Below are 45,271 nucleotides of genomic sequence, written 5' to 3'. Positions count from 1 at the left end.
GGCAGGGGTGACGGTGGTGTTTCCGCCGGCGCAGCAGCAGGAACTGCGCGGGTTGTTGGGGAATATCCGGGCGGGACTGGGCGGGGTGTCGGCGGGGAGCCTGGTGAAGACGGAAGGGATGGGATTGGTGGTGGTTTTGGTGCAGGTGGTGAATTTGGTGGGGGCTTATCGGGAATTGATGGGGCAGACAAAAAACAGGAAGAACCGGGCGAATTTTATTACTGCACTACTCACAACAGGAGCTGCTGGATTTACAGCTGCGCAAAGTCTAGCGGATACGGCGATGAGGACACGGAGTGCTGAACTGGTTGCAGGGTTACAGCGGCATGCCTTGCTGAATGTGCATGCACAGATGGGGAAGTTGCATATTGGGCTGGGCTTGTTCACCTATGGTCTGGGGCTGGCGTCCTCCGCAATAAGTCTTAAGAAACAGATAGAGAATTGGCAGCAGGCGATTCGCAGCGGCAACCATTTGGCGCAGGGAGCCGCTGAGTTAGCCACTCTTGGTGCTGGAGGAATGACTGCTGCCAATGCTTATGGTTTATCCAACACCTTGCATGCGGGTTACACCGTATTCTCGTCACCAAATCAGGCCGCACGAACAGCCGCTTGGGCCGCTGCGGGCACGCGTCTCTCTACTGTGTTTTTCCGCTTCAATCTAGCCGGGGCCTTGTTCACCATCCTGGAGCTGAGCGGCACCTGGCTGTTCAACCGCTACAACCTCAGCGCTCACGACAAGTGGCTGAAGATCACCCCTTGGAGCCGAGATGCCGAAATGCGGGGGGACCACTCGCTGGAGGACTATCAGAGTTACCTGGCCTTTTTGATTCACGCGCCTTACGTCCAGCTGGGACCCAATCCGTATGACTCCTGGCTGAAGAACCTGCTGTTCAAAGCCAGACCCAGCGATATCCATCTCGTGCTGCCCAGGCTGACGTTGAGTGATCTATCTCCACCTCTTGGCGGCAAGTCAACTCACCTGCTGGGCATCGGCGCCCATCGTCTCTCGATGCCGCTTCATAGTCGCGGAGCCCCGCGAGAGCGCAAGGATGTGGTCAGCGAAGAAGTCCTCCGCAGCCTGCGCATCGTCAAGTCTTCAGCGGAAGGCTTGGTGCTCTGCCTACAGTACCCGGTAGATCCCGATTCCGAATTCACCCCGGCGAAAGAAACGCTGGAGCTGGCCATCTGTATTCAAAACCTGAATGACAAAGGTGAATGGACATCCCGCACCCGCGTCATTCATATCGACCCAAGGGGAGAAGGGCATTTTGCAGTGGTTGCTGCACAACTGGTCAAAGAGAAACCACCGATTCTAATGGTTGAAACGCAGTTTCTGGAGCAGGCCGACCATGCTGAATAATCACGTTGAACCTGTAGTTATCTCGCAAATTGAGACACCTCGAAAAGCAGGAGATGTCGAGCCATTTCCGAGCGGTAAGGTCACTTATCTCGCACCGTTGCCATTGCCAACCTCTATACCTGCTTATGGACCTCATGTCGGGGAGATGAATGATGGTTTCCTGGATTTTGGTTTGGGATCACCGCAAGTATTTATGTGGCAAATGACTTTAGGTGGACCATTCAGCGTGACCTGTACGGTTTTATTTCTCTTCCCGCTGATTACAGGATTTCTTGGGGTCATTTTTGGATATGGACAGGAAGCCATATGGGATTCGATGGCCGCAATCTTTGAAGAGGCATGGGAAAACATAATGTTCACAGGCCCTCTCATGCTCCCAATAACCTTGGGAGTCTGGCACCACAACCACAAAAAACGCGCCTCAATCATCCCAACCCGCTTCAACCGCCAACGCCGCGAAGTTTGCTTCATGCCCGAAGGCGCCACCGAACCAGTCTTTGTCCCTTGGGAATCCCTCTCCGCCTGGATCATCGAGGCCCAAGGCGCCACCCAATACGGCATTCACCGCCAGTACGGCATGGGCATCGGCTTCTACCACGGCGAAACCCTCACCAGCCTCGAATTCCAATGCGCCGGCCTGCCGCTTGCCATCAGCCATTGGGAAGCCATTCGCGGCTACATGGAATACGAAATCCACGACCTCAAATCGATCCAGGATCTGCAAGAACTGCAAGGCCCAGACGACCCACCCCACGAAGGCCTGCACACCTTCCGCAATGCCCGCGCACGCATGCACCAGCAGATCCGTGAAGGTTCACGCACTCGGCTGTCCGGGTTTTTCTGGTACCTCTATCACGTCATGACGCTGTGGACGATTCCCAACCGCCTCGTCGAATGGGAAGTGCGCCGTCTCGAAAGGATCGGCAAGCAAGCACTGCCCGAGGCCATGCGCCAATGGTCGGAGCCGCTGCCGGAGGATCAATGGGCCAAGCCGAGTGAAGAGCTGCTACGACTGAGCGAGCAGGTGCGCCAACTGCAAAAGCGTCAGCCGCATCGGCCGATCACCGAGATCTTTGCCGAGGTGCAGCGCACGGGATCTACGGGTAAGCGCCGCGCATGAATTGTTTTCCCAAACAGCGAACGGGGGCCGAATTCACGCCAGCGAAGGAAACTCCGGAATTGGCCGTCAGTATTCAGAACTTGAACGACAAAGGTGAATGGACATCGCGCACCCGTGTCATTCATATCGATCCTAGGGGAGAGGGGCATTTTGCGGTGGTTGCTCCGCAGCTGGTGAACGAGAAACCACCGGTTCTACTGGTTGAAACCCAATTTCTGGAGCAGGCCGATCATGCTGAATAATCACATCGAGCCGGGAGTTATTCCGCAAGTCGAGACACCTCGAAAAGCAGGGGATGTCGAGCCGTTTCCGGGTGGTAAGGTCACCTATCTGTCCCCGTTACCTTTACCAACACCGATTCCACCTTATGGCCCGCATATTGGTGAGTTGAATGATGCTTACATGGATTTTGGGTTGGGATCACCGCAAGTGTTCATGTGGCAAATGACTTTGGGTGGGCCTTTAAGCGTTGCGTTTTCGGCTGCGTTCCTGCTCCCCCTGATTGGCGGATCTATGTTCTTTTTATTTGGTAATGGCTGGGATGATGTCTCTCATGCTATCCAGGGGCTTTTCGATGTAGGGAAAGGGGTTTCGGTTTTTGTAGGGTGTTTGATGCTTGTAATCGGCCTCGGCGTCTGGCACCACAACCACAAAAAACGCGCCTCAATCATCCCGACCCGCTTCAACCGCCAACGCCGCGAAGTCTGCTTCATGCCCGAAGGCGCCACCGAGCCGGTCTTCGTCCCTTGGGAATCCCTCTCCGCCTGGATCATCGAAGCCCAGGGCGCCACCCAATACGGCATCCACCGCCAATACGGCATGGGCATCGGCTTCTACCACGGCGAAACCCTCACCAGCCTCGAATTCCAATGCGCCGGCCTGCCCCTCGCGATCAGCCATTGGGAGGCCATTCGCGGCTACATGGAATACGAAATCCACGACCTCAAATCGATCCAGGATCTGCAAGAACTGCAAGGCCCAGACGACCCACCCCACGAAGGCCTGCACACCTTCCGCAATGCCCGCGCACGCATGCACCAGCAGATCCGTGAAGGTTCACGCACTCGGCTGTCCGGGTTTTTCTGGTACCTCTATCACGTCATGACCTTGTGGACGATTCCCAACCGCCTCGTCGAATGGGAAGTGCGGCGTCCCGAAAGGATCGGCAAGCAAGCGCTGCCCGAGGCCATGCGCCAATGGTCGGAACCGCTGCCGGAGGATCAATGGGCCAAGCCGAGTGAAGAGCTACTGCGACTGAGCGAGCAGGTACGTCAACTGCAAAAGCGCCAGCCGCATCGGCCGATCACCGAGATTTTTGCCGAGGTGCAGCGTATGGCATCGACCAACGGTCGCCGAGCATGAGTGGATGTTATCGATGGCGAGGTTGCCCGGTGGCTTAGCCACCACCGGTCAAGGCGTCCGATCTGTTCAACAGCCGGATGGGGTTTCCCGCCGACCAGGCCTGAATGTCCTCGATCATCTGTGAAAAGAACAACTCATAGTTCTGGCGGCTGACATACCCGACATGGGGCGTGGCCAGCACGTTGTCGAGGGTGCGAAACGGGTGCAGGGCCGGCAGCGGTTCCTGATCGAACACGTCCAGGGCCGCACCGGCGATGCGCTGTTTCTGCAAGGCCTTGATCAGCGCCGCTTCGTCGACAATCGGCCCGCGCGCGGTGTTCACCAGCAGCGCGGTCGGCTTCATCCAGCCCAGTGCCTGGGCATCGACGAGACCCCGGCTGCGGTCGCTGAGCACCAGGTGCACCGACAGCACGTCAGCCTGTTCGAACAGCTGTTGCTTGCTGACATAGGTGACGCCGGCCTGTTCGGCGCGCTCGGCGGTGAGGTTTTCGCTCCAGGCGATGACGCGCATGCCGAACACCTGACCGAACTGCGCCACCCGCTGGCCGATGCTGCCGAGCCCGAGAATGCCGAGGGTCTTGCCGTGCAGGTCGCCACCCAGCCCTTGCTGCCACTGGCCGGCGCGCAAGGCGTTGGCTTCGTTCACCAGATTGCGGGTGGCGGCCATGATCAGCGCCCAGGTCAGTTCCGGCGCCGCGTGCTTATAGCTGTCGGTGCCGCAGACCTTGATCCCGAGCCGGGCGGCGGCCGGCATGTCCAGCGCCGCGTTGCGCATGCCGCCGGTGACCAGCAGCTTCAGGTTCGGCAAGCGCTTGAGCAGGTCCTCATCGAAGCGCGTGCGTTCACGCATCACGCAGATCACTTCGTATGGGCCCAGACGCTCGGCCAGTGTGGCGTTGTCCGCCGGGTAGTCATGGACAAAGGTCACTTTGCCGAGACTGTCGAGCACCGACCAGTCGACTACGCCCCGCGCGACGTCCTGCCAGTCATCGATCACCGCAATCTGCACCGCCATCAGCGTTACCTCTTCAACGAACGGGATTGGTTTTGTCCAGCCAGCCCAGCAGTGCCTGGTGGAACTTCGCCGGCTCTTCCATCTGCGGGGCGTGGCCCATGCCGGGGAACTCCACCAGCGTGGACTGAGGAATCAGTTTGGCAACCTGCTTGCCCAGCACCTCGTAGTGACCGATTTTGGCCTTCACTTCCGGCGGCGCGATGTCCTTGCCGATGGCGGTTGTGTCGGAAGTGCCGATCAGCAGCAGGGTCGGCATCTTCAGGTCCTTGAACTCGTAGTACACCGGCTGGGTGAAGATCATGTCGTAGATCAGCGCCGAGTTCCATGCGACCTGAGTCTTGCCCGGGCCGTTACTCAGCCCGGCGAGCATGTCGACCCAGCGGTCGAATTCGGGTTTCCAGCGCCCGTCGTAATAGGTCGTGCGTTCATAGTCACGAATGCCCTGGGCGGTGACTTTCAATTCGCGCTGATACCACTGATCGACGCTGCGATAGGGAACGCCGAGGGCTTTCCAGTCTTCCAGGCCGATCGGATTGACCAGCGCCAGTTGCTCGACCTGATCCGGGTATTGCAGCGCATAACGGGTGGCAAGCATGCCGCCGGTGGAGTGGCCGAGCAGGGTGGCTTTCTGGATGCCCAGGGCCTTGAGCAGTTGCTGGGTATTGGCCGCCAGTTGCTGGAAGGTGTACTGGTAGTGATCGGGTTTGCTGGAGGTGCAGAAACCGATCTGATCCGGGGCAACCACCCGGTAGCCGGCTTCGCTCAAGGCCTGGATCGAACTGTCCCAGGTCGCGCCGCAGAAATTCTTGCCGTGCATCAGGACCACGGTGCGCCCGTTGGCCTTGCCGTGGGCGGCGACGTCCATGTAACCCATCTGCAGTGACTTGCCCTGAGACTGAAAGGCAAAGTGTTTGAGGGTGTAGGGATAATCGAAACCTTGCAGTTCCAGGCCGTATTGCGGGCCTTCGGCGTGAGCAAGCAGGGGCAGGGCGGCGGTCAGCAACAGGCCGGGCAGCCAGCGGGTCAGCGACACAGACATAGGACAACTCCATAAGAAATCGGCCGATGCTGGAACGGCCGGATTAGGGCGACGTTAAACACAGGCAATGTCCGGGCCCGATCGTTCAACCGAGCCAGCCCAGGGTGAGCATCGCCAGCACCCCGTAGCGGGCGCCTTTGGCGATAGTGACGATTAACAGGAATCGTCCAAGAGGTTCGCGCATGACCCCGGCGATCAACGTCAGCGGATCGCCGATGACCGGCAACCAACTGAACAGCAGCGACCAGTGACCATAGCGCTGATAGTGAACCCGGGCGCGCTCCATATGTTTGCGGCTGACAGGAAACCAGCGCCGGTCCTGAAACCGTTCCAGCCCGCGCCCCAGCCACCAGTTCACCAACGAACCGAGGACGTTGCCCAGCGTCGCCACCGCCAGCAGGCCCCAAAGCCAGTAACGATCGCTGACCAGCAACCCGACCAGCACGGCTTCCGATTGCAGCGGCAACAGGGTTGCTGCACCAAACGCGGCCAGGAACAGCCCGAGATAACCCGCCGTCATCAACGGGCCGGGTAATCCGCCACCACCACATCGGCGCCGTCTTTCTTCAGACCGATCACTTGATACGCATCGCTCATGCCGTCCATTTCCATGCCGGGGGAGCCCATCGGCATACCCGGTGCAGCAACGCCAAGCAGGTCGTCGCGCTTGCTCAGGGCCAGCACCTGTTCCGCCGGAACATGGCCTTCGACGAATTTGCCGTTGATGATCGCCGTGTGGCAGGACGCCAGACGCGGCGGTACGCCGTGTTGTTGCTTGAAGCTGCTCATGTCGGATTCGACGTGGTCTTCGACCTTGAAGCCATTGGCTTCAAGGTGGCTGATCCACTTCTTGCAGCAGCCGCAGTTGGCGTCGCGGTGGACTTCGATCGGGATGAGGTCGGCGGCTTGCGCCAGGGAGGAGATAAACAATGCGCTCAGGGCGGCCAGACGCAGATGGTTTCGCATGGAGGGCTCTCGGCTCAAAGGAGAAACGGTCAAAAAAGGAAGGCATTTTGACCGGTTTTTCCTGCCGGGCATCAACGGAGTGTTTCCAAGTGATACGAGGCAGGCCTGCCAATATGATCGTAGATCAAAGCTGACAGGCCGCTGAGCACAAGATGACAAAACTGTCAGCGCACCTTGAAACGCCCCATGATCGCGCTTACCCGGCTGTTGGCTTCCAGCAGCTGGCGGGTGTTGAGTTCGCTGGCCTGGCCGCTTTCTACCAGTTCATCAACCATGTGGCGGATCTGCACCATGCTGCGGTTGATCTCTTCGGTGACCGCACTTTGCTGTTCGGCGGCGGTGGCGATCTGAGTGCTGAGGCTGTTGATGTGGCTGACTGCACCGGCCATTTCGTCCAGCCCGCTGTTGACCCGGGTGGTGGCATCGGCGGCCGACTGGCAGCTGGCCTGGGTGTTTTCCATGGCGCTGACCGACGAGCTCACGCCTTGGGTCAGGCGGGTCAACATCTCGTTGATTTCCGAGGTACTGGCCTGCGTGCGGGCGGCGAGGGCACGGACTTCGTCCGCCACCACCGCAAAACCGCGACCCTGTTCACCAGCCCGTGCCGCTTCGATCGCAGCGTTGAGCGCCAGCAGGTTGGTCTGGCCGGCGATGGCGCCAATCACACCAAGGATTTCGGTGATGCGCTGGGCGTCCTGCTGCATGCTTTCTACCTTGTGGGTGGCGCTGGCCACCTCGTCGATCAACGCAACCACGCTGCCGGACGCTTCACCGACCACGATGCGCGAACGGTCGGCGTTTTCGTTGGCGCGCTGGGTGAAGGCGGCGGTTTCGGCGGCATTTTGCGCGACACTTTCGGCGGTCGAGCTCATTTCGTTGATCGCGGTAACCGTCTGATCGGTTTCCGAAGCGTGACGCAGCAGAATCTGGCTGGTGTGCGCCGAGGTGCGTTGCAGGTTGTCGAGGCTCGAAGCCATGGCGCCGGTAGCCTGGGTGACTTCGCCGATCATGTTTTGCAGGTAGGCGATGAAGGTGTTGACCGAATGCCCGATGGCGCCGAGTTCGTCTTCAGCGCGGATGGTGATGCGCCGGGTCAGGTCGGCATCGCCGCTGGACAGCGAATCGATATTGGCTTTCAGCGCTTTCATGCGCGAAACCAGTTGGCGGATCGCGTAGACCTGCAACAGCACCAGCAGAATCACCAGCGGAATCTGCAACAGGCTCAGACTGCTGAGCACGTCGTCACGCTGGGCGGTAAGCATTTTGGTGGGCAGCGCGGTGGCGAGGAACCACGGGGTGCCTTCGATCGGACGCATGAAGAACGTGCTGGCTTCACCGTGGTTGTCGAATTCGACGCGCTGCGCCTGCTCGCGGTTTTGCAATCCGGCCTTGACCTGGCTGGCGAAGGTGGAGCCGCCGGCCAGTTCGCTGATGTTTTTCAGCACGATCGGCCCGCTGATGCGCGAACTGTTGCTGATGATCTTGCCGTCGGCCTCGACAATCAGCATTTCGGCGTTGAGGTCTTTTTCCTTGCGCGCCACCAGATCGTTGAAGAAGCCCAGGGTCACGTCGATGGTCGAGACGCCCCAGGCGCTGCCGTTTTTCTGAATGGCCATGGCGCAGTTGGTGCGTGGTTCGGCGCTGGCGTCATCTTTATAGGCAGCAGCCCAGGCACACTGGCCGCGCGGGGTCTGCATGCCGCCCTTGTACCAGCTCTGGTCGTAATAGTTGGGGGCCGCGTCGCTGTTCCAGAAGGTGTTCACCGCCAGTTTGCCGGAGGCATCACGGTGCCAGAACGTACTGAACTTGTTGCGTCCGGCCTCACGCTGACCGGGCAACGGCCAGATGCCGCCGCCGAATACTTTCAGTTCACCGTATTGATCCACCAGCCCGGGCAACACGGTGTCGATGGCTGCGCTGTCGAGCAACGGAATGGTCTGGGTGATGCTGCGCTGTTGCGCCTGGACCTTGTTCAATTCGCCCTGGATCTGCTCGGCCACTTCCGCAATGCGGTTGAGCACGACTTGTTCTTCGGTATGGCGCAGCTTGGGCGCGACCAGTTGGCTGATGCCAACCACCGTCAGAACTGACAACAGCAGAATGAACAGAACCAGAAACAGCGTGTAGCGAGCCTGAATGGTACGGAATGCGGGCATGGAAACCGGTCCTTGAGCAGGGATTCTTATTGTGGGCAGGGAAAAAAACAGCGCGGGTTTCCTAACGTATCGTCGGGTCCTCGGGAAGCTTTAGGTACTTTCGTCCTAAAAAAAGCGGTCCCGACCAAAGGAACGTATCGGGCCTGATACACAAGAACTAACCGGGCCGAACATTAGAGCAATAAACCCACTTTAATCACCTTGTCATGATCGCTCTAATCCCGTATTTCCGGGCGGTTTACGGTTTGTATCGTGAATGTACAAAAATTGTAAAAAAGTGCAGAAAGGAGTTGGTGCCACTAGTTTGCCGGCCGATACTCCGGGCAACTCAAAAGTGGTTCAACAAGGAACTTTTCATGTTTTCTTCGCAAGGAGCTTGCGCATGACTATCGGATATACCGGTGCCTGGCAACCCAAGGCGGGTCTGCTGGTTCGAGATACAGCAAGCTCGAGCAAACCGGTTTCTCAAAGCGTGAAGGTCAAGCAGATGCTGGCCCTGGTCGGCAACGATCCCACCGTGATCAATACGGCGGAGATGGACAAGCAGGGTCTGCACAAGAACATCAAGGGTTTCGATCCGACCAATGTTTCGGCCAAGCAACTGGGCAGCCTGAGCGCAATGCTGCGTAGCCGCGGACTGATTTCCGAAATCACGTCCATGACCTTGCTCAATGCAGGCGACAAGTTCGATCGCTTCGGCATCCAGAAAGACCCGGACGCCAAGTTCAATGCGCTGGAGTATTTCGCCACGCAACTCGATACCATCCAGAACAACAATCTCAAGGGCAACAAGTACGCGAATACGTTGATCCCCGAGTACAAGAAAGCCATTTATGTACTGCAGAGCCTGCAGACTTACGGTCAGGGCGGGGAGCGCAAGCCTCCTACTGATCAAGGTGTAAAAGCCAAGGCCTGAAAGACAGGGCCCACTCCGGTAACGGGGTGGGCCCTTTCGTTTATATGCGGCGTTTATGGGCGGCTGCCACTTCTGCGATGACAGGCCGGCGGTGCGATCTGCCGCTGCATATCGTCATGCAATCGCTGCATTTGCGGGCAATGCAAGGACAGGGATTTGGGCTGGAATCCCCGATGAAACAACGCCAGCCATCCTGCTCCTCTGTCATCGGGCGCCAGTCCGCTGAACACGAAGCCTATCGTCGACAGCCGGTGCCAGGCCTTGTCGAAACCCTGCGCCAGCCTGAGTCTGATCGATATCAGCCAATGGTCGGGCAGTTGCTGCAATTCTTTGAGCAAACTGTCGTCCACTTCTTTGAAAACCCCGTCGAATCGCCCCCAGCGCTGCTCCAGCTGCGCCGGCGCGCCGATCCACGGCGACACGTTCAACCGCGTTCCGAACACGTCGCACAGCTGTTGCATGAACTCACGGCATTCATCCGGCCAGGTCAATGCCGGCAGCGGGCGCTGATAACCATCGACGGGGGCGTAACCCAATACCAGCGATTCCGTCACGGCGTCGCCAAAGGGCGAAGGCGCATGATCGGGCAATAAGCCGGTGTTGTGAAACCCAAGACCGGCGGCCATTTTCTGCGTGTAGGGGTGATGGGTCATTTGCTTGATCGTGACGCCCTGATAACCCAACGCTTGCGCATGGATCAGCAAGTGCCGGCCCAGTTCAGTGGCGACGTTCTGCCCACGGATCTGCGGATCCACCACGCTCAGCGCCAGCTCGGCGATGGACGATTCCTTGTCGAGAATCAGCGTGGAGTGGCCCGCCACCCGATTGTCGGACACCGCCACCAACGAATGCCAGCGGCCGTCGGCGTGGTTCTGGCTGATCAACCGGGGCAGGTAAACATGCGGCTGAGCGTAATGGTCGCCATAGATCTTCCTGAACAGACGACTGACTGCCGCAGCGTCGCTGGTGCGATAACTTCGCAGGGTGATGGAGTCCATCAGCAACGCTCCTGGTTATGGCCGTTGTAGACACGACGGTCCAGCACACGCTGACGTTTGCCGGAGCGTGGATGACGTTCCAGTTCCTGCGTCGTGCAGCAGCGAATCCGCAGCGCAAGCTGGTGATCGGCGCTCAGTTGCTCGATCAACGGATAGTCTTCGAGCAAGGCGCGATGCAGCGTCTGGTCGGCTTCAGCGATTGCCGGTGACAGAGCGTCCGGTGCCCAGTGCAGACGCAGAATATCCGTCGCACCCTCCTGCTCGATCACCAGTTGCCATTCGTCGCTGCCGGTGATGCGCCACACTGTCTCGCCGATCGATTGCGGCAGCAGGGTCAGGATACCCACGCGCACCCGCTGGCTGTCGGCGCAGCGGCCCATCAATGCGAATTTGCGCCGGGGCGTGCCGGACGGTTCGCACCAGCATGCACGGTCACCGACCGGGTAGCGGATCAACGGCATCAACCGGCGTGTGAGGTTGGTCATCACCAGTCGTCCGGACCGGCCGCATTCTTCGATCACTTCGCCGCTGTTCTCGTCGAGGATTTCCAGCAGTGCGTGACCTTCAGGAACCCGATGTTCACCCAGGGCACAGTCGCGATGACTGGCACCGATGAAGCCGGCGTCGACGCTGGCGTAGCCGATGGACGCCACTCGGGCATTGGGAAACACTCGCTCAAGCCGTCGCAACTGGGCGTCAAACAGGCTTTCACCGGCGTAAAGCAGGGCGGTGATGTGCTCGAGAGTCCGGCCCTGTTGTTCGAGCCAGGCTGCGAAGGTCAGCAGATGGGCGGGCAGGCCCGCCAGCACGTTGATCCGGTGCCGGGTAATTGCATCGGTCAGCAGGATCGAGTCGACATGGCCGGTAAAGGGAAACTCGACAACCTCGGTTTGCACATGCGCCAGGGCATCGTGGGTAAAGATGAAACTGGCATACAGGTCACCGACAAAAAACAGGTTGGCGACCCGGTCCCCGGCGTTCAGTTGCGCACCGAGGCTGCGACCGAAGTCTGTTACCAGCGTCCGCCATTCCTCGCGCCGGAACAGTGAAAACTTGCCGGCGCTGGTGGTGCCTCCGGTCTTGAACACCAGCGCGTCAGTCAGCGGCGCTGTCAGGGCAGGCCAATGGTCGAGGTCATGACTGCCTTTCCAGTATTCCCCTGGGTCAATCACCGGCAGTTGTTCCAGTGATGTGACCGGCCGGGAAAGTTCGGCGAAGTGACGCGCATAAAAGCCGGAATACTGTCGAGCAAAGGTGACCAGCTCTTGCCATTCAAACCGTGTGTTCATGTTCGGTTCCTTGCGTGTCTGTGCAGGGACCAACGCCCCGATTGTCGATCAGCAACGGCGTCTTGCCGCTGTGTTTGTTGCGGGTGAACCGGTCGCTGCCGCAAACCTCTACCTCGACGGTCAGCAGCCCGGTCTGGATGAGCGTGGCCAGCGTCGGGTAATCCAGCAGGCGACGCTGAACATCATCGGATAGCCTCGGGCTGCGAAAACGCATGCGCTCCAGTCCGTCCGGGGCGTGCTCGAGGATCAGCTGGAACTCGGTCTCCAGGTGCTCTGCCAGTTGCGACAGACAGATGAAGTCGGTGCCGATGCGGATCAACTTGCCGTGACGTTGCAGCAGCTCGAAGCGCGGTGTAGGCAGCCCGCAGTCACACATGCCGGGGAGCCAGCGACCGCTGTCACCGACGTCGTAGCGCTGAACGTCCTGGCCTTCGCGCTCAATGGAGGTAAACACCAGGCGCCCGGTTTCATTACCGGTCACCGCACGATCCGACTCGAAATCGACGATCTCCAGGTGCTGGATATCGCTCATCAGATGGAACACCCCATCGCCGGTGGCCGGGCAGGCATGGCCGAGCGGTCCGGCGTCGACGCTGCCGTAAATGGCCGAGCGGATCAGCCTGACGCCGCAGCTGCGCATCAGGGCGAGGCTTTGTTCACCGGGATGTTCGCCGCCGAGGAAGACTTTTTCGATCCCGCCATAGGTACGCAGTCGTGCCTGCTCGTTGAGGAACAGACGGTGCAGGGTGCTGGGCATGCCGACCAGTACGGTGACGCGCTGATCGATGATGACCTGCGCGATCTCGCGGTAATCGTCATCGGCCGGAGCCCCCATCGGCAGGTGCGTGGCACCCAGCAGTTCCAGCACTTTGGAGAAACTGAAGAAACCGCCATACAGCCCCCCACTGAAGAACAGGTTCATTACCCGGTCGCAACTCGGGTCGAGACCCGCCGCGAACAACCCGTCAGCGCTGGCGCGCATCTGTCGATCAAAGTCGCGGTAGCTGTAACCGGCCAGCGCCGGGGTTCCGCTGCTGCCACCCGAGCGGAAATACAAACGGGCCGCTGGATGGATAGGGCGTCTGACGAAGGTCTCCTTGCTCATGATCGGCAGATTGGCCACGCCGGGTGGCGCCGGCAGCGGATCGAGCGTGGCGCAGGTCGTCAGTGCCGTCGTCGACAGGCTGACCGACACGCGCCGGCTCAAGCGTTGCAGGGCATACACGCCGTCGTGGGGCTCGCCTTCGTAACCATCGTGAATCGCCTGCACCGGGGTAATCCGTGTGACGCCGGCGGCAATCAGCGTCCGGGCCAGTCCGGCCATTTCGTGATCGGCACACATCAGTCCGGCGCTTTGCAATACGTTTCGCCAAGGCAGTAGCGCCTCGGTCACCCGCGGACGTGGCACAGGCTTGAGCAGCAGACTGCGAAACAGCGGCGAGGGGCCCAGTTGCCGGTCGTGGTTCCAGATGACGCGCCAGTCCGGCGCCTGCCAGACCTGTCCGCTGGCCCCGCCAAAGCTCTGAGCCAGTCGCGCCATCGCGGTTCGGGTGGTGATTTGCGAAGCCTCCTGAATTGAAGGTTGCAAGGCCGGCCAGTGTCGGGATCGACGTTCGAATGCCTCGGCCATGCCATTGCCGATCGAGCGCAAGACGTTCTCGTCGTCACTGTCCACCAGCAGCCATTGCGGACTGGAACAAGCCTGCTGGTCGAGGCGGCAGACTTCATCGGCCACGGCGTCCAGCGCTTGTGGCGAGACCGCTGCCGGTGTCAGGTAGATGAAACTGATGCGGTGGCCCCAGTCGATCCAGCGACATCCAGGCGCGAGTTGCTGGCGGATGGCTTGCAGCGCGGACTCGCCGCCCCACACCGACACTCCGTTGGCCTGTTGGCACAATTCACCGATCCGCGCCGTGCTGGCCGGAACGACTGCAACATGCCCGGCGATTTGGCCGGTGGCATCGCACTGCGCCAATCCATGCAGCAATTGCGCGGTCATTCCCTGATCGCTGCTGCTGGGCCGCAACCAGTTGACGTTGCCGGCCAGCAGTCCCTCGATCACCGCGCAGAACGCCAGCAACGGCGAGTTGCCGGGAGTGATGTGGACCACCAGGCCCAGCGGACTCCAGCGTTCAAAGCGCGGCTGGCGATAATCGAGGCGACGCAGGCTGGCCGGTTGTGCGCCGAGTTCGCGCTCAAGCTTGCAGCGCAGCGCAGCGGGTTGGCAGAACCCGATCAGTAACTGACGTTGTTCAGCGTCGAGCGGAAAGGGCAGATCCGGGTCTTGCAGGCGTCTGGCAAAGGTAGACGCCGTGTCAAGGACCGTCGCCGTGTCCAGCGGCGTGACCAGCCGTTGTGGCAAGTCCGGATAAAGCTTTTCCAATGCGAGGTCGAAGGTGTAGTCGTCGTGAAGTTGTCCGTTGATCAGGTACATATCAGTGCTTCCCCAGCAGTTCAGACGCGGCCATGGCGCAGCTTCGGCCGGCGGTGGTGGCCGCCCGGCCATGCAGTTCGAACCAGTCCACTGGCAGCCCGCAGCCGCAACTGTCGCCGGGATGCAGGGTGGCGAGGTCACTCATGACCACCGCGTGCGCCGGGCTCGACGAAATGTAAGGCGAGACAAAACTCAGCAAGCCTTGACGGCCATACGGCAGCAGCGAGAAGTCGGCGGGATCACGTACCAAGACCTTCGAATAGACCGGTACGTGGAAGTGGTGGTCAGCGCACTCGAGGTACGGCACTGCATGCTCGACCGCGCCGTAACCGTCACGGCAGCGGGACACCTCGATGCCCAATTGGCGGTGGATCCGCTCGTACAGTTGCCGGCGGGGAATCTCTTGCGCCGCCTGGGTTTTCCAGCCGCCGCCAAACAGCGCCAGCGAACCTTCTGCCAGTTGCAGATCGGCCACCCCGGTGGCCTGCATGCGTTGCAGGGTCTGCCAGAGAAATGCGGGGAAACCGAAGATTCGTACCGGCAAGCCTTCCTCGGCGAAGGACTGCAGGGCGGCGATTACGCCAAAGCTGTCGAATTCATGGCCGTTGCCCGTACGGCGCAGTGCATAGGCCACGCGGTTGACGGGGGCGAAGCGGCACAGGAACTGATCGGTGAAGGACGTTCCCAGGCTGATGCGTCCTTCGGGTTCATAGCTCAGCAGCAGGTAGTTGCACGGCGTGTCCGGGGTGTCCCAGGCATAGTGCCGGAAGATTCGTTCGACCATGTTCTGGGCCGCGCTCAGGCTGCGTTCGTCATAACGCATGCGGCTTTTCTCGCCGCTTGTGCCGGAGGAGGTGAGCTCCCGAGCGTCCGCTGCGGTGGAGCTGAGCAAAGCCTGGCGCTTGAAGTAACTGGCGAAAACCGGCGGGAGTCGCGACCAGTCATCGAGGTGATCCAGATCGCCCACGGTCAGGCCATTGGCGTTCAGCCAGTGTTCGTAGCCGGGTGTGTGCTGGCAGTGAAACCGGCTGATCTCGGCCATGGCCTGGCTGAACAGTCCGTCCGGCACGGAATCCGGGCAATAGGGTTGCGTCAACGCGCAGAGCGCGTCGCTGTGGGGGAGGTGGTTCATCAGGCGTCCTTTTCTTTATGTTGAAGAGGCGGAGTCTGTCGGGGCATGTGGCAGAAACCGGTACAGCAGAGGCAGGCTGAGCAAACCGCCCAGCGCCGCCAGAATGGCGAAGGATTCCAGACGGTTGCCGCCGCCGGTGGCAGCAATCAGCGAGCCACCGACACCCATCACGGCAATCGAAATCATGCCGATCGCAGCGGAGACCAGTCCTTTGCTGTCATCGCTGGAAAACAGAGCCAGCCGGTACAGCGCGGCGTTGCTCATGCCAAGCCCGACGGCATACAGCGCAAGACCGGTCATCAATCCGGCAAGGGAAAGGCCGGTCAGTGCGGTGGCTATCAAGGTCAGCAACCCCAGGCAGAACGGCCAGAGCGCCAGACGAATCAATTGCGGCAGATCCCGCGAACTGAGCAGTCTGTCGAGGATCAGATTGCCGACGATCACCGCCGAGAACACCGGAATTTGCCACAGCGCATATTCGCGGGTCGTCAGGCCCAGCAACTGAACCAGCAACAGCGGCGCGAGACCGATCCAGGCAATCAGCGGCAGGCTCATCAGACCCAGGGCAAGGCAGATGCCGACGAACCGGTGATTGCGCAGCAGCGCCACGTAACGGGTCCTGATCTGGCGGAAGGAGAAGGGGATCGGCGCTTGTTGACCGCCATCGTGGCGGACAACGCCGATCGTCTCCGGCATGCAGGCATACAGTCCGATCCAGGTCAGTGTCGCGATCAGGCCCAGGCCGAGAAACAGCTCGCGCCAGCTCAGCCACTCCAGCAGCAGACTGCCGAGCAGCGGACCGAGCAGGGGCGAAAGCAGGGCGACGTTGCCCAGCAGTGCCATCAGTCGCACGGCATCGGCCTCGCAGAAGACTTCCTGAAGGGCGGGATAACTGACCGCCACGACAAATCCCAGGCCCATGCCTTGCAACAGTCGCAGGGCGTTGAACACTTCGATGCCGGGCGTGGCGACGGCCGCCGCACAGGTCATGCCGAACAGCGCACAACCGGCGAGCAACAGCGGGCGCCGGCCAAATCGGTCGGACAAAGGCCCGATCAGCCATTGCAGGCAGACGCCGCCGATCAGATAGAGATTGAACGCATTGGGAATGTGAGCCGCATCGGCTTCCAGATCCCGGGTGACGGTCAGCATGGCTGGCATGACCATGTCGCTGGCCATGTAGGTCAGCCATTCGAACAGCGTGATGGCGAGACAGAAGCCGAGCGCCTGGAGTGGCGGGAGGGGAATGAGAGTTCGTTGCATGCGCTTTCACGATCGTCGAGAGGTAGCGCAAGAGTAGGGAGGAGCGGGGAATGTCCCTAAGCCATTGGTGTGACGGTATATGACGAGGTTGTGCGTAATGTTACGGAGGGCAGCATTCCTACTTGAGGAGGCGAAGACTCCTATACCGGTAATCGCCGATCCATAAAAAACGCCCACATTCCTGCGGGCAATTCTCCTGACGCTTAAATCCGTTGTTGCATTTGAACGGATGGACGCTGGCATCCTTTCCGCGAGATTGACTTAACGATGGTAGTAATAGCCCGGGCCAGGCGCGTAGTGGCGATGATCGCCATGCCCGCCGCCGTGGGGAAAGATGATGCAGCCGCTCAGGGCGAGCAGTGCAAGGACAGGAATCAGCCAGGTGATTCGACGCAGCATTTCAAAGATCCTCATGGTTGACGCCGCTTGAAGCCAAAGCTCTTCATCGGCTGTAACATGAGACCCCGTTAACGGCGGCGCATCCCCGTCAAAAGGTATGCGCATGGCATCAACGCCGATACAAACCCGATACATTCCAACGGTTCAGGAACCTGTAATGACCCATAAGCAACGCTTGATATATTCGATTCTGATCGCTGTCGCCGTACTGCTGATCATGCTCGGCCTGTCCTGGCTGCAAAACGCCGGCAAGCTCAGCGAGCAAACGTTCCAGTACATCGCCATCGGTGTGGCGGTAGTGGTCGTGGTGATCAACGGCGTGATGCGCCGCAAGGTCAAGCCCTGACGGCGTCTGCCGCGTGCATCAATCGCTGTTGAGCACGGCGGCAGCCTGGGGATGGAGGCTGTAGCTCTTGTCGTCGTTGAACGTGATCACGCCTTCGGCGCACAGGCGCTTGAGTACTTCGCGCACGCTGAGAAAGGACAACGGAATGTCCAGATCCAGCAGTTGGCTATGCACGCCACGCACCCCCAGGCGACGGTCGTCCTCGGCGGCGACCAGCAAGGTGTCGATGACTTTGAGGCGAATCAGGCTGGTGCGCAGGCCGAAGCTTTTAAGCAGCAAACGGATGCGTTCATTGCCGTGACGCTCGACCCGTTGCCCGAATACGTCGGCGTGCGAACCCATGGGCGCTCCTTTGGGGGGCTGGCTACCTTCCGATGGTAGTGGCGGGTTGTACATGCGATTACTCCTTTCAGAGCCTGATCAGGAAAGGTTTCTTGTGCTCTCTCTAAACAAGACGTTTCAGCTCGACAAATCATGAAGCGAAAAATGTAGAAATTTTGTCGTCGTTTCGTCTTTTCCCCGTGATCACGGCGCCAAACGGGTGTGTGACCGACTAAATTTTTTTCCGCGGCTTCGTTTTCTGAACAGGCTCATTGCGCGTGACGCGTGGGTGATTTCAGAGCGAGCCGGGCCCGACGTGTTCACGGTGGCGGGTGGTTCGCTCTTCGGCATTTCGATCAGGAGCGAGCGTGACTATTTCCAGGCAATTCACCGGACTGACCCTTGCCGGCCTGTTTCTCGGGCTGAGTCTGTCGGCGCAGGCGTTCAGCCCTTCCGCTTCCGGGCAGGCCGGCGCCGATATCCGTCGCACAGGTTATGGCGTACCGCACATCCGCGCGGAAAACGAACGCGGACTCGGTTTCGGCATCGGTTATGCCTATGCGCAGGACAACCTGTGCCTGCTGGCCAACGAGATCGTGACGGTCAACGGTGAGCGGTCACGGTACTTCGGGCCGGAGCAACTGACGGTCGAGGAGCGCGAGAACCGCGTCAGCGATCTGTTTTTCCAATGGCTCAACACGCCCCAGGCAGTGAATGCCTTCTGGCAGGCGCAGCCGGTCGAAGTGCGTGATCTGGTGGAAGGATATGCCGCCGGCTACAACCGTTATCTGGCCGAGCGCCGCCAGCAGGGGCTGCCGCAACAGTGCCAGGGTGAATGGGTGCGCGATATCGCCGCCGAAGACCTCGTGAAGCTGACCCGGCGTCTGCTGGTCGAGGGCGGTGTCGGGCAGTTCGCCGAAGCTTTGGCGGGTGCAACACCGCCGCAATCCACAGCGCAGATCGAAAACGATGCACGGGCTTACCAACTGGCGGACTCGCGGTTGCAACGCTTCGCCCTGGACCGCGGCAGCAACGCCGTGGCGGTGGGCAGCGAGCGCTCGTTCAATGGTCGCGGGATGCTGCTGGCCAACCCGCATTTCCCGTGGGTCGGCGGCATGCGTTTTTATCAGATGCACCTGACCATCCCCGGCAAACTGGATGTGATGGGCGCGGCGCTGCCGGGCTTGCCGATGATCAACATCGGCTTCAACCAGCACCTGGCGTGGACCCATACCGTCGACTCGTCCAAGCACTTCACCCTGTATCGCCTGCAACTCGATCCGAAGGATCCGACCCGTTACCTGCTCGACGGCCAGTCCCTGCCGATGAACAAGCAGACCGTCACGGTGCAGGTCAAGCAGGCAGACGGCCAGGTCGTGCCGGTCTCGCGGGATGTGTACAGTTCGCAGTTCGGGCCGATCGTACAGTGGCCCGGCAAACTCGACTGGGACAATCAGTTCGCCTACAGCCTGCGCGATGCCAACCTCGAAAATGACCGGGTGCTGAAGCAGTGGTACGCCATGAACCGCGCCGGCAATCTCAAGGATCTGCAGGATTCGGTGCACACGATCCAGGGCATCCCGTGGGTCAATACGCTGGCCGTTGATGACAAGGGCCAGACGCTGTACATGAACCTGTCGGTGGTGCCGAACGTCAGTGCCGACAAACTGGCCAAGTGCAGCGACCCGCGCATCGGCCTGCAAATGATCGTGCTCGACGGCTCCAACAGCGCCTGCGCCTGGGACATCGACCCGCAAGCCGCGCAAAAGGGCATTTACGCCTCCAGCCAGTTGCCGCAGCTGTTGCGCAAGGACTTCGTCCAGCACTCCAACGACTCGGCCTGGCTGGCCAACCCGGCGCAACCGCTGACCGGTTTCTCGCCGCTGATCAGTCAGGACGGGCAGCCTCTGGGCCTGCGCTCGCGCTTTGCGCTGGATCGTCTGGCGACGCTGGACAAGAAAGGCCCGCTGTCGGTGCAGGACCTGCAACACATGGTGATGGACGATCAGGTGTTCCTGGCAACTCAGGTGATGCCGGATCTGTTCAAGTTCTGTGCCTCGCAGTCTGAGGCGGCGTTGAAATCGGTGTGCAGCAGTCTGAAAGCGTGGGACGGGCGGGCGAATCTGGACTCGGGCATCGGCCTGGTGCATTTCCAGAGCATCATGCAAGCGATGCAGGAATCGCCGCAGGCCTGGCGCGTGGCGTTCGATCCGAAGGACGCGCAGCACACACCGCGCGGACTGGCCGTTGAAAATCCCGACGTGGCCAAGGCGTTGCGCGAGGCCATGCTGGCGTCGGCCGAGTCGGCGACAAAAATGGGTCTGACCGAGAAAACCCGTTGGGGCGACGTGCAGGTGGTCAGCAGTGGTGGCCAGCAAACCCCGATTCACGGTGGCCCGGGCACGCTGGGCATCTACAACGCCATCCAGAGCGTGCCCCGTGAAGACGGCAAGCTGGAAGTGGTCAGTGGCACCAGTTATCTGCAAGTTGTGACGTTCGATGACAAGGGGCCGCATGCCCAGGGCCTGCTCGCGTTCTCGCTGTCCAGCGATCCGGCATCGAAATACGCCCGTGACCAGACCGAGGCGTTCTCGAAGAAACAGTGGAGCGTGTTGCCGTTCACCGAACAGCAGATCAAGGCCGATCCGCAGTATCAGGTACAGACCGTACGCGATGATCTGGAAAAAGCAGGGAAAGTCGCGGCGCAGTAATCAGCCGTCCGAGGGACTGACACCGTAAAAGCAGAAGGCCGCTCCCTCACGGGAACGGCCTTCAGTTTTTTCGCGGTTGTTGCGGCATCGGATTGATCACCGGGTTGCCTTCCTTGTTGCGGGTCAGGAACACCGGCAACACCTTTGGCATCGAGCTGGCGAAACTGTTCAGCTCCTTGATGTTGTAAATGCCGCCCACCCGGATCGCGCCGGTTGCGCTGTCGGCGAGCATCAAGGGTTTGTCCAGGTAGCGGTTGATCATCGGCAGCGCTTCGTTCAGCGACAGGTTGTCGAGAATCAGTTTGCCGCTGCGCCAGGCCAGAGAAGTGTCATTGGCATAGGTCTGGCTGATTTGCGGCGTGAAGTCGCCGTGCCTGTAGCGGGCCTGCATGGAAGGGCCGAGGCGCAAGCCATCGCCCGACAGTTGAGTATTGCTGGTGACCAGTACGGAACCCTCGATCAGGTTCACCTTCACCTGATCTTCGTACATCCAGACGTTGAAACGGGTGCCGGTGACGCGGATCTTGCCTTCTGCGGCCCTGACGACGAACGGATGGCTCAGGTCATGGCTGACTTCGAAGAAGGCTTCACCCTTTTTCAGGGTGACGCGACGCTCGTCCTTGTAATTGCTGTAGGTCAGCTCGGTGTTGAGGTTCAGCTCGACCTGACTGCCGTCAGCCAGCGTGACATGGCGCACATTATCGGTGGCAGCAAAGTGTTGATAGCTGTCGGGCAGCCAACCCAGATTCCATCCGGCCCAGGCCGCCAGCGGCAGCGCCAGAGCGCAAACGGCGGCGGCTACTGCGTATTGGCGCCACGTCCGGGCCGGCGCAGTCTTCGGTACAACCACCGCAGGCTCGGGGCGCGGCAAATGCTCGGCGACATCCCAGATCTCCAGCATCGCCTCATACTCGAATGCGTGAAGCGGATGTGCATCGCGCCACTGTTCGAACGCCTGCCGCTCTTCAGCGGTGCAGTCGACGGCGTGCAGACGCATGCACCAATGCGCGGCGGCATCGGTGATGGCATCGTATTCGGCTTCCGAGAGGGTGTTCTGGGTCATTGACTCTTCCTGATTTCGCGCATTCTAACCTTGAGGGGAAGGCGCCGAGAACAACCGTCATGGCATTTACCCATCAAACGTTGAACTTTTTTCCGCTCAGGCGCCCCAAAAACCAGGACGTCCCATGAACCCTATCCATGAATGGAGTGAAAAAATGATCAAAAGAACCTTGGCCGCCTTCGTCGCAACCGCCAGTCTCCTGAGTGCAGGCGCGGCGCTGGCCGACCGTCCGGGCGCTGGATGGATCACTATCGAAAAGGCTATCGAAATCGTTAAAACCAAGGCCGGTTATGTCGAGGTCTACGAGATCGAGGCCGACAACAACGGCTATTGGAAAGGGGAAGGGCGCAAGGCGGACGGCGTGGTGTACGAGTTCCGTATCGATGGCGCGTCGGGCAATGTCTTGCGTGATCAGAAAGACTGATCCTGAGGCCGTTGCCGGAATGCGCAGGTGATGAGCCTGCGCATTTTTTTTGGATCAAGGGGACGGCACAACCTCCAGCTGCCGGCCGACTTCGCAGATCAGCTGCGCTATCGAATCGGCGTTGTGCAAGATGACACCGACGCGGGCATCTGAAGACTGTCGATCCAGGAACGCATCGCGCGCCTCGCTCATGGTGGCGCTGCCTGTCTGCCTGAAAATCTCCGCCGCCGTGGTCTGTTTCTCCGCAATTCTGTCCAGGTCGATCCAGGCCGCTTGATTCGGGCTCCACTCTGCAAACAGTTGTGCACGGGGCGTGGCCAGTGACAGCGCGGTTCTTCGTTCGTCCTGCAGATGATTGAGCAATCTTTCACCGTCGGGGGTAGCGGAAGATATCAGGTCACAGAAAGGCTCACGCGCCCTGACCGTCGCGATGTCCCACGCATTGCTCAGTTGATGGGCCAACTCATGTATCAGGGTTGCGGCTTGTGCATGGCCGTCAATATCAAAACCAGATGCAGTGACGGGCACGTAGTCCCCCAGATCCTGATTGAAAAAATGCTGGGTGAAATGGACTTTGTTCTTCAGGTCGCCATCGAGGACAAACGCAATCACGTCGTGAAACCATCTGGTTGAGCCGACGATGAAGCGGTCAGTGTTGAGCAGGTCGTCTGCCGGATCTACCAGAGCCTTGCAGATGGGCAGGATCGCGGCGTTTATCCTGGACAGGATCTGCGTCGTGACGCGTGGGACATCAAAGAACTCCATGAGAAACCGGTTGACCCGCCCACCGGGCACGACGTTGATGTCCAGAATGGCCAGATTGTGCAGGCAGTTGAATGCGTAATCCCGCGCCACCGCCACTGCATGTCCCAGTATCCGGGCTTTTTCAGGGTATCTTCGACTGATCTCTTCCATGCCGTGCGCTTCGATGTTGAGCATCATGCGGCGCAGGTGCGTGTACTGTTTGTGCACGATCATTCTGGAATAGGCCTTGCCGTAGTGAACGGTCTGACCCTCGGTGATCCGGACTGTCCGTGAGTCGGTCTTGCGCAGCAATGGGCCGCGAACGTCATCCTTTGCCAATTGCCAGTCCGCTCCGTTTTTGACGACCCGGTACACCTTGCCGTCCACTGCGGCATAGCTACGGTTGTTGGATGTCTTCTGGTACACGCCCTGAGTCGCGCTGTAGGTCAGATCCTTGAGTGCGACGTCCATTGCTTCGAAAGGCTGCAGGAGGGTGCGTTGAGGTGACGTCGTTTCGATTTCCGACAGATTCGGAACCACAGGTTTTTCGATCTTCTGCGTGCCGGAGGCGATCGTCTGCTGACCGACATCGGCGCCAACCGCCTGTTCAGCGGACGTTTCGGACAGCATCCCGACGGTCACCATATGTTCGGCGCCATCGATAAACGACTTCAGCGCCTTCTTCCAGTGATGATTCTGCAAGGCCTCGGCCGAATCCTTGAAGGCATCGTAGGCTTGCCAGAGAAAGCGTCCGCAGGCGAGTTTGCCCGGCAGCACGTCCGCGACCTGTCGGATGCCGTCGCTGAACAGGGCTTTGGCGTTTTCCCAGTCAGACTGCCCGTCGCTGTCGTTCTGCGAGTCGAGCATCTGTTTCAACAGATCGAGATTGTCCTGATACAGACGTTCCAGCAGGTTGCCGGCAATCGGGTGGTAGTCCAGCGTCATTTCGCTGATCTGTCCCAGGGTGCTGGCAAACAGACTGCGGAAAATCGCTCGCTGAGGTTGCGGCAGGCGACGAAGCAGCAGGTTTTGCAGCAAACCCGGCATGTTCAGCGCGCTGATCAGACTTTCTTCATCGGGAAATTCGTGAAAGGCCTGCTCGGTGTAGGGGCTGTAAAGCAGCCGAGGCCCCTTGTGCCCGGTGCCGGGGGCCAACACATACAGTCCGCATGCTTCGACTGCGGCGGCGCCGACTGTCTTTATCAGCGACAGCGGGCACACCATGGCCTGTGCACCGGACACGGCAGCACGGGCGATGGCATCTGGCATGTCCAGGGCCTGGCGGATGTAACTGAATGCCGTTTCTGACAAATGCTGCTGCAGTTTCAGCGCGTGAGCATGCTGCAACAACTGCCAGGGTAATTGACGGAAGAAAGTCTGCTGCCGCGCGAGGCCGGCAGTCGTATTCGTCGCCAGTGCCTGCCTGACCTTTTCGCTGTAGGTGGTAGGAATCTCGAGCGATAGCAGCAGTTGCGTCACTGCACTTTGATCGAGCCCCTTGGGCAACGCGTTGGCGGTTGTCGATGCCACCTTGAAACCGGTGCCTTGGGCGATATTGATGTGATTGAGGGCAAACTCGAGAAGATTGCGGGCCGGTCCGGCCAGGGCCAGATTGGGCGTTATCCGGATGTGGCGAGGGTTGAGCCCGGTATCCGGGAATCGTCCTTCGAGCAATGACGTCAACGTCTTTTCGACATGGCTGACCAGAGTCGGCACACCGCTCAGGTAATCCTTGTCGTCGACGACGCTCTGGCGCCACTGCTCCAGGAGTTCGACGTGCAGTTTCTGTTCGGCGAGCGACGCCATGCCGAGCCAGGCAGGATAAGTTTGCCGGGAGACGATTGCCCGGGCATGAGCCGTTGCGAGCTTCAGGTTGGTGTGAAAAGTCGACTCACCCAGCGTTGTCAGCGCCTTGTCGCGCTTTGCCGGATCCTTCACGCGGGTGCGCACCTGCTCGCAGCGCCCGAGAAAATGCTCGGTCGCCGATTGCATGCGGTTATGCAGCACGTTGTGTTCGATGAACTGAAAAGGCCCCAGGGTATAACGCTGATGCAGCTGAAACTGTGCAGGCAGAATATTTTCCAGCAGCGACAGGCGTTGCACCTTGTGCAGCAAGCGTTGCTCGAGCTTTTGCCGGGCAATTGCAACGGAGTCGAATACTTCAAGCCCGAGTGCAGGTGTCCACAACACTGCACGACCGGAGTGCTGGACGTCGAGACCGCCACGCTCGGTCATCAGCAGGCAGTGGGCGAGTGGCAGCAGCTTCTGCTGGTCGCCAGACCGTAGGGTGAGCCCATAGGCGTCGGGGCGAAAACCCTGCAGCGCCTGGCGTTGCGCGCGGGTCGGCTGGTCTGGATTGCACACGGCATCGACGATCGCCCGTACCGAGGCTGGCAGTGTGCCGTTCAATGCTCGCAGCCGGGCTTCGCCAGTTACCCCGATAGACCAGGCATGCGCCAGGGTTGCCTTCAGGTTTTCGAGAAACGACCGCTGAGCCTCCTGAGTGGCCATGGGTTGGGTCTTGAGTGTCTGGCGAAGCGGCGCTTCAACGCTGCTGAACGTCTTGATCGCGGCGCGCGCCTTTTCCGCCAGAACCATGGACGGCTGTTGATTGCCCGAAAGTACCGGGTGCGTGCTCCAGCGTCCTGCGCTGTCGAGCTCGAGCAAACGCGCATGAATCATCGAGCGGATGTCCAGGCTCTTGTCGAACAGGGCGTGCAGATTCACCGCGCCATCGCTGTGGCGAAACACTTGCAGGGCGTATTCGATGTTTTGCCGCTGCTTGGTGATGATCCATTCGAAGAGGATCTTGAAGACTTCTCCGACGATCCGCTCTCCCGATACCTGCGGCTGGTCGAAACCGAGAAACCGGTTGCGCTCTTCCAGGCTGAGCAGGCCGTAAAGCTCGTCTTCATGGCCCTTGGCAATGAACTTGCTCTGCAACGTCTGTTTCAGGTCGTTGTAATCGGCGAGCACTTGCAGACCCTGCACCGGGGTGTAAAGAAAGGCCTGGCTGGCGCTGATCATCAGCGACCCCGCCAGTTCGACGTAATTGGCTTCGTGCTCCCAAAGACGCACGGTTTCGGTGACGGGGCGCTGCGGGCCTTGTGCATCGTGCGACATCAACTGATGCAGTGCGCTGAACTGAGTTGCGTCGAGAATGCCGTTTTCGCGTTTGATCATCCATTCGCTGAGCGCCTGGTCCTCCAGAACGTTGGCGAAGAATGCGCGTCGCGTCGAACCGTCGGCAGAAGCCGCGTCCCAATAGTGTTCCAGTTGCCGGAAAAGCAGCGCCGGCAACTTTCCGGACGCGCTGGTGACAGCCTCTTCCCATTGCGCCTGATCGCCTGTGGCGGCCGATCTGTCGGGGTGGGAGAACTCTCGCAACGCAGTGGTCGGCCATTGTTGATGCCGGTAATGCAACAGCACTGCATCGCTCAGGCTCATGGAGTCGAGCCAGTGTCTTGTCAGCGCGGTGTCATCGTCCTGGGTGTAGAAACCGACGCGGGTACGGTTTTGCTGCAAGCTGCCGAAATGCGGTTTGAGCAATTCATCAAGGATGTTTTCCAGCAGGTGACTGAGCGTCGGCAGCTTTTCCAGCTCCGCCCGCATGGCCTGTGCATTCAGAATCTGCGCCTGCTGGATGGCCGTGGTGTTTTCATCAAATACATCGCCATCGATGATGCTGAAGGTCACCGTGATGTTGTCGGCATCGAACAGCCGCTTGCGTTGCGGCAAAGACAGGAACGCAAACAGACTGGCCTGGTCATCGGCATTGTTCAGGCGCCGCTCGAGCTGTTGTCTCAATTCGACGCGGTCACGGTATTTTTTCAGGCCGTCGAATACGGTGTAGAGGATCAGGGCGTTATCGACGGGCGTCTCGCCAAGAACGAACGCACCCGGCAACGGCAGAGGTATTTCACTGCCAACATTGAGCAGGATGCGCTCGGCGCGCATCGGCGGGGTCTGCTGGCTGCGCAAACTGCTGGAGGAGAGCCTGGCATGGGCGAGCCATTTGAATTCGGATTCGGACAGACCGTGGGCCTTGCCCAGTTCGGTCCATCGTCCGGGGGCGTCGAAGACTTCGGGGAACAACAACGGCTGAATGAGGGCTGACATGATTGAGTCTCGATGAGGGGCGCATGCTGGCGGGCGCCGGTGGGTCGAGACGCAAGGCTAGGGCGGGTGAAGGCGACGAGGGTGGTAGATAAATATTGCGGGGTTGACAGGCAACCGGCCAGCCGTGGTTAATCCTCAGGCGGGTTGTTTGTTCGCTGTTGTTCCCTCCAATAATTACTCTGGAGCTTCAGATGTCTGCGCCACACGATCATGCGGTCTCGTCCACGGTTTCGCTGGACGAGCTGACTCAATTGCTGGAAACGATTTTCACCCGTCACGGCACCTCGGCCGAAGTCGCCAGAACGCTGGCCGCCAATTGCGCCAACGCCGAGCGGGACGGTGCTCACAGTCACGGCGTATTCCGGATTCCCGGATATGTCTCTACGCTCAACAGCGGCTGGGTCAACGGCAAGGCTGTGCCAAAGGTCGAGGATGTGGCTTCAGGTTTCGTCAGCGTCGATGCCGGCAACGGTTTTGCTCAACCTGCGCTGGCGGCGGCCCGTGCATTGCTGGTTGAAAAGGCCCGCAGTGCCGGGATCGCCCTATTGGCGATCCGCAATTCCCATCACTTTGCCGCGCTGTGGCCGGACGTCGAGCCTTTTGCCGACGAGGGCCTGGTGGCGCTGAGCGTGGTCAACAGCATGACCTGCGTGGTACCCCACGGCGCCGACCGGCCACTGTTCGGCACCAACCCGATTGCCTTTGCCGCTCCACGGGCCGACGGCGCGCCGATCGTCTTCGATCTGGCCACCAGCGCCATCGCCCATGGCGACGTGCAGATCGCCGCGCGCAAGGGCGAGAAACTGCCCGCGGGCACGGGCGTCGACAGCCTCGGTCAGCCGACCTGCGACCCGAAAGCGATTCTGGAAGGCGGCGCATTGCTGCCGTTCGGCGGGCACAAGGGCTCGGCGCTGTCGATGATGGTGGAGTTGCTCGCCGCCGCGCTGACCGGCGGCAATTTCTCGTTCGAATTCGACTGGAAGAACCATCCGGGCGCCAAGACGCCATGGACTGGCCAACTGCTGATCGTGATCGACCCGAGCAAGACCTCCGGGCAAAGCTTCGCCGAACGCAGTCAGGAACTCGTGCGGCAGATGCACGGGGTAGGGCTCAAGCGCTTGCCGGGAGATCGGCGGCATTTGCAGCGGGCCAAGTCATTGGCCAAAGGAATCGAGCTGGATCAGCAGACCCTGTCACAGTTGCGAGAACTGGCCGGCGAATGAGTGTTTGCCGGACATGAAAAAGGCGAGCCACCGAGGGCTCGCCTTTTTTGATCGCGCTCAGCGGCGACCGAGCAGCAATCCGACCACCAGACCGAAACCGGCGGAAATCGCCACGGTCTGCCACGGGTGCCCGCCGATGTAGCTCTCGGTGGCGTCTACCGCGGGTTTGGTGCGGTCACGCACGTTGGTGACCGAATCCAGGGCCAGCTGCAACTTCTGGGCGATTTGACCGCGCAGGGTCTCCGCTTCTTCGCCGACCAGCGAGGCACTGCTCTTGAGCAGTTTTTCCGACTCTTCGATCAGCGCCTGAAGTTCGCTGAAGGCCTGGTCCTTGATTTGGTCTTCGGCGGCTTGAACGGCGGTTTTCCGGGCCATTGGGTGACTCCTTGCAGGTGAATGGACAGTGAACAATGGAGTGTGGCGTGTCTTGAAAAGTTGCAGCGATTTTCCATTCGGAGCAAAAACCTGCGTCAGAGGTTTCCGCCCAGCGTGTAAGATGTCGCCATTTCATGCAGCAGGTAATTCCCGATGAGTTTCAATCTGGCCGACAAATCCCTCGCAGAGCGCGCTGCGCTGGAAGACGAGAAATCCCGACTGTTCGAACTCTGGCAGAACAATCTGGGCAAAGCCAAGGGCGAAGCCGCGCGGTTGTTCGGCGAGCGCTCCAAGCGCAAGGGCAAATGGGCTGAATTCGTGCGCGCAGAACTGGACGGCATGTCGCCGCCAGAGTTCGCCAACATGGTGCGCAGTGAAGTCAATCGCCTGATGGCGGCCAACAAGTAATCACTCGGCCCCGAAACTGGTGGCAATCGCTTCACGTACCGTCAGCACCACCGGATCGATCTGGGTGCTGGTGCGCCAGCCCAGTTCGATCGGATAACGCGGCAACGCCAATGGGCAGGGCAGCAACGCCAGCCCGCTCAGCGAGGCAATGGCCTGCGCCGCGTGAGTGGGAATGGTCGCCACGGCATCGCTGCCCTTGAGCAGGTGCGGCAACGCCGCGAAGTGCGTGGTCGAGGCGCAGACCCGGCGACTGCGGCCCAGCGCCGCCAGCCCTTCATCGGTGATCCCGATAAAACCGCCCGACGACACCAGAAGGTGCTCGCGGGTGACGAATTCCTCCAGATCGATCTGCTGCTGGCCCGGCGTCAGACTCGCCGGATCCACCAGACACGCGTAACCCCCTTCGCCCAGCACCTGACGACTGAGCAGCCGCTCGGCAAACCCGCCGGCGGTGATCGCCAGATCGATGCTGCGCTCCATCAGCGCCCGGGCGACGATCTGGCTGTGGGTCTGGCGGAAGATCAGCCGCAGTTTCGGTGCGCGGCGGGCGATTTCCTCGATCAGACGACGGCCGTAAGCGATTTCGAAATCGTCGGAGAGGCCCACGGTGACCGAGCGTCCGTCGTAGTGATTGGCGGTCGGATCGACCATTGCCAGGCTTTGCCGGCATTTGTTCAGGGCATCGCTGACGACTGGTTTCAGCTGATTGGCCTTGAGGGTCGGCGCCAGACCCCGGCCAGTGCGCACGAACAACTGATCGCCATACACCTCACGCAACCGCCGCAACGCTGCGCTGACCGCTGACTGGGTCACGCCCAGACGCAACGCTGCGCGGCTGGCGCTGGACTCTTCATGTAGCGCTTCGAAAACTTTCAGCAGGTTGAGGTCGACGGTCGCGATATTCATATGGTTCATATCAATCAGCAGTGGATCGGTCTTTATTCATGATCCCGTGGCGCTGGAGAATGAGCAACACCTGAACTTCACGGAGTGACCGCCATGCCCAAATCAATCGTTGCCGCCCTGCAAATCGGCGCCTTGCCCGGTGGCAAGGCTGAAACCCTGGAACAGATCCTGAGCTGGGAAACCGCAATCATCGAATCCGGCGCCGCGCTGGTGGTGATGCCCGAAGCGTTGCTTGGCGGTTACCCGAAAGGCGAGGGCTTCGGCACCCAGCTGGGTTATCGCTTGCCGGAAGGCCGCGAAGCCTTCGCCCGTTATTTCGCCAACGCCATTGATGTGCCGGGCGGGGAAACCGAAGCGCTGGCCGGGCTGTCGGCGCGCACCGGGGCCAACCTGGTGATCGGCGTGATCGAACGGGCCGGCAGCACCTTGCATTGCACTGCGCTGTATTTCGACCCGCAGGCCGGTCTGGTGGCCAAGCACCGCAAACTGATGCCGACCGGCACCGAACGGCTGATCTGGGGCAAGGGCGACGGTTCGACGCTGCCGGTGCTCGATACACAGGTCGGCAAGCTCGGTGCGGTGATTTGCTGGGAAAACATGATGCCGCTGCTGCGCACGGCGATGTACGCCAAGGGCATCGAGGTCTGGTGTGCGCCGACTGTGGACGAGCGCGAGATGTGGCAGGTCAGCATGCGCCACATTGCCCATGAAGGGCGCTGCTTTGTGGTCAGCGCTTGTCAGGTGCAGGCCTCGCCGAATGAACTGGGCGTAGAAATCGCCAACTGGCCGGGGGATCGACCGCTGATCGCCGGAGGCAGCGTGATCGTCGGGCCGATGGGCGACGTATTGGCCGGGCCGTTACGCGGCGAGGCCGGCTTGCTCACCGCCGAGATCGATACCGATGAACTGGTGCGGGCCCGCTATGACTACGACGTGGTCGGCCACTATGCACGACCGGATGTGTTCGAGCTGAGCGTGGATGAGCGCGCCAAGCCAGGCGTGCGTTTCACGGTTTGACGGCGCCGCCATTCTTCGCGGGTGATTTCCCAGATTTCCCGTGGGAAGCGGCCGCTGACGAAGTCATCCTCGTCGGTGCGGATCAAGCGCATGCCGGTGCGCTCCGAGAGCTTGCGCGAACCAAGGTTCGGCGCGGCTTTCGGCACGCGCATCAACGGTTGATCGAGGGTTTCGAACCAGTAGCGGGTCACGGCTTCGCTGGCTTCGGTCATCAAACCCTGGCCCTGCCAGGCCGGGGCGAGCCAGAACCCGCGATGGTTATCCGGCTCGTCCATCAGGCTGATGTTGCCGATCAATTGCTCAGGTGCCGACTTGAGACGAAGCGTCCAGTGCCACTCTTTGCCCGCCGCAATGGCAGGCAGCGCAATGTCGCGCAGATAGGTGAGGGCGCCGTCGTCCGGATACGGCCAGGGCACGAAGACGTTCAGATAACGCACCACTTCCCAATGGGGAAATTGCTGCTGGATGGCCTCGGCATCCGCGAGTTCAAGCGGGCGCAGAATCAGCCGTTCGGTGTACAGCGTGGGCGTATCTTGCATAAACCAGCGACTTCCATGTTGTTGACGGTGAGCGCTGCAGGCTACCGCATCTTTACCAGGTTGCGGCACTGGCTCGCGGCAGGCTGAGCTTGCCGCTGTCGACAAAACGCATGGTGCCGAAAACGCCGCCCGCCAGTTTGCCGCGCAGCACGTAAGGCAGGTTGTCGAGGGATTGCGTCTGGCTCAGGCCCAGGGTCTGGCGCAATACCGAGAACGCCGAAATGCTCACCGGGACGCTGACAATGGTTTCGGAAAACCGTGGAATCGAACCGCTCTGATCGCTCACACCCGACGCCAGGGAATGCCCGTTCACGTCAAGATCCAGCGCGATGCCGTTGTAGTCGATGGCGGTTTCATTGGGATTCTGCACCCGCAGCTTGATCGCGAAGCGCACTTCCAGATCCTGGCTCGGCAGCGGTTCGAGGCCGACCACGTTGATGTTCACCGGGTCGCGGTTGGGGAACAGCGCACAGGCGCTGAGGGAGAGCAGAAGCAGGGACAGGATGACGGCATGGATACGGCGCATTGATGCTCTCTCATTGAAAAAGGGCTGAACCGCTGCCGGTATCAGCCCTTTTTCATCGAGCGGACAAGGTCAACGGTTCAAGTGTGCGACAGCGGCCTTTGATGCGGGTTCAGCTTTGGCCGGCAGGTCGGGGTTTTCCATGACCTGAAGGATAGAGGCTTCCGGGTCGAAGTCATCTTCTTCCAGTTCGATGAATTCTTCCGGCAGGAAGATGTTCAGCACGATCGCACACAGCGCGCCAACGGTGATCGGCGATTCGAAGATGTTGCGCAGCGCCTGCGGCAGTTCACGCAGCACTTCCGGCACGGCGGCAATGCCAAGGCCCATGCCGACGGAAATTGCCACAATCAGCATGTTGCGCCGATGCAGGCCGGCTTCGGCGAGGATCTTGATCCCGGCCACGGCCACGGTGCCGAACATCACCAGTTCGGCGCCGCCGAGCACCGGTTTCGGCATCAGTTGCAGCACCGCGCCGATCATCGGGAACAGCCCCAGCACCACCAACAGCCCGGCGATGAAGAACGCCACGTAACGGCTGGCAACGCCGGTGAGCTGAATCACCCCGTTGTTCTGGGCGAAGGTCACCATCGGCATGCTGTTGAACACCGCGGCCATGGCCGAGTTGAGGCCGTCGGCCAGCAGCCCGGACTTGATCCGGCGGATGTACAGCGGGCCTTTGACCGGTTGCCGGGAAATCATCGAGTTGGCAGTCAGGTCACCGGCGGCTTCCAGCGGCGACACCAGGAAAATCACCGCCACCGGCACGAACGCCACCCAGTCGAAGTTGAAACCGTACTTGAACGGCACCGGCACGCTGACCACTGGTACTTCCGGCAGGTTGGCAAAATCCACGGCGCCCATCAGCCACGCCACCACGTAGCCGAGGGTCAGACCGATGACGATCGCACCCAGGCGCAGGAATGGCACGTCGACCCTGTTCAACACCACGATGGTGGCAAGTACCAGCGCCGCCAGGAACACATGGCTGCCCGCGCCCAGATCCGCTGCGCCGAAGCCGCCGGCAATGTCGGTCATCGCCACTTTGATCAGCGACAGGCCCATCAGGGTGATGATGGTGCCGGTCACCACCGGGGTGATCAGCATGCGCAGCTTGCCGATGAACTGGCTCAGCACCACTTCGATGAAGGCAGCGAAGAAGCACACGCCGAAGATCGTCGACAGGATCTCATCGGTGCCGCCACCCCGGGCCTTGACCATGAAACCGGCGCTGAGAATCACGCTGATAAAGGAAAAACTCGTGCCTTGCAGGCACAACAGCCCCGAACCGACCGGGCCGAAGCGTTTGGCCTGAACGAAGGTGCCGAGACCCGAGACAAACAGCGCCATGCTGATCAGGTACGGAATTTCGCTTTGCAGACCGAGGGCGCCGCCCATGATCAGGGTCGGGGTGATGATGCCGACGAAGCTGGCCAGCACATGTTGCAGGGCGGCAAACACCGTTGCGGTGAAGTGCGGACGGTCGTTGAGGCCGTAGATCAGATCGTTGTTGCGCGGGACTTTTTCAGAGACGGTCATGGTGGTTTGCGTGCCGCAATGCGGGGCCGGGTCGGAAAATGGGTGCGCAGGATGCCGCAAGCGAGGGGCGAGGGCAACGCATGATCGTTCCCACGCTCTGCGTGGGAATGCAGCCGGGGACGCTCCGCGTTCCAAAAAATGATCAGGTTCGACCAAAGGCTGACAGCAGGTCTTCTTCAAAAGCCTTCTGTGCATCGCCGGGCACCTGCGCCCGATGCCGGGCCAGATGGAACGCCACGTCAAAGCTCAACTCGCCTTCGCGCACCGGGCGCAACAGGCCTTTATCCTGCCATTGGCGGGCGTAATGGTTCGGCAGATAACCGACGTGTTTGCCGGACAGAATGAAGGCGAGGGTGCCTTCGACCTGTTCCGAACGCGCCGAACAGACCTTGCCCTGAAACGGCTCGTCACTGCGTAGAAACCGGTAGGGGTGATCGACCCGGTCGCAGGCCTGCAAAACCGCGTCATCGGGCGCCTCGTCGGTAAACAGCGGATGGCCGGGCGCGCAATACAAATGCTGGGTTTCGCTGAATAGCTCGCGGTAGTCGAACGCGCTCTGCACCTGGGAGAAGTAACCGATGGCCAGGTCCAGCCGCTGTTGCAGCAACAGACGCTCCATTTCGCCGGGCATGGCGCTGATCAGCTCGATGCGCACCGATTCGTCCCGCTCGCGAAAGCGCCGGATCGCCTCGGCCACCCGTTGCAGCACCGAGTGATCGACCGCCTCCGAGAGGCCCAGCCGCACTTCACCGATCAGGCGCCCGGCGACGCCGTTGGATTGATGGCGGAAGGTTTCGATCGAGTCGAACAGGCTGCGAGCGGCAATCAGCAGTTGCTCGCCTTTGGGAGTGAGGCTGAAACCGCCCTTGCCCCGGTTGCACACCCGATAGCCAAGGCGCGTCTCTAGTTTGGCCATTTGCTGGCTGATGCTCGACTGGCTCAGGCCCAGCTCACCCTGCGCGGCGCTGAAACCGTTGGATTCGACCACTCCCAGAAACAGCCGCAGAAGCTGAAGATCGACATCGTGGAGCTGGCCGAGCATCACATTACTCCTGGATAAAGTCAGGTTAACAAACTTGATATTTCTCGAATGTATCCGACGGCGCATCCTGCCACCACTTCCTTCGGTCAGGTGTTCGTCATGGCTCCCGTCTTCAAGCTGTGTTTGCCCGCTTTGTTGCTAACCGTCTCCATCGCCGTCCAGGCGGAAGAGGAAACGCTCAATCTTTACAGTTGGGCCGATTACGTGGCGCCGCAAACCCTGCAGCGCTTCGAAAAGGAAACCGGCATTCACGTGCGCTACGACACTTTCGATACCTCCGAGGTGCTCGAGACCAAACTGCTGACTGGCGGCAGCGGTTATGACGTGGTGGTGCCTTCGTCCAGCGTACTGGCCCGTGGTCTCGCGGCGGGAGCGCTCAAGGAAATCCCCCATGAAGGGCTCAAGGGTTACGCCAATCTCGATCCGGATCTGCTGGAAAAACTGGCGGCGGTCGATCCCGGCAACCGCTACGGCGTGCCTTACACCTGGGGCACGCTGGGGCTGGGCATGAACGTCGAGGCGGTCAAACAGCGGCTGCCGGACGCGCCGCTCAACAGCCTTGATCTGCTGTTCAAACCCGAATACGCCAGCAAACTCAAGGACTGCGGGGTCGCGATTCTCGACTCGCCGCAGGAGGTGATCGGCCTCGCGCTGCACTACCTCGGTAAAGATCCCTACAGCACCGACAAGACCGATCTGGCCGCCGCCGAAGCCTTGTTGCAGAAGTTGCAGCCTTCTGTTCTGTACGTCGCCACTGGCCGGCAGATCAACGATCTGGCCAACGGTAGCGTCTGCCTGGCGCTGACCTACAACGGTGACGCGAGCATGGCCGCCGATCAGGCCCGCAAGGCCAACAAGCCGTTTGAGGTGGCTTACCGGATTCCCAGGGAAGGCACGCTGGTGTGGCAGGACAACCTCGCGATCCCCAAAGACGCGCCGCACCCCGAAGCTGCGCGCACCTTCATCGAGTTCATGTTGCGCCCCGAATCCGTGGCGGCGCTGACCAATACGCTGTTCTTCGCCACCGCCAACCAGGCCGCCACGCCGTTGGTGGATGAAGCGGTGCGCAATGATCCGGACATTTACCCGAAACCCGAAGTGCGCGAGCGGCTGTACGCCGATCGCAGCATGAGCCTCAAGGACATGCGCCAGCGCACACGGCTGTGGACCACTTTCCGCAGCCGCCAATAACACCGTTCATAAAAACAGGAGCACACCGATGGACGTGCCAATGCAAAACGATCAGGCCCTGACCCGTGACAGCCTTTTCGGCACCGCAGCCGAAAGCACCTACGCCGGTATCACCAGTTTCATGCGCCGGCGCTACAGCCGCGACCTGCGCGGCGTTGACGTGGCGGTCAGCGGTGTGCCGTTCGACACCGCCACCAGCAATCGCCCCGGCGCACGGTTCGGGCCGCGCGGGATTCGTGCAGCGTCCACCGGGATTGCCTGGGAACGGCACTGGCCATGGGCGTTCGATCCGTTCGATCATCTGGCGGTGATCGATTACGGCGATTGCGACTTCGATTACGGCTCGCCGCACAGCATCCCGGAAAGCATTGAAGCCCACGCCGAACACATTCTGAGCTCCGGCAGCGCCATGCTCACCTTTGGCGGCGATCACTTCATCAGCTATCCGTTGCTCAAGGCCCACGCGCGCAAGCACGGCGCGCTGTCGCTGATCCACTTCGATGCCCACAGCGACACCTGGCCTGACGAGGGCGGCAAACGGGTCGATCACGGCACCATGTTCTGGCACGCAGCGCGGGAAGGGCTGGTGGATCCGGCGCGTTCGGTGCAGATCGGTTTGCGTACCACCAACGACGATCATCAGGGCTTTCAGGTGCTGGACGCGCGGCAGGTGCATCGTCGGGGCTGCGAGGCGATTGTCGAGGCCATTCGCGCGCGGGTCGGAGATAACCCGGTGTACCTGACGTTCGACATCGATTGCCTGGATCCGGCCTTTGCGCCGGGCACCGGTACGCCGGTCTGCGGCGGCCTGAGCACGGTGCAGGCGCTGGAGATTCTGGGCGGCCTGCGCGGGATCAATCTGGTGGGCATGGACGTGGTGGAAGTGGCCCCGGCCTATGATCATGCGGACGTGACGTCGCTGGCGGCGGCAACCCTGGCCATGGAGATGCTTTGCCTGTATGCGGCCAGGCACAAAGTCGACGCGTGATCCCCTTTGAGCCTGGTGAAAGCTCCTGACAATTTCTGACACCAGGCTCTGCTAAGCTCCGGCAAATTTTTGCCCGGAGCCTCACACCGTGTCGCGAACCACTCGATTGTTGACCCTGCTGCAAGTGCTGCGCGGCAAGAAACGTCCGGTGACCGCCGCGACGCTGGCGTCCGAGCTGGAAATCTCTGAACGCACCCTCTATCGCGACATCGCCGAACTGACCGCACTGGGTGCGCCGATCCACGGCGAGGCGGGCATCGGTTACGTGTTGCGCAGCGGTCTGTTTCTGCCACCGCTGATGCTCAACGCCGACGAGACCGAAGCCATCGTGCTGGGCCTGCGTTATGTCGATCAGCGTGGTGACGAGGTACTGAGCAAGGCAGCGGCGGATGCACTGGCGAAAATCGCGGCAGTGCTGGACCCGCAGGCTCAGGAAGCGCTGCGCAATCCGACCGTCATGCCCGGGCCACCGGGTTACGGTTTTCCGCAAAACGCAGTGCCCTTGAACGTTTTCCGCCACGCGATTCGCGATCAGGCCAAGTTGCACATCGATTACGCCGATGCGCAGCAGGTCCAGAGCCAGCGCTTGATCTGGCCGCTGGCGCTGGGCTTTCTCAACGAGGTGCGAATCATCGTCGCGTGGTGTGAGTTGCGCGGCGCCTATCGCACCTTTCGCACCGACCGGATCGCTGCCGCCAGCCTGCAGGGCGAGCGCTATCCGGGGCGTCGCAGCGACCTGTTGCGCACCTGGCAGCGGCAGATGCAACTGGACGAAAACGGCCGCTTCACTCCTGACAAGAATTGACGCAGGGCTGTTCTAGGATGGCGACAGAACCCGAAAAAAGGAGCTGTAATCATGTTCCATCCCACCTCGATACTCGCCCCGGCCATCGTTGAATACATCAACGCCGCCAATGCTCGCGATACGTCCCGGGTCGGCAGTTTTTTTGCCGAGGATGCCCATGTGTTCGACGAAGGCCATCATCAGGTCGGCCCGCAGGCCATTGCCGACTGGATGCAAGACACCGCCCGGCGCTATCAGCCACGGGTCGAAGTGCTCGGTGTCCAGCAGCGCACCGGCAAAGTGCTGGTGCAAGGGCTGATTTCCGGGACCTTTCCCGGCAGCCCGCTGGAGCTGCGCTACACCTTTCGCCTGAACGAGCAGGGCAAAATCGCAAGGCTGGATATTTCCGCGTAGCCATCGTGGCATACTGCCGCGCATGACTTTCGACTCTCCCCTGAGCGCCTGGCAATACGCCGTCGACCATAAGGGTTTCATCCAGGATGAAGCCCAGGAACACGCGGTCTGGGCCTTGCAAAAATGCCATGAAGCCCTGCACGCCGATGCCCGTTCGGTCACCGGCGTTTACCTGTGGGGCCCGGTCGGGCGCGGCAAGACCTGGCTGATGGACCAGTTCTACCAAAGCCTGCGGGTGCCGGCGCGGCGGCAGCACTTTCATCACTTCATGGGCTGGGTCCATCAGCGTTCGTTTCAGTTGACCGGGATCGCCGATCCATTGCGGGCCCTGGCCCGTGAGCTGGCGGCCGAGGTGCGGGTGCTGTGTTTCGATGAGCTGTTCGTCAATGACATCGGTGACGCGATCATTCTCGGGCGGCTGTTTCAGGTGATGTTCGATGAAGGCGTGGTGGTGGTCTGCACCTCCAACCTGCCGCCGGATCAGCTGTATGCCGACGGCTTCAACCGCAACCGCTTTTTGCCGGCGATCACCGCGATCAAGCAGCACATGCAAGTGGTCGCGGTGAATGGTGCCGAAGATCACCGATTGCATCCCGGCGCCATCGAGCAGCGCTACTGGGTCGCCACTTCGGGGCAGGAGAGCGCGCTGAGCCAAGTCTTCGACGCCCTGGCCGCCGGGCACACCGTCAGTACCGAACCGGTGCCGGTCGGTTACCGCGCCCTGAACGTGGTGCAGGCCAGCGATTCGGTGCTGTGGTGCCGTTACGCCGAGCTGTGCGAGCAACCGTTCGCCGCCATGGATTTCATCGCGCTGTGCGATACCTACCGGGCTATCCTGTTGAGCGAGGTGCCTAACCTCAGCGCGAAAAAACGCGAAGGGCGGATCGCCCGTGGCACTGAGGACGGCGCGGAACGGGTGGTGGCCGGCGATCGCCAATTGCCGCAGCTGTCGGTGCATGACGACGGCGTGCGCCGCTTTATCGCGCTGGTCGACGAGTGCTACGACCGCAAGGTGCCGCTGTACATCGAGGCCGAAGTGCCGATGGACGCGCTGTACACCGAGGGTTATCTGGAATTCCCGTTCCGCCGGACCCTCAGCCGCTTGCAGGAGATGCAGCTGCAACGCTTCGCCGAGACCTGAAAACAAGGAGGGCGCGACATGACTCAGCCACTGTCCCACCATTTGCTGACCATGGCTTATCAGAATGCCTGGGCCAACCATCGACTGGCCAAGGCCTGGAGCCAGCTCGACGACGCCGAGCTGGCAGCGCCACGGGTGAGTTTCTTCCCGAGCATCCGCCTGACCCTCAACCACATCCTCACCTGCGACTGGTTCTACGTCGACGCGCTGGAGCGCGAGTTGCGCGCAGATGAGCCACATCCCGATTGTTACGTGTTCTTCAACACTGACGAGCCCTTCACCGAGGCGCAGGCCTTGCGCCGTGAACAGGCACATGTCGACCGCCGCTTGATCGCCTACTGCGAGCAACAGCGCGATGCCGATCTGGGGCGTCTCGTCACCATCGCTCGCGACACGCCGCAACACGACAGCCGCCTGCGGATGATTTCCCACCTGTTCGAGCATCAGATCCACCACCGTGGGCAGGTCCACGCGATGCTCAGCGGTACGTCGGTAAGACCGCCGCAACTGGACGAGTTTTTCTGTACCGGCGAGTCAAGTTTGCGAGCCGAGGATTTCGCCGAACTGGGCTGGACCGAAGAACTCATCTGGGGTCACTGAAAACGCCGGGTTGTGGCCGGGGCCTTGCGCAAAACGCCTATGTCAAATTCGGCTTCGCGCCGGGCATGTTCGACCCTGATCACGGGCGCATGCTGTTCTGGATCAAGGACCTTCAGGCATAAAAAAGGGCGCCCGGAATGGGCGCCCAAACTGTCGTCTGCGAGGCCAGAGCGGAGCCATCGCAGGTCCATCGGTAAAGTGTTCGCTCAAGGGCGATAGGACTCGGTGACCTGGGCGGTCTGGTCGTCCGGAACCCGAAGCTCGTTGGTCTTCGTGTCAGCCTGCTGGCTTTGTGCGGAGTGAACCGGGAAATTGGCCCAGTAATGTCTCATGCGCTCGGCGCCGCCTTCGGCGAATGCGCTGGCGGATGCGAGGGTGAGTAGAGCAGCAAGGATTGCAGTGGTGGTTTTCATGGTGCCTCCTTCGAAAAATGTCGGAGCCGTTCATCCATGAATCAGGTCCTCGGGCGCAGTGTCGGCCGAGGGCATTAACAAGCGGTTAACGCTTGTTCAGTCCAGGTTTTACAGGGTGTTTCCATTGCGTATCGGACGAACGCTGCACGCGTGAATGACGCGTGCAGGTTGCAAGGGGAGGGCGTCAGAGTTTCCAGTCGAGGCTCAGCGTCACGGTGCGAGGATCGCCCCAGAACACGCCGTTGTAGAAGCCGACGTTGTCGTAATACTTCTTGTCGAACAGGTTGTCGACGTTGAGGGATGCCGACAGGTGTTTGTCGAACTCGTAGCGCGACATCAGCTTGACCACGGTGTACGCCTCCTGACGAATGCGCGCCGGTTCAGTGATGATCCGGCCGTTCGCGCCGCGCCCGATCGGCCGTTTGGAATTGCCGTACACATCGCTCTGCCAGTTCACGGCACCGCCTACGGTCAGGGCGTTCCAGTTACCCGGCAGGCGATAGGTCGTGGACAGGCGGAACAGGTTCAGCGGCTGATTGGTGTTGCTGCGCTGCTTTTCGCCGTTGAGCGAGTGGGTGTAGGTGTAACCGGCGGTCATGTTCCAGCCGTCGAGGACTTCACCGGAGACTTCGGCTTCGAAGCCATTGACCTTGTTGCCCTTGCCGCCTGATTTGTAGAACTGCTCGCCGGTGTCCGGATCGGGCAGCGCGGACTCATCGAGCTCGGCGACGTTGTCCTGCTTGCTCCAGAACACGGCGGTGGAGACGTTCAGGCGTTCCTCCAGCAAGCTGCCTTTGAGCCCCACTTCATAGTTGCTGCCAACCACCGGATCGATGTAATTGCGGCTGGCGTCACGCACGCCCTGTGGTTTGAAAATGTCTGTGTAGCTGACGTACGCGGTGTACTCCGGCGTCAGGTCATACAGCAGGCCGGCGTACGGCGTCCACATGTCGTTGTGTCGCTGGCTGCTGGCATCGACGCCAGTCAGTTGCAGGTTCTGATCGTAGGCGTAGGTCTTGCTCGAGGCCTCCCAGCTGCCGTAGCGACTGCCCAACACCGCGTGCAATTCATCGGTCAGGCTCAGGCGCGTCGCAAGGTAGCCTGCCTTTTGCCGAGTGCTGTCCTTGAAGCTCGGCAGGCTGGTAGTGGTGTCGGGGAATTTGTTGATGCCGCCCATGTATTTCCAGTCGCGCACGCTTTCGTAATCGGATGCGCGCGGGCCATCAACGTTGTACGGGTCGTTCGAGCGGCGCTCGGCTTCGCCGTAGCCGAACATCAATTCGTGTTCACGGCCAAACAGCGAGTAAGGGCCGGCCAGGTTGAGGTCGTAGGCGCGCATGCTCTGGTCGCCGATCATGTGGCCGATGGTCGCGGTCATGCCGCTGCGGTCGGGTTCCGGGTAACCGGAGCCGGCATAGTAGACCTTGCCGTCACCGTCGCTCTTGCGGTGGGTATAGGCCGCCTTCAGATGCCAACCGGCCGCCAGTTGCTGATCGAGGGTGGCGAACGCGGTCTTGTCGCGCAATGGCCAGGAGCTCCATGAGGTCGCCATGTTGGTCGAGCGACCGAGGCCGGCCTTGCTGCCATCGGCATTCCAGTACGGCGTCGTACCCCACGAGGTGCCTTGCACCTGCTTGTCCTGATAGTCGTAACCGACGGCCAGCACGGTCGAATCGGTCAGGTCCGCTTCGAGGATGCCGTAGCCGACTTCCCGTTGCAGGGCGTACTTGTCGCGAAACGAACCGCTGTCGCGATAGGCCAGCACACTGCGACCGCGCAGGCGTCCGTCAAACGCCAGAGGGCCGCCGACATCGACGTAACTGTAGTAATCGTCATAGCTGCCGCCACTGACGCCGGCCTGAGCCTGCCATTGTGCGGTGGGACGTTTGCGCACCATGTTGATGGTGGCAGACGGGTCGCCTGCGCCGGTCGTCAGGCCGGTCGCGCCGCGAACCACTTCGATACGGTCGTAGATGATGGTGTCGGCATCGCTCTTCATGTAGCTGAAGGTATTGAGCATGCCGTCGATCTGGAAATTGTTGATCGAATAGCCGCGGGACGAATAGCTGACCCGATCCGAATCGTTGTGCTGCACCACGATGCCGGTGGTCTGGCTCATGGCTTCGGACAATGTCCCGAGCTTGAAATCATCCATCTGCTGGCGGGTGACCACGGACACCGATTGCGGGGTTTCCTTGATCGACAGGTTCAGCTTGGTCGCGGTGCTCATCGCGCCGGTGGTGTAGGAGCCAGTGTTTTCGGTGTTGCTGCCCAGGCCTTGGGCGGTGACGCTGGTGGAGGCCAGTTCGAGTGTCGTGCCGGCGGGCTCCGGCGCCTGACCGGCGGCGGTTTCAGCCAGCAGGTCCGGGCTCAGTGCCACACTGCACAGACCGAGGGTGAGGGTCATGGAACGGGTGATGGGCGCGAGCATCGCAGCCGACTCCTTGTCTTCGAGGGAAAAATTCCGTTTGCTCAAAGACGAAGGTGAGCGGTGCGATTTAGTGTCAAACGAGAAATATTGTTATTTGAAGATGTTTCATCTGTATGAAGAAAGGGCCGTTTCCGGCCCTTTCTTGATTATTGCTTTACCACCTCTGCCACATTGGCGATGGGTTTTTTCGGCTTCATCAGGCTGAAGTCGATCAGGGCTCGCTGTTCGCGTTCGTAAGGGTTGCCGATCAACAGCGGACGCGGCTTGAAGCTGTCGCTGACCAGGCTCTTGCTGCGATCCAGTTCATCGAAACTCAAACCGGCCAGATCCGCCCAGGTGTGGATCAGGTGCGAGCTGCTGTACGGCCGGCTCAGATCCCCGGCAAAGTTCCAGTCGTGGTTTTCGCGCCATTTTGGCGACGCCCAGGCCATGAACGGAATGGTGTACATCGGCGCCGTCGGCTTGTTTTCGTTGCGGCCCAGGGTGCCGTGGCCCACCGAGTCGAACACGTCTTCACCGTGGTCGGAGAGGTACAGCAGGAAGCCGTTCGGATCGGATTTGGCGTAGTCCTTGATCAGGCTCGAAACCACGAAATCGTTGTACAGCACCGCGTTGTCGTAGCTGTTGTAAGTCGGCACCTGATCGTCCCGCACGCCGGCCGGAACGCCGTTGCGATCCTGGAACTTGTCGAAGCTCGGCGGATAACGGTACTGGTAGCTCATGTGCGTACCGAGCAAGTGCACGACGATCAGCTTGCGCGGTGCTGCATCGGCCAGGGCCTTGTTGAACGGCTCGATCACGTCGCCATCGTACTGGGCGGCGTTCTGGTTGCGGTTGTTGTTCAGGTACACCTGCTCGTCGGCCTGTTCGGAGAAGGTCGTGAGCATGGTGTTGCGCTTGGTCATGGTCTGCTGGTTGGTGATCCAGAAGGTTTTGTAGCCGGCCTGTTTCATCATGCTGACCAGCGACGGCGTGGACAGGTACAGATCCGGATTTTCTTCGTCGGCGAAGGTCAGCACCTGTTGCAGCGCCTCGATGGTGTAAGGGCGCGGGGTGATGACATTGTCGAAGATCGACAGCTGATCCTTGAGCTTGTCCAGCTCTGGCGTGGTTTTACGCGGGTAACCGTAGAGGCTCATGCGCTGGCGGTTGGTGGATTCGCCGATCACCAGCACCAGGGTTGCCGGCTGGTTGGCGCCCGAGTCCTTGAGGTTATGCAGCGGCGGGATTTTGCTCGCGCTGTGCAACATGCTCTGCATTTCGCCCAAGGTGTCGAGATAACGGTGATACGCCACTGCCATTTGCCAAGGCACTGCCGGCTCGATACGGGTTTCGAATTTCTCGAATCCGCCGGCGAAGCTGCCGGTGCGCATCGTCTGCTTGACCAGCGGATAACCGATCACGGCTACCAGGATCGCCATGGCGGCCACGAACGCCCGGCCACGGGGCAGGTACACCGGACGCAGTCGGGTCCACAGGAAGTACGCGAACGCGGTGTGTGCGAGGAACGCCGGAATCATCCACCAGGCAAAGTACTGGGTCATGTACTCGCCGGCTTCGGACACGTTCGACTCGAACATGATGAAAATCACGCTCTGCGAGAATTCCTGCTGGTAGATGAAGAAGTAGCCCAGGCTGGCCATCGAACAGGCCCACAGCACGACGCCAATCAGCGCGGCGAGCAGACGGGTGCGCTTGGGGAACAGGAGCATCGGCGCGAGCCATACGGCGCTCATCACGAAGGCCTGGCGGAACCCGGTGAACCCTGAGGTGCCCGTCAGCTGGATCAGCAGTTGGGTGATACCGGAGAAGTACCAGAAAAACACGAACAGCCAGATCAAACCGGCCCAGTCGAAACCTGTCGCAGTCGTATTGCTGCGTTTGAACACCGCCATTCAGCACTCCAGCTCTGTCGTTACATCCAACGCCGGGCGCCACATGAAAACGGCGCATGAAACCGACGAACGGAGGCCATGCGCAGACACGCACGGCCAGAATGCGCGCGAGTATCAACAAGGGTCTGTGAAAACTTTGTTAATTGCCGAAATCGGTGGGGGGAGCAGTATGTCGGGAACAGCTGAGGCCGTTCCCGAATCGGGCAGGGGAGATCAGGCGTGCGGCGAGCGTTGTACGCGTGGCAGGGGCTGTGGCTCGGCGCCCTGGGTCAGCAGGCGCAATTGCGCGAGTTCCTGCTTGAGCTGGTCGCGTTCATCTTTCAACTGACGCAATTCATCGCGACGGATGGTGACGTACAGGGTTTGTGGCGGCATTGCTGTGTGTACTGTGCCCATTGCTCACCTCGCAAATGGCGTGTCTCAACTGCAGATCAGCCCCCGGTCTGGAGCCTTGATCTGCTATCGGCGCCGATTTTGATTTCTTTTGCTCGTGAATGGAACTTTTTTATTTTTCATGGTCGTTGTGTCTTCGGCACGTTTCCCGACGTTATCACTCTGGATCGGGCACAATGCCCGGAAACTTCACACCGACGCTCTGGACTAAGCTCCATGAGTCACGTTGGGCTATAACCTTTGACACACTTTTATTTGTAGTAAGGAGCATC

General features: G+C 60.6%; 39 protein-coding genes and 4 pseudogenes. 18 read left to right on the top strand and 25 right to left on the bottom strand.

What is annotated here, in order from left to right; all coding sequences use genetic code 11:
• The 4 genes and pseudogenes from CAF79_RS29090 to CAF79_RS02960 all read left to right on the top strand — a co-directional run.
• Positions 1 to 1,360: pseudogene (locus CAF79_RS29090) on the top strand (hypothetical protein); the annotation flags it as partial.
• The gene (locus tag CAF79_RS02970; RefSeq protein ID WP_085696432.1) at positions 1,350 to 2,480 is read left to right on the top strand and encodes a hypothetical protein; all 1,131 of its coding nucleotides are present in this window, start codon (positions 1,350 to 1,352) and stop codon (positions 2,478 to 2,480) included. The pseudogene CAF79_RS29090 and the gene CAF79_RS02970, both read left to right, overlap by 11 nt.
• A 59-nt stretch (positions 2,481 to 2,539) precedes the next feature.
• Positions 2,540 to 2,722 (top strand): hypothetical protein, encoded by a 183-nt coding sequence (locus CAF79_RS02965; protein ID WP_139832547.1) that lies wholly within the window; start codon positions 2,540 to 2,542, stop codon positions 2,720 to 2,722.
• On the top strand, positions 2,712 to 3,842 hold the full coding sequence (locus CAF79_RS02960; protein ID WP_139832546.1) for a hypothetical protein: 1,131 nt from the start codon (positions 2,712 to 2,714) through the stop codon (positions 3,840 to 3,842). Before CAF79_RS02965 ends, CAF79_RS02960 begins: the two co-directional genes overlap by 11 nt.
• Before the next feature lie 34 nt (positions 3,843 to 3,876).
• Here the strand turns inward: CAF79_RS02960 and CAF79_RS02955 are convergent, their stop codons facing one another.
• The 6 genes and pseudogenes from CAF79_RS02955 to CAF79_RS29630 form a co-directional block, all read right to left on the bottom strand.
• The gene (locus CAF79_RS02955; RefSeq protein WP_085696427.1) at positions 3,877 to 4,857 is read right to left on the bottom strand and encodes a D-2-hydroxyacid dehydrogenase family protein; all 981 of its coding nucleotides are present in this window, start codon (positions 4,855 to 4,857) and stop codon (positions 3,877 to 3,879) included.
• A gap of 13 nt (positions 4,858 to 4,870) precedes the next feature.
• Complete coding sequence (locus CAF79_RS02950; RefSeq protein WP_085696425.1) at positions 4,871 to 5,896, bottom strand: alpha/beta fold hydrolase; 1,026 nt, start codon at positions 5,894 to 5,896, stop codon at positions 4,871 to 4,873.
• A gap of 85 nt (positions 5,897 to 5,981) precedes the next feature.
• Positions 5,982 to 6,416 (bottom strand): YqaA family protein, encoded by a 435-nt coding sequence (locus CAF79_RS02945; protein WP_085696423.1) that lies wholly within the window; start codon positions 6,414 to 6,416, stop codon positions 5,982 to 5,984.
• Complete coding sequence (locus CAF79_RS02940; protein ID WP_085696422.1) at positions 6,416 to 6,862, bottom strand: DUF411 domain-containing protein; 447 nt, start codon at positions 6,860 to 6,862, stop codon at positions 6,416 to 6,418. Before CAF79_RS02940 ends, CAF79_RS02945 begins: the two co-directional genes overlap by 1 nt.
• A 164-nt stretch (positions 6,863 to 7,026) precedes the next feature.
• Positions 7,027 to 7,554: pseudogene (locus CAF79_RS29635) on the bottom strand (methyl-accepting chemotaxis protein); the annotation flags it as partial.
• Between the two features lie 333 nt (positions 7,555 to 7,887).
• Positions 7,888 to 9,018, bottom strand: a pseudogene (locus CAF79_RS29630) (cache and HAMP domain-containing protein); the annotation flags it as partial.
• Positions 9,019 to 9,400: 382 nt separating this feature from the next.
• Here CAF79_RS29630 and CAF79_RS02930 point away from each other — a divergent pair.
• Positions 9,401 to 9,934, top strand: coding sequence for a hypothetical protein (locus tag CAF79_RS02930; protein ID WP_085696420.1), 534 nt, complete (start codon positions 9,401 to 9,403; stop codon positions 9,932 to 9,934).
• A 53-nt stretch (positions 9,935 to 9,987) separates the two neighbouring features.
• Here the strand turns inward: CAF79_RS02930 and CAF79_RS02925 are convergent, their stop codons facing one another.
• The 6 genes from CAF79_RS02925 to CAF79_RS29085 form a co-directional block, all read right to left on the bottom strand.
• On the bottom strand, positions 9,988 to 10,932 hold the full coding sequence (locus CAF79_RS02925; RefSeq protein ID WP_085696418.1) for a GNAT family N-acetyltransferase: 945 nt from the start codon (positions 10,930 to 10,932) through the stop codon (positions 9,988 to 9,990).
• Positions 10,932 to 12,221 (bottom strand): phenylacetate--CoA ligase family protein, encoded by a 1,290-nt coding sequence (locus CAF79_RS02920; RefSeq protein ID WP_085696416.1) that lies wholly within the window; start codon positions 12,219 to 12,221, stop codon positions 10,932 to 10,934. The genes CAF79_RS02925 and CAF79_RS02920 overlap by 1 nt, the downstream gene beginning before the upstream one ends.
• The gene (locus CAF79_RS02915; protein WP_085696415.1) at positions 12,205 to 14,655 is read right to left on the bottom strand and encodes an aldehyde dehydrogenase family protein; all 2,451 of its coding nucleotides are present in this window, start codon (positions 14,653 to 14,655) and stop codon (positions 12,205 to 12,207) included. Before CAF79_RS02915 ends, CAF79_RS02920 begins: the two co-directional genes overlap by 17 nt.
• A gap of 1 nt (position 14,656) precedes the next feature.
• Positions 14,657 to 15,787, bottom strand: coding sequence for an acyl-protein synthase (locus CAF79_RS02910; RefSeq protein WP_085696413.1), 1,131 nt, complete (start codon positions 15,785 to 15,787; stop codon positions 14,657 to 14,659).
• Positions 15,788 to 15,802: 15 nt separating this feature from the next.
• Complete coding sequence (locus CAF79_RS02905; RefSeq protein WP_085696412.1) at positions 15,803 to 17,050, bottom strand: MdfA family multidrug efflux MFS transporter; 1,248 nt, start codon at positions 17,048 to 17,050, stop codon at positions 15,803 to 15,805.
• Positions 17,051 to 17,311: 261 nt separating this feature from the next.
• Complete coding sequence (locus tag CAF79_RS29085) at positions 17,312 to 17,449, bottom strand: hypothetical protein (RefSeq protein WP_170929687.1); 138 nt, start codon at positions 17,447 to 17,449, stop codon at positions 17,312 to 17,314.
• Between the two features lie 157 nt (positions 17,450 to 17,606).
• Here CAF79_RS29085 and CAF79_RS02900 point away from each other — a divergent pair, with 157 nt between their 5' ends.
• Entirely contained in the window at positions 17,607 to 17,795 is a 189-nt protein-coding gene (locus tag CAF79_RS02900) for a hypothetical protein (protein ID WP_007957552.1), read from the top strand.
• 18 nt (positions 17,796 to 17,813) lie between these two features.
• Here the strand turns inward: CAF79_RS02900 and CAF79_RS02895 are convergent, their stop codons facing one another.
• Positions 17,814 to 18,191, bottom strand: a complete 378-nt coding sequence (locus CAF79_RS02895; RefSeq protein ID WP_085696411.1) for a fe2+ zn2+ uptake regulation protein — start codon at positions 18,189 to 18,191, stop codon at positions 17,814 to 17,816.
• 293 nt (positions 18,192 to 18,484) lie between these two features.
• Here CAF79_RS02895 and CAF79_RS02890 point away from each other — a divergent pair, with 293 nt between their 5' ends.
• The gene (locus tag CAF79_RS02890) at positions 18,485 to 20,827 is read left to right on the top strand and encodes an acylase (RefSeq protein WP_085696408.1); all 2,343 of its coding nucleotides are present in this window, start codon (positions 18,485 to 18,487) and stop codon (positions 20,825 to 20,827) included.
• A gap of 61 nt (positions 20,828 to 20,888) precedes the next feature.
• Here the strand turns inward: CAF79_RS02890 and CAF79_RS02885 are convergent, their stop codons facing one another.
• Complete coding sequence (locus tag CAF79_RS02885; protein WP_085696406.1) at positions 20,889 to 21,890, bottom strand: FecR family protein; 1,002 nt, start codon at positions 21,888 to 21,890, stop codon at positions 20,889 to 20,891.
• 154 nt (positions 21,891 to 22,044) lie between these two features.
• Here CAF79_RS02885 and CAF79_RS02880 point away from each other — a divergent pair, with 154 nt between their 5' ends.
• Positions 22,045 to 22,314, top strand: coding sequence for a PepSY domain-containing protein (locus CAF79_RS02880; protein WP_007957544.1), 270 nt, complete (start codon positions 22,045 to 22,047; stop codon positions 22,312 to 22,314).
• Between the two features lie 54 nt (positions 22,315 to 22,368).
• Here the strand turns inward: CAF79_RS02880 and CAF79_RS02875 are convergent, their stop codons facing one another.
• Positions 22,369 to 27,177 carry a dermonecrotic toxin domain-containing protein gene (locus CAF79_RS02875; RefSeq protein WP_085696405.1) on the bottom strand — a complete coding sequence of 1,603 codons (4,809 nt, stop codon included), beginning with the start codon at positions 27,175 to 27,177 and terminating at the stop codon, positions 22,369 to 22,371.
• Positions 27,178 to 27,368: 191 nt separating this feature from the next.
• Between CAF79_RS02875 and CAF79_RS02870 the strand changes: the two genes are divergently transcribed.
• On the top strand, positions 27,369 to 28,400 hold the full coding sequence (locus tag CAF79_RS02870) for an Ldh family oxidoreductase (protein ID WP_085696404.1): 1,032 nt from the start codon (positions 27,369 to 27,371) through the stop codon (positions 28,398 to 28,400).
• 57 nt (positions 28,401 to 28,457) lie between these two features.
• On the opposite strand, the gene CAF79_RS02865 is transcribed toward CAF79_RS02870, so the two are convergent.
• Positions 28,458 to 28,775: a YqjD family protein gene (locus CAF79_RS02865; RefSeq protein WP_085696402.1), complete on the bottom strand. Its 318-nt coding sequence runs from the start codon at positions 28,773 to 28,775 to the stop codon at positions 28,458 to 28,460.
• Between the two features lie 153 nt (positions 28,776 to 28,928).
• On the opposite strand from CAF79_RS02865, the gene CAF79_RS02860 reads away from it, so the two are divergent.
• Entirely contained in the window at positions 28,929 to 29,183 is a 255-nt protein-coding gene (locus tag CAF79_RS02860) for a hypothetical protein (protein ID WP_007957535.1), read from the top strand.
• Here CAF79_RS02860 and CAF79_RS02855 read toward each other — a convergent pair whose 3' ends face one another.
• Positions 29,184 to 30,098 (bottom strand): LysR family transcriptional regulator, encoded by a 915-nt coding sequence (locus CAF79_RS02855; RefSeq protein ID WP_085696400.1) that lies wholly within the window; start codon positions 30,096 to 30,098, stop codon positions 29,184 to 29,186.
• Between the two features lie 84 nt (positions 30,099 to 30,182).
• Here CAF79_RS02855 and CAF79_RS02850 point away from each other — a divergent pair, with 84 nt between their 5' ends.
• Positions 30,183 to 31,106, top strand: a complete 924-nt coding sequence (locus CAF79_RS02850) for a carbon-nitrogen hydrolase family protein (protein ID WP_085696398.1) — start codon at positions 30,183 to 30,185, stop codon at positions 31,104 to 31,106.
• Here the strand turns inward: CAF79_RS02850 and CAF79_RS02845 are convergent.
• From CAF79_RS02845 to CAF79_RS02830, 4 genes are all read right to left on the bottom strand, one after another.
• Positions 31,034 to 31,645: a GNAT family N-acetyltransferase gene (locus CAF79_RS02845; RefSeq protein ID WP_085696397.1), complete on the bottom strand. Its 612-nt coding sequence runs from the start codon at positions 31,643 to 31,645 to the stop codon at positions 31,034 to 31,036. The genes CAF79_RS02850 and CAF79_RS02845 overlap by 73 nt on opposite strands.
• 52 nt (positions 31,646 to 31,697) lie before the next feature.
• Complete coding sequence (locus CAF79_RS02840) at positions 31,698 to 32,171, bottom strand: LEA type 2 family protein (protein WP_085696396.1); 474 nt, start codon at positions 32,169 to 32,171, stop codon at positions 31,698 to 31,700.
• Between the two features lie 69 nt (positions 32,172 to 32,240).
• Positions 32,241 to 33,707 (bottom strand): nucleobase:cation symporter-2 family protein, encoded by a 1,467-nt coding sequence (locus CAF79_RS02835; RefSeq protein ID WP_085696394.1) that lies wholly within the window; start codon positions 33,705 to 33,707, stop codon positions 32,241 to 32,243.
• A gap of 142 nt (positions 33,708 to 33,849) precedes the next feature.
• Entirely contained in the window at positions 33,850 to 34,749 is a 900-nt protein-coding gene (locus CAF79_RS02830) for a LysR family transcriptional regulator (RefSeq protein ID WP_085696392.1), read from the bottom strand.
• Positions 34,750 to 34,848: 99 nt separating this feature from the next.
• Between CAF79_RS02830 and CAF79_RS02825 the strand changes: the two genes are divergently transcribed.
• From CAF79_RS02825 to CAF79_RS29400, 7 genes and pseudogenes are all read left to right on the top strand, one after another.
• Complete coding sequence (locus CAF79_RS02825) at positions 34,849 to 35,940, top strand: polyamine ABC transporter substrate-binding protein (RefSeq protein WP_085696475.1); 1,092 nt, start codon at positions 34,849 to 34,851, stop codon at positions 35,938 to 35,940.
• Positions 35,941 to 35,968: 28 nt separating this feature from the next.
• A complete protein-coding gene (gene speB, locus CAF79_RS02820; protein ID WP_085696390.1) occupies positions 35,969 to 36,928 on the top strand; it encodes an agmatinase in 960 nt (319 codons plus the stop codon).
• Between the two features lie 88 nt (positions 36,929 to 37,016).
• The gene (locus CAF79_RS02815) at positions 37,017 to 37,733 is read left to right on the top strand and encodes a YafY family protein (RefSeq protein WP_085683779.1); all 717 of its coding nucleotides are present in this window, start codon (positions 37,017 to 37,019) and stop codon (positions 37,731 to 37,733) included.
• 51 nt (positions 37,734 to 37,784) lie between these two features.
• Positions 37,785 to 38,126: a nuclear transport factor 2 family protein gene (locus CAF79_RS02810; protein ID WP_085696381.1), complete on the top strand. Its 342-nt coding sequence runs from the start codon at positions 37,785 to 37,787 to the stop codon at positions 38,124 to 38,126.
• Between the two features lie 22 nt (positions 38,127 to 38,148).
• Positions 38,149 to 39,267, top strand: coding sequence for a cell division protein ZapE (gene zapE / locus CAF79_RS02805; protein ID WP_085696379.1), 1,119 nt, complete (start codon positions 38,149 to 38,151; stop codon positions 39,265 to 39,267).
• An 18-nt stretch (positions 39,268 to 39,285) separates the two neighbouring features.
• Positions 39,286 to 39,867, top strand: coding sequence for a DinB family protein (locus CAF79_RS02800; protein WP_085696377.1), 582 nt, complete (start codon positions 39,286 to 39,288; stop codon positions 39,865 to 39,867).
• A gap of 26 nt (positions 39,868 to 39,893) precedes the next feature.
• Positions 39,894 to 39,989, top strand: a pseudogene (locus tag CAF79_RS29400) (GNAT family N-acetyltransferase); the annotation flags it as partial.
• 84 nt (positions 39,990 to 40,073) lie between these two features.
• Here the strand turns inward: CAF79_RS29400 and CAF79_RS02790 are convergent.
• The 4 genes from CAF79_RS02790 to CAF79_RS02775 form a co-directional block, all read right to left on the bottom strand.
• Positions 40,074 to 40,280 (bottom strand): hypothetical protein, encoded by a 207-nt coding sequence (locus tag CAF79_RS02790; RefSeq protein WP_085696375.1) that lies wholly within the window; start codon positions 40,278 to 40,280, stop codon positions 40,074 to 40,076.
• 184 nt (positions 40,281 to 40,464) lie between these two features.
• Positions 40,465 to 42,711 carry a TonB-dependent siderophore receptor gene (locus CAF79_RS02785; protein WP_085696373.1) on the bottom strand — a complete coding sequence of 749 codons (2,247 nt, stop codon included), beginning with the start codon at positions 42,709 to 42,711 and terminating at the stop codon, positions 40,465 to 40,467.
• 146 nt (positions 42,712 to 42,857) lie between these two features.
• Positions 42,858 to 44,606 (bottom strand): phosphoethanolamine transferase CptA, encoded by a 1,749-nt coding sequence (locus CAF79_RS02780; protein WP_085696371.1) that lies wholly within the window; start codon positions 44,604 to 44,606, stop codon positions 42,858 to 42,860.
• A 213-nt stretch (positions 44,607 to 44,819) separates the two neighbouring features.
• Positions 44,820 to 45,002 (bottom strand): DUF6026 family protein, encoded by a 183-nt coding sequence (locus CAF79_RS02775; RefSeq protein WP_007957508.1) that lies wholly within the window; start codon positions 45,000 to 45,002, stop codon positions 44,820 to 44,822.
• Positions 45,003 to 45,271: the final 269 nt, after the last annotated feature.

The organism is Pseudomonas sp. B26(2017), from assembly GCF_002113045.1.
In the GTDB taxonomy this organism is placed as follows: Bacteria; Pseudomonadota; Gammaproteobacteria; order Pseudomonadales; family Pseudomonadaceae; genus Aquipseudomonas.
This window is presented reverse-complemented; position numbering and strand designations above follow the sequence as displayed.

Excerpts from the sequence above, each read along its gene's own strand:
- CAF79_RS02865 (WP_085696402.1), bottom strand. The coding sequence starts at position 28,775 with ATGGCCCGGAAAACCGCCGTTCAAGCCGCCGAAGACCAAATCAAGGAC.
- CAF79_RS02775 (WP_007957508.1), bottom strand. The coding sequence starts at position 45,002 with ATGGGCACAGTACACACAGCAATGCCGCCACAAACCCTGTACGTCACC.
- CAF79_RS02915 (WP_085696415.1), bottom strand. The coding sequence starts at position 14,655 with ATGTACCTGATCAACGGACAACTTCACGACGACTACACCTTCGACCTC.
- CAF79_RS02845 (WP_085696397.1), bottom strand. The coding sequence starts at position 31,645 with ATGCAAGATACGCCCACGCTGTACACCGAACGGCTGATTCTGCGCCCG.
- CAF79_RS02960 (WP_139832546.1), top strand. The coding sequence starts at position 2,712 with ATGCTGAATAATCACATCGAGCCGGGAGTTATTCCGCAAGTCGAGACA.
- CAF79_RS02950 (WP_085696425.1), bottom strand. The coding sequence starts at position 5,896 with ATGTCTGTGTCGCTGACCCGCTGGCTGCCCGGCCTGTTGCTGACCGCC.
- CAF79_RS02790 (WP_085696375.1), bottom strand. The coding sequence starts at position 40,280 with ATGAAAACCACCACTGCAATCCTTGCTGCTCTACTCACCCTCGCATCC.
- CAF79_RS02860 (WP_007957535.1), top strand. The coding sequence starts at position 28,929 with ATGAGTTTCAATCTGGCCGACAAATCCCTCGCAGAGCGCGCTGCGCTG.
- CAF79_RS02810 (WP_085696381.1), top strand. The coding sequence starts at position 37,785 with ATGTTCCATCCCACCTCGATACTCGCCCCGGCCATCGTTGAATACATC.
- CAF79_RS02830 (WP_085696392.1), bottom strand. The coding sequence starts at position 34,749 with ATGCTCGGCCAGCTCCACGATGTCGATCTTCAGCTTCTGCGGCTGTTT.
- CAF79_RS02905 (WP_085696412.1), bottom strand. The coding sequence starts at position 17,050 with ATGCAACGAACTCTCATTCCCCTCCCGCCACTCCAGGCGCTCGGCTTC.
- CAF79_RS02955 (WP_085696427.1), bottom strand. The coding sequence starts at position 4,857 with ATGGCGGTGCAGATTGCGGTGATCGATGACTGGCAGGACGTCGCGCGG.
- CAF79_RS02930 (WP_085696420.1), top strand. The coding sequence starts at position 9,401 with ATGACTATCGGATATACCGGTGCCTGGCAACCCAAGGCGGGTCTGCTG.
- CAF79_RS02800 (WP_085696377.1), top strand. The coding sequence starts at position 39,286 with ATGACTCAGCCACTGTCCCACCATTTGCTGACCATGGCTTATCAGAAT.
- CAF79_RS02900 (WP_007957552.1), top strand. The coding sequence starts at position 17,607 with ATGACCCATAAGCAACGCTTGATATATTCGATTCTGATCGCTGTCGCC.
- CAF79_RS02880 (WP_007957544.1), top strand. The coding sequence starts at position 22,045 with ATGATCAAAAGAACCTTGGCCGCCTTCGTCGCAACCGCCAGTCTCCTG.
- zapE (WP_085696379.1), top strand. The coding sequence starts at position 38,149 with ATGACTTTCGACTCTCCCCTGAGCGCCTGGCAATACGCCGTCGACCAT.
- CAF79_RS02835 (WP_085696394.1), bottom strand. The coding sequence starts at position 33,707 with ATGACCGTCTCTGAAAAAGTCCCGCGCAACAACGATCTGATCTACGGC.
- CAF79_RS02855 (WP_085696400.1), bottom strand. The coding sequence starts at position 30,098 with ATGAACCATATGAATATCGCGACCGTCGACCTCAACCTGCTGAAAGTT.
- CAF79_RS02925 (WP_085696418.1), bottom strand. The coding sequence starts at position 10,932 with ATGGACTCCATCACCCTGCGAAGTTATCGCACCAGCGACGCTGCGGCA.
- CAF79_RS02785 (WP_085696373.1), bottom strand. The coding sequence starts at position 42,711 with ATGCTCGCGCCCATCACCCGTTCCATGACCCTCACCCTCGGTCTGTGC.
- CAF79_RS02840 (WP_085696396.1), bottom strand. The coding sequence starts at position 32,171 with ATGCGCCGTATCCATGCCGTCATCCTGTCCCTGCTTCTGCTCTCCCTC.
- CAF79_RS02910 (WP_085696413.1), bottom strand. The coding sequence starts at position 15,787 with ATGAACCACCTCCCCCACAGCGACGCGCTCTGCGCGTTGACGCAACCC.
- CAF79_RS02885 (WP_085696406.1), bottom strand. The coding sequence starts at position 21,890 with ATGACCCAGAACACCCTCTCGGAAGCCGAATACGATGCCATCACCGAT.
- CAF79_RS02945 (WP_085696423.1), bottom strand. The coding sequence starts at position 6,416 with ATGACGGCGGGTTATCTCGGGCTGTTCCTGGCCGCGTTTGGTGCAGCA.
- CAF79_RS02895 (WP_085696411.1), bottom strand. The coding sequence starts at position 18,191 with ATGTACAACCCGCCACTACCATCGGAAGGTAGCCAGCCCCCCAAAGGA.
- CAF79_RS02870 (WP_085696404.1), top strand. The coding sequence starts at position 27,369 with ATGTCTGCGCCACACGATCATGCGGTCTCGTCCACGGTTTCGCTGGAC.
- CAF79_RS02920 (WP_085696416.1), bottom strand. The coding sequence starts at position 12,221 with ATGAACACACGGTTTGAATGGCAAGAGCTGGTCACCTTTGCTCGACAG.
- CAF79_RS02850 (WP_085696398.1), top strand. The coding sequence starts at position 30,183 with ATGCCCAAATCAATCGTTGCCGCCCTGCAAATCGGCGCCTTGCCCGGT.
- CAF79_RS02825 (WP_085696475.1), top strand. The coding sequence starts at position 34,849 with ATGGCTCCCGTCTTCAAGCTGTGTTTGCCCGCTTTGTTGCTAACCGTC.
- CAF79_RS02940 (WP_085696422.1), bottom strand. The coding sequence starts at position 6,862 with ATGCGAAACCATCTGCGTCTGGCCGCCCTGAGCGCATTGTTTATCTCC.
- speB (WP_085696390.1), top strand. The coding sequence starts at position 35,969 with ATGGACGTGCCAATGCAAAACGATCAGGCCCTGACCCGTGACAGCCTT.
- CAF79_RS02875 (WP_085696405.1), bottom strand. The coding sequence starts at position 27,177 with ATGTCAGCCCTCATTCAGCCGTTGTTGTTCCCCGAAGTCTTCGACGCC.
- CAF79_RS29085 (WP_170929687.1), bottom strand. The coding sequence starts at position 17,449 with ATGCTGCGTCGAATCACCTGGCTGATTCCTGTCCTTGCACTGCTCGCC.
- CAF79_RS02780 (WP_085696371.1), bottom strand. The coding sequence starts at position 44,606 with ATGGCGGTGTTCAAACGCAGCAATACGACTGCGACAGGTTTCGACTGG.
- CAF79_RS02970 (WP_085696432.1), top strand. The coding sequence starts at position 1,350 with ATGCTGAATAATCACGTTGAACCTGTAGTTATCTCGCAAATTGAGACA.